This window comes from Streptomyces melanosporofaciens, from assembly GCF_900105695.1.
GTDB lineage: Bacteria > Actinomycetota > Actinomycetes > Streptomycetales > Streptomycetaceae > Streptomyces > Streptomyces antimycoticus.
The window spans coordinates 1-56,760 of record NZ_FNST01000002.1 but is presented as its reverse complement, the minus strand read 5'-3'; the positions used below and the strand labels follow the sequence as shown (position 1 = coordinate 56,760).

At 68.9% G+C, this 56,760-nt stretch carries 49 protein-coding genes and 14 pseudogenes (1 of these 63 only partly in view); 27 read left to right on the top strand and 36 right to left on the bottom strand.

The features are described from left to right. Together BLV72_RS02930 and BLV72_RS02925 are read left to right on the top strand one after the other, a co-directional pair. Positions 1-1,308, top strand: partial view of a carbohydrate ABC transporter permease gene (locus BLV72_RS02930; RefSeq protein WP_093460119.1) — the 3' portion only. The gene continues 66 nt to the left of window position 1, outside the view; 1,308 of the gene's 1,374 nt are visible here — the last part of the coding sequence; its start codon lies beyond the left edge, outside the window; it ends in the stop codon at positions 1,306-1,308. Further along, positions 1,305-2,185 (top strand): annotated as a pseudogene (locus BLV72_RS02925) (carbohydrate ABC transporter permease). The gene BLV72_RS02930 and the pseudogene BLV72_RS02925 overlap by 4 nt, the downstream one beginning before the upstream one ends. A 58-nt stretch (positions 2,186-2,243) precedes the next feature. Here the strand turns inward: BLV72_RS02925 and BLV72_RS51835 are convergent. From BLV72_RS51835 to BLV72_RS02885, 6 genes and pseudogenes are all read right to left on the bottom strand, one after another. After that, on the bottom strand, positions 2,244-2,507 hold the full coding sequence (locus tag BLV72_RS51835) for an integrase core domain-containing protein (RefSeq protein WP_425288500.1): 264 nt from the start codon (positions 2,505-2,507) through the stop codon (positions 2,244-2,246). A gap of 359 nt (positions 2,508-2,866) precedes the next feature. Beyond that, positions 2,867-3,497 (bottom strand): annotated as a pseudogene (locus BLV72_RS51830) (helix-turn-helix domain-containing protein). 412 nt (positions 3,498-3,909) lie between these two features. Then, positions 3,910-4,344, bottom strand: a complete 435-nt coding sequence (locus BLV72_RS02905) for a type II toxin-antitoxin system VapC family toxin (RefSeq protein ID WP_093460118.1) — start codon at positions 4,342-4,344, stop codon at positions 3,910-3,912. Continuing rightward, positions 4,341-4,562 (bottom strand): hypothetical protein, encoded by a 222-nt coding sequence (locus BLV72_RS02900; RefSeq protein WP_093460116.1) that lies wholly within the window; start codon positions 4,560-4,562, stop codon positions 4,341-4,343. The genes BLV72_RS02905 and BLV72_RS02900 overlap by 4 nt, the downstream gene beginning before the upstream one ends. Positions 4,563-5,233: 671 nt before the next feature. Continuing rightward, a pseudogene (locus BLV72_RS02895) lies at positions 5,234-6,333 on the bottom strand (integrase core domain-containing protein). Positions 6,334-6,461: 128 nt separating this feature from the next. Then, positions 6,462-6,764 carry a hypothetical protein gene (locus BLV72_RS02885; RefSeq protein WP_093460115.1) on the bottom strand — a complete coding sequence of 101 codons (303 nt, stop codon included), beginning with the start codon at positions 6,762-6,764 and terminating at the stop codon, positions 6,462-6,464. Positions 6,765-6,914: 150 nt separating this feature from the next. Between BLV72_RS02885 and BLV72_RS02880 the strand changes: the two genes are divergently transcribed. Further along, positions 6,915-7,811, top strand: coding sequence for an aminoglycoside phosphotransferase family protein (locus BLV72_RS02880; protein ID WP_093460113.1), 897 nt, complete (start codon positions 6,915-6,917; stop codon positions 7,809-7,811). A 63-nt stretch (positions 7,812-7,874) separates the two neighbouring features. Here BLV72_RS02880 and BLV72_RS48645 read toward each other — a convergent pair whose 3' ends face one another. Then, a complete protein-coding gene (locus BLV72_RS48645; RefSeq protein WP_244320611.1) occupies positions 7,875-8,039 on the bottom strand; it encodes a hypothetical protein in 165 nt (54 codons plus the stop codon). A 303-nt stretch (positions 8,040-8,342) separates the two neighbouring features. On the opposite strand from BLV72_RS48645, the gene BLV72_RS49475 reads away from it, so the two are divergent. From BLV72_RS49475 to BLV72_RS02860, 3 genes are all read left to right on the top strand, one after another. Beyond that, on the top strand, positions 8,343-8,753 hold the full coding sequence (locus tag BLV72_RS49475; RefSeq protein WP_244320610.1) for a transposase family protein: 411 nt from the start codon (positions 8,343-8,345) through the stop codon (positions 8,751-8,753). Positions 8,754-8,868: 115 nt separating this feature from the next. Then, entirely contained in the window at positions 8,869-9,405 is a 537-nt protein-coding gene (locus BLV72_RS47160) for a hypothetical protein (protein WP_143059733.1), read from the top strand. A 273-nt stretch (positions 9,406-9,678) separates the two neighbouring features. Continuing rightward, positions 9,679-10,497 carry an ISAs1 family transposase gene (locus BLV72_RS02860; RefSeq protein WP_244320609.1) on the top strand — a complete coding sequence of 273 codons (819 nt, stop codon included), beginning with the start codon at positions 9,679-9,681 and terminating at the stop codon, positions 10,495-10,497. Positions 10,498-10,961: 464 nt separating this feature from the next. Here BLV72_RS02860 and BLV72_RS02855 read toward each other — a convergent pair whose 3' ends face one another. From BLV72_RS02855 to BLV72_RS02835, 5 genes and pseudogenes are all read right to left on the bottom strand, one after another. Further along, positions 10,962-11,885, bottom strand: a complete 924-nt coding sequence (locus tag BLV72_RS02855) for a GNAT family N-acetyltransferase (protein ID WP_093460109.1) — start codon at positions 11,883-11,885, stop codon at positions 10,962-10,964. Between the two features lie 275 nt (positions 11,886-12,160). Then, the gene (locus BLV72_RS02850) at positions 12,161-12,703 is read right to left on the bottom strand and encodes a hypothetical protein (protein ID WP_143059732.1); all 543 of its coding nucleotides are present in this window, start codon (positions 12,701-12,703) and stop codon (positions 12,161-12,163) included. 135 nt (positions 12,704-12,838) lie between these two features. After that, positions 12,839-13,354, bottom strand: coding sequence for an aromatic-ring hydroxylase C-terminal domain-containing protein (locus BLV72_RS49470; protein WP_244320608.1), 516 nt, complete (start codon positions 13,352-13,354; stop codon positions 12,839-12,841). 112 nt (positions 13,355-13,466) lie between these two features. Then, positions 13,467-14,030: pseudogene (locus tag BLV72_RS51825) on the bottom strand (FAD-dependent monooxygenase); the annotation flags it as partial. Positions 14,031-14,282: 252 nt separating this feature from the next. Beyond that, positions 14,283-14,813, bottom strand: a pseudogene (locus BLV72_RS02835) (MFS transporter); the annotation flags it as partial. 194 nt (positions 14,814-15,007) lie between these two features. Here BLV72_RS02835 and BLV72_RS02830 point away from each other — a divergent pair. Beyond that, entirely contained in the window at positions 15,008-15,805 is a 798-nt protein-coding gene (locus BLV72_RS02830; protein WP_093460106.1) for an SDR family NAD(P)-dependent oxidoreductase, read from the top strand. A 552-nt stretch (positions 15,806-16,357) separates the two neighbouring features. Further along, complete coding sequence (locus tag BLV72_RS02825) at positions 16,358-16,930, top strand: TetR/AcrR family transcriptional regulator (RefSeq protein WP_093460104.1); 573 nt, start codon at positions 16,358-16,360, stop codon at positions 16,928-16,930. 842 nt (positions 16,931-17,772) lie between these two features. On the opposite strand, the pseudogene BLV72_RS02820 reads toward BLV72_RS02825, so the two are convergent. The 5 genes and pseudogenes from BLV72_RS02820 to BLV72_RS02800 form a co-directional block, all read right to left on the bottom strand. Then, positions 17,773-18,866: pseudogene (locus BLV72_RS02820) on the bottom strand (integrase core domain-containing protein). Between the two features lie 176 nt (positions 18,867-19,042). Next, a pseudogene (locus tag BLV72_RS02815) lies at positions 19,043-20,193 on the bottom strand (transposase family protein). 129 nt (positions 20,194-20,322) lie between these two features. Beyond that, positions 20,323-20,724, bottom strand: coding sequence for a hypothetical protein (locus BLV72_RS49460; RefSeq protein ID WP_244320607.1), 402 nt, complete (start codon positions 20,722-20,724; stop codon positions 20,323-20,325). A gap of 196 nt (positions 20,725-20,920) precedes the next feature. Beyond that, the gene (locus tag BLV72_RS02805; RefSeq protein WP_093460101.1) at positions 20,921-21,547 is read right to left on the bottom strand and encodes an RNA polymerase sigma factor; all 627 of its coding nucleotides are present in this window, start codon (positions 21,545-21,547) and stop codon (positions 20,921-20,923) included. Positions 21,548-22,122: 575 nt separating this feature from the next. Continuing rightward, positions 22,123-22,797, bottom strand: coding sequence for an integrase (locus BLV72_RS02800; RefSeq protein WP_244320606.1), 675 nt, complete (start codon positions 22,795-22,797; stop codon positions 22,123-22,125). 154 nt (positions 22,798-22,951) lie between these two features. Here BLV72_RS02800 and BLV72_RS02795 point away from each other — a divergent pair, with 154 nt between their 5' ends. Beyond that, complete coding sequence (locus BLV72_RS02795; protein WP_342030649.1) at positions 22,952-23,401, top strand: integrase core domain-containing protein; 450 nt, start codon at positions 22,952-22,954, stop codon at positions 23,399-23,401. A gap of 18 nt (positions 23,402-23,419) precedes the next feature. Here BLV72_RS02795 and BLV72_RS02790 read toward each other — a convergent pair whose 3' ends face one another. The 3 genes from BLV72_RS02790 to BLV72_RS02780 all read right to left on the bottom strand — a co-directional run bounded on the left by BLV72_RS02790 (position 23,420) and on the right by BLV72_RS02780 (position 26,552). Beyond that, positions 23,420-23,980 carry a hypothetical protein gene (locus BLV72_RS02790; RefSeq protein WP_093460100.1) on the bottom strand — a complete coding sequence of 187 codons (561 nt, stop codon included), beginning with the start codon at positions 23,978-23,980 and terminating at the stop codon, positions 23,420-23,422. A 321-nt stretch (positions 23,981-24,301) separates the two neighbouring features. Beyond that, entirely contained in the window at positions 24,302-25,714 is a 1,413-nt protein-coding gene (locus BLV72_RS02785) for a sugar porter family MFS transporter (RefSeq protein WP_093460098.1), read from the bottom strand. Next, positions 25,707-26,552: a phytanoyl-CoA dioxygenase family protein gene (locus tag BLV72_RS02780; protein ID WP_425288499.1), complete on the bottom strand. Its 846-nt coding sequence runs from the start codon at positions 26,550-26,552 to the stop codon at positions 25,707-25,709. Before BLV72_RS02780 ends, BLV72_RS02785 begins: the two co-directional genes overlap by 8 nt. A 132-nt stretch (positions 26,553-26,684) precedes the next feature. Here BLV72_RS02780 and BLV72_RS02775 point away from each other — a divergent pair, with 132 nt between their 5' ends. The 5 genes and pseudogenes from BLV72_RS02775 to BLV72_RS02745 all read left to right on the top strand — a co-directional run bounded on the left by BLV72_RS02775 (position 26,685) and on the right by BLV72_RS02745 (position 31,314). Continuing rightward, a complete protein-coding gene (locus tag BLV72_RS02775) occupies positions 26,685-27,743 on the top strand; it encodes a LacI family DNA-binding transcriptional regulator (protein ID WP_093470101.1) in 1,059 nt (352 codons plus the stop codon). A 323-nt stretch (positions 27,744-28,066) separates the two neighbouring features. Further along, positions 28,067-28,393: an integrase gene (locus tag BLV72_RS02765; protein WP_244320605.1), complete on the top strand. Its 327-nt coding sequence runs from the start codon at positions 28,067-28,069 to the stop codon at positions 28,391-28,393. Then, positions 28,327-28,925: pseudogene (locus tag BLV72_RS02760) on the top strand (IS110 family transposase); the annotation flags it as partial. The gene BLV72_RS02765 and the pseudogene BLV72_RS02760, both read left to right, overlap by 67 nt. A gap of 296 nt (positions 28,926-29,221) precedes the next feature. Beyond that, complete coding sequence (locus tag BLV72_RS02750; protein WP_093460095.1) at positions 29,222-29,914, top strand: response regulator transcription factor; 693 nt, start codon at positions 29,222-29,224, stop codon at positions 29,912-29,914. Continuing rightward, a complete protein-coding gene (locus tag BLV72_RS02745) occupies positions 29,911-31,314 on the top strand; it encodes a HAMP domain-containing sensor histidine kinase (RefSeq protein ID WP_093460094.1) in 1,404 nt (467 codons plus the stop codon). Before BLV72_RS02750 ends, BLV72_RS02745 begins: the two co-directional genes overlap by 4 nt. Before the next feature lie 272 nt (positions 31,315-31,586). On the opposite strand, the gene BLV72_RS02740 is transcribed toward BLV72_RS02745, so the two are convergent. Both BLV72_RS02740 and BLV72_RS02735 read right to left on the bottom strand, forming a co-directional pair. Next, complete coding sequence (locus BLV72_RS02740; protein ID WP_093460092.1) at positions 31,587-33,737, bottom strand: MMPL family transporter; 2,151 nt, start codon at positions 33,735-33,737, stop codon at positions 31,587-31,589. Between the two features lie 86 nt (positions 33,738-33,823). After that, positions 33,824-34,249: an aromatic-ring hydroxylase C-terminal domain-containing protein gene (locus BLV72_RS02735; protein ID WP_093460091.1), complete on the bottom strand. Its 426-nt coding sequence runs from the start codon at positions 34,247-34,249 to the stop codon at positions 33,824-33,826. A 56-nt stretch (positions 34,250-34,305) separates the two neighbouring features. Here BLV72_RS02735 and BLV72_RS02730 point away from each other — a divergent pair. Then, positions 34,306-34,444 (top strand): annotated as a pseudogene (locus tag BLV72_RS02730) (transposase); the annotation flags it as partial. 187 nt (positions 34,445-34,631) lie between these two features. Here the strand turns inward: BLV72_RS02730 and BLV72_RS02725 are convergent. Then, positions 34,632-35,606 (bottom strand): AraC family transcriptional regulator, encoded by a 975-nt coding sequence (locus BLV72_RS02725; RefSeq protein WP_093460089.1) that lies wholly within the window; start codon positions 35,604-35,606, stop codon positions 34,632-34,634. Positions 35,607-35,638: 32 nt separating this feature from the next. After that, complete coding sequence (locus BLV72_RS02720) at positions 35,639-35,998, bottom strand: hypothetical protein (RefSeq protein WP_093460088.1); 360 nt, start codon at positions 35,996-35,998, stop codon at positions 35,639-35,641. A 186-nt stretch (positions 35,999-36,184) separates the two neighbouring features. Between BLV72_RS02720 and BLV72_RS02715 the strand changes: the two genes are divergently transcribed. The 7 genes and pseudogenes from BLV72_RS02715 (at position 36,185) to BLV72_RS02680 (ending at position 41,690) form a co-directional block, all read left to right on the top strand. Then, positions 36,185-37,309 (top strand): FAD-dependent monooxygenase, encoded by a 1,125-nt coding sequence (locus BLV72_RS02715; RefSeq protein WP_093460086.1) that lies wholly within the window; start codon positions 36,185-36,187, stop codon positions 37,307-37,309. 44 nt (positions 37,310-37,353) lie between these two features. Beyond that, a complete protein-coding gene (locus tag BLV72_RS02710; protein ID WP_093460085.1) occupies positions 37,354-37,782 on the top strand; it encodes a hypothetical protein in 429 nt (142 codons plus the stop codon). 27 nt (positions 37,783-37,809) lie between these two features. Next, a pseudogene (locus BLV72_RS02705) lies at positions 37,810-38,529 on the top strand (alpha/beta hydrolase family protein); the annotation flags it as partial. Between the two features lies 1 nt (position 38,530). Beyond that, positions 38,531-39,478 carry a VOC family protein gene (locus tag BLV72_RS02700; protein ID WP_093460082.1) on the top strand — a complete coding sequence of 316 codons (948 nt, stop codon included), beginning with the start codon at positions 38,531-38,533 and terminating at the stop codon, positions 39,476-39,478. A gap of 183 nt (positions 39,479-39,661) precedes the next feature. Further along, positions 39,662-39,958, top strand: a pseudogene (locus BLV72_RS49450) (lipocalin-like domain-containing protein); the annotation flags it as partial. Beyond that, on the top strand, positions 39,958-40,512 hold the full coding sequence (locus BLV72_RS49445; protein ID WP_244320603.1) for a cupin domain-containing protein: 555 nt from the start codon (positions 39,958-39,960) through the stop codon (positions 40,510-40,512). The pseudogene BLV72_RS49450 and the gene BLV72_RS49445, both read left to right, overlap by 1 nt. Positions 40,513-40,898: 386 nt before the next feature. Continuing rightward, a complete protein-coding gene (locus tag BLV72_RS02680; protein WP_093460079.1) occupies positions 40,899-41,690 on the top strand; it encodes a class I SAM-dependent methyltransferase in 792 nt (263 codons plus the stop codon). Here BLV72_RS02680 and BLV72_RS02675 read toward each other — a convergent pair. Continuing rightward, positions 41,683-42,379 (bottom strand): annotated as a pseudogene (locus BLV72_RS02675) (ATP-binding protein). The gene BLV72_RS02680 and the pseudogene BLV72_RS02675 overlap by 8 nt on opposite strands. Before the next feature lie 90 nt (positions 42,380-42,469). Then, entirely contained in the window at positions 42,470-42,988 is a 519-nt protein-coding gene (locus BLV72_RS49440) for an integrase core domain-containing protein (RefSeq protein WP_244320602.1), read from the bottom strand. A 594-nt stretch (positions 42,989-43,582) separates the two neighbouring features. Here BLV72_RS49440 and BLV72_RS47720 point away from each other — a divergent pair. Together BLV72_RS47720 and BLV72_RS02660 are read left to right on the top strand one after the other, a co-directional pair. Next, the gene (locus tag BLV72_RS47720) at positions 43,583-44,038 is read left to right on the top strand and encodes a hypothetical protein (RefSeq protein ID WP_167746283.1); all 456 of its coding nucleotides are present in this window, start codon (positions 43,583-43,585) and stop codon (positions 44,036-44,038) included. Further along, positions 44,035-45,789: a M48 family metalloprotease gene (locus BLV72_RS02660; protein WP_167746282.1), complete on the top strand. Its 1,755-nt coding sequence runs from the start codon at positions 44,035-44,037 to the stop codon at positions 45,787-45,789. Before BLV72_RS47720 ends, BLV72_RS02660 begins: the two co-directional genes overlap by 4 nt. On the opposite strand, the gene BLV72_RS02655 is transcribed toward BLV72_RS02660, so the two are convergent. Further along, a complete protein-coding gene (locus BLV72_RS02655; RefSeq protein WP_244320601.1) occupies positions 45,744-46,067 on the bottom strand; it encodes an integrase in 324 nt (107 codons plus the stop codon). The two genes, BLV72_RS02660 and BLV72_RS02655, sit on opposite strands and share 46 nt — an antisense overlap. Before the next feature lie 1,189 nt (positions 46,068-47,256). Here BLV72_RS02655 and BLV72_RS02645 point away from each other — a divergent pair. Further along, positions 47,257-47,583: a MerR family transcriptional regulator gene (locus BLV72_RS02645; RefSeq protein WP_093460074.1), complete on the top strand. Its 327-nt coding sequence runs from the start codon at positions 47,257-47,259 to the stop codon at positions 47,581-47,583. A gap of 656 nt (positions 47,584-48,239) precedes the next feature. Here the strand turns inward: BLV72_RS02645 and BLV72_RS02640 are convergent. The 8 genes and pseudogenes from BLV72_RS02640 to BLV72_RS48625 form a co-directional block, all read right to left on the bottom strand. Beyond that, positions 48,240-49,238 carry a nuclear transport factor 2 family protein gene (locus tag BLV72_RS02640; RefSeq protein ID WP_093460073.1) on the bottom strand — a complete coding sequence of 333 codons (999 nt, stop codon included), beginning with the start codon at positions 49,236-49,238 and terminating at the stop codon, positions 48,240-48,242. Positions 49,239-49,342: 104 nt separating this feature from the next. Continuing rightward, the gene (locus BLV72_RS02635; RefSeq protein WP_093460071.1) at positions 49,343-50,689 is read right to left on the bottom strand and encodes an MFS transporter; all 1,347 of its coding nucleotides are present in this window, start codon (positions 50,687-50,689) and stop codon (positions 49,343-49,345) included. A 298-nt stretch (positions 50,690-50,987) separates the two neighbouring features. Beyond that, positions 50,988-51,773, bottom strand: coding sequence for an HpcH/HpaI aldolase family protein (locus BLV72_RS02630; RefSeq protein ID WP_244320600.1), 786 nt, complete (start codon positions 51,771-51,773; stop codon positions 50,988-50,990). Continuing rightward, the gene (locus BLV72_RS49435) at positions 51,770-51,967 is read right to left on the bottom strand and encodes an SDR family oxidoreductase (protein ID WP_244321526.1); all 198 of its coding nucleotides are present in this window, start codon (positions 51,965-51,967) and stop codon (positions 51,770-51,772) included. Before BLV72_RS49435 ends, BLV72_RS02630 begins: the two co-directional genes overlap by 4 nt. 2 nt (positions 51,968-51,969) lie before the next feature. Further along, positions 51,970-52,542 (bottom strand): annotated as a pseudogene (locus tag BLV72_RS02625) (SDR family NAD(P)-dependent oxidoreductase); the annotation flags it as partial. Positions 52,543-52,866: 324 nt separating this feature from the next. Further along, on the bottom strand, positions 52,867-53,172 hold the full coding sequence (locus BLV72_RS48635) for an alpha/beta fold hydrolase (protein WP_208905503.1): 306 nt from the start codon (positions 53,170-53,172) through the stop codon (positions 52,867-52,869). Positions 53,173-53,335: 163 nt separating this feature from the next. After that, positions 53,336-53,875, bottom strand: coding sequence for an alpha/beta fold hydrolase (locus BLV72_RS48630; protein ID WP_208905501.1), 540 nt, complete (start codon positions 53,873-53,875; stop codon positions 53,336-53,338). A gap of 520 nt (positions 53,876-54,395) precedes the next feature. Then, positions 54,396-54,740, bottom strand: a complete 345-nt coding sequence (locus BLV72_RS48625) for a hypothetical protein (protein ID WP_208905500.1) — start codon at positions 54,738-54,740, stop codon at positions 54,396-54,398. A 56-nt stretch (positions 54,741-54,796) separates the two neighbouring features. Between BLV72_RS48625 and BLV72_RS51820 the strand changes: the two genes are divergently transcribed. Together BLV72_RS51820 and BLV72_RS02610 are read left to right on the top strand one after the other, a co-directional pair. Beyond that, positions 54,797-55,141, top strand: a complete 345-nt coding sequence (locus BLV72_RS51820; protein WP_425288348.1) for a LacI family DNA-binding transcriptional regulator — start codon at positions 54,797-54,799, stop codon at positions 55,139-55,141. Then, positions 55,105-55,818, top strand: a pseudogene (locus BLV72_RS02610) (substrate-binding domain-containing protein); the annotation flags it as partial. The gene BLV72_RS51820 and the pseudogene BLV72_RS02610, both read left to right, overlap by 37 nt. 356 nt (positions 55,819-56,174) lie before the next feature. On the opposite strand, the gene BLV72_RS02605 reads toward BLV72_RS02610, so the two are convergent. Next, positions 56,175-56,760: histidinol dehydrogenase (locus tag BLV72_RS02605; RefSeq protein WP_208905496.1), on the bottom strand; the 586-nt coding region annotated here is incomplete at its 5' end.

The following is a 56,760-nucleotide window of genomic DNA, read 5'->3' as shown; positions in this document are numbered from 1 at the left end:
CGACCGAGCGCCAAAAAGAGGAAGAGCGTCATGGGCACCCGCCCCTGGCTGGCGGCGGTGTTCCTGCTGCCCGCCCTGGTGCTGCTCGGGGCCCTCGTCGTCTATCCGATCGGTTACTCCGTCTACCGGAGCTTCTTCGACGCCTCGGGCAATGGCTTCGTCGGCCTGGACAACTACCAGGAGATGTTCTCCGACGACGCCACCAAGACGGCGATCAAGAACAACATCATCTGGCTGATTCTGGCCCCCACCGTCTCCACCGCCCTGGGTCTGATCTTCGCCGTGCTCACCGAACGGGTGCGCTGGGCCACCGCCTTCAAGCTGGTCGTCTTCATGCCGATGGCGATCTCGATGCTGGCGGCGGGCATCATCTTCCGGCTGGTCTACGAGCAGGACCCGGACAAGGGCGTGGCCAACGCCATGTGGGTGGGCGTGCATGACTCCTTCAGCGAGTCGCCGCCGTTCCCCGGTGCCCATCCGCGTCCCACGGCCGGGCTGACCGAGGCGTCGGGCGGCTCGTTCATCACCCGGGACACCGTCCGCGCCGGCACCCCCGCCTCGCTGCCGCTGGTCGCGGCCAAGCGCGGGGACATCAGTGACGCGCAGGACGCCAGGGCGGCCAAGGCCGAGCCGGGGAAGGTGACCGGCACCGTCTGGTTCGACTTCACCCGGGGCGGCGGGGGCGAGCAGGGCACCATCGACAAGGGCGAGAAGGCGATGGCCGACCTCAGGATCGAGGCGGTCAAGGACGGCAAGGTCGTCGCCCGGACGACCTCGGCGGGGGACGGTACGTACACCCTCCCGGCCAAGGCCGAGGGCGCCCAACTGCGGCTGCCCGCCTGGAACTTCGCCCAGCCGTACAACGGCGTGGACTGGCTCGGCCCGTCCATCGTCACCCCGGCCATCATCGGGGCGTACGTCTGGATCTGGGCCGGTTTCGCGATGGTGCTGATCGCGGCGGGGCTCGCGGGGGTGCCGCGTGAACTGATGGAGGCCGCGCGGATGGACGGCGCCACCGAGTGGCAGGTCTTCCGGCGGATCACGGTGCCGATGCTGGCGCCGGTGCTCTCGGTCGTCGTCGTCACACTGATGATCAACGTGATGAAGATCTTCGACCTGGTGTACATCATCGCGCCGGGCCCCTCGCAGGACGACGCCAATGTGCTGGCGCTCCAGCTCTTCCAGTCGTCCTTCGGCACGGATGTCAACCAGGGCCTCGGCAGCGCGATCGCCGTGCTGCTGCTGTTGCTCGTGCTGCCCATCATGTTCATCAACATCCGCCGGATCCGAAGGGAGAGCCGCCGATGACCAGCGCGGACACGGTCGTACAGGCGAAGCAGTCCCTGGTCGCGCGGATCGCCGCCCGCGCCGGCGGCGGGGTGATGCGGGTCGTCCTCCTCCTGATCGGCCTGCTGTGGCTGATGCCGACCGCCGGACTGCTGCTGTCCTCCCTGCGGGACCCGGCCGAGGTGGACCTCTCGGGCTGGTGGAAGGTCTTCACCGACCCCGGGCAGCTCACCTTCAGCGGCTATGACGAGATCCTCGGCAATCAGCAGATCACCGACTCGCTGTGGACCACCCTCGCGATCACCGTCCCGGCGACCCTGCTGGTCGTGGTGATCGGCGCCCTGGCCGGTTACGCCTTCGCCTGGATGGACTTCCCCGGCCGCGACTGGTGGTTCCTCATCGTGGTCGGCCTGCTGGTCGTCCCGGTCCAGGTCGCGCTGATCCCGGTGGCCAAGCTCTTCGGCGAGATCGGCATCTTCCAGACCACCACGGGCGTGGTCCTCTTCCACACCGCCTTCGGCCTCCCCTTCGCGATCTTCCTCCTGCGGAACTTCTTCGCGGAAATCCCCGCGAACTGCTGGAGGCGGCCCGCCTGGACGGCGCGGGCGAACTGCGCCTGTTCCTGCGCGTCGTGATGCCGCTGGGCGGTCCGGCCATCGCCTCGCTGGGCATCTTCCAGTTCCTGTGGGTCTGGAACGACATGCTGGTCGCCCTGATCTTCGCGGACAGCGGCAACCCGCCGATCACGGTCGCCCTGCAGCAGCAGGTCCGGCAGTTCGGCAACAACATCGACATCCTCGGCCCGGGCGCCTTCGTCTCGATGCTCATCCCGCTGGCGGTCTTCTTCGCCTTCCAGCGGCAGTTCGTGGCGGGCGTGATGGCGGGCGCGGTGAAGTAACACCCCCCGAACGACGGGCGGCCCGGCACCCCTCCTGGGTGCCGGAAACCGTGTCACCCTATGCGGCCTGCTTGTCTTCGTGAATGAGGCCACCGAGCCGATCAAGCCGGGAGATCTTTGTGCGGTCGCCGGCCGACCGTGGTGCAGCGGCGATCAGCTGGTCCGGTGGATGTTGTCCAAGGGATCGGTGCGGCCGATGTCTGTTGTGGTGATCCGCGTACTCACAGACGATGAGGCGTAGGTGGTGCTGCCCGGTGATCAGGACGCGGTCGGTGGCCTCGCGGCGGCATGATCCGATCCAGCGTTGGGCGATCCCGTTCATCCGTGGCACCTGGGGCAGTGTCGAAATGACACGCACACCGATCTCCTGGGAGACAGCATCGAAGCTGTCGGTGAGGTACGTGCCGCGGTCCCGGATGAGGAACCTGATCGACTCGGCATCGTCGCCGAGGTCCATGAGGTAGTCGCGTGTCTGCTGGGTGTTCCAGAGGCGGTCGGGTGTCGGGCGATACCGGTGATGTGCCCGCTGCGGGTGCCGTGGTCGATGAAGAACAGCACGAACCAGCGCCGTAGGAACACGGTGTCGATGTGGAAGAGATCGGTGGCCACGATCGCTGAGGCCTGGGCTTTGAGGAGGATGGCCCGGGAGGGTGCGCTTGCCGAATACCTCGTCCGCGCAGGTCACGCGGCATGTTTGTATGCGTGGAGGATGCCGCCAAGGCGGTCGTGGCGCCGTATGCCGAGGTGGCTCAGCTTGTCCCGATCGTCGATTGGTGTAGGCGTTCCCCGCGTCTTTGAGGACGTCATCGAACAGTCCGGGGAGCTTCCCATCCCTGTCCCTGATCATGAATCGTGCCCGGCAGCCGACGTCCTCGAGGTCCATGACCAGGTTCTTCGCGGGCAACCCACCGTGCAGACGCCGGTAGCGCCAGTTTGGATTCTCCCTCGCCAGGCGCAGTACCAGAGTCCGGATGGAGCGCACGGTACGAGGTCGGCCGGGTCGCTTGGGCCGCGATAAGGCGGCATGCCGGCGCCTGGCGAGGTCGCGATGCCAGCGCAGCACCGTGTCAGGACGCACGAGCAGCCGCACTCGCCGCAGGGCGGGTAACGGCTGCCGGTGCAGCAGCGCCGCCAGGAACGCCCGGTCGCTTGAGCTGAACCGGACTTTGCCCTTGCCGAGTTGGCGTTCCAGGACCGCGATCTGATGGCGCAGGGCCAGGATCTCTACATCCTTGTCCCGGCCACTCATCGGCAGCAAACGCAGCACCGCGAAGGTATTCGTCACACCGAGGTAGGCCAGTCGTAGCAGCACGATCGATCACCATGACGCGTGGACCACCGGCTACGCGAGAGCGCCGACTCGAGCGACTGAGGCTGGCGAGTGTGGGGTCCGGTGCAGGCCTCCGACCAGGGAGGATGACATTCTCGGCAAGCGCACGGCCCGGGTGACATAATTCCCGGCACTCACAGGCAAGGAAAAGATCCGGTTCACGCCGAGCGATCGGGCATTCCTGGCAGTGCTCCTGCACCGGCTCCCACTGCACGTCCTGCGAAGGTTACGGCTGCTCGTACGCCCCGACACGGTGCTGCGTTCGCACCGCGACCTCGTCGCACGCCGCCTCCTGCCGACCCAAACGCCCGGGACGACCACGCACCGTGCGCTCGGCGCAGGTCGAGCGGCGCACGACGAAGACGCTGACCAGACTCGCAATCGTACTGGGGTGCTAAAGGATCTCGAAGTGTCCGAACCGGGAGGAGGTCACGGCGCGGAAGTGGCGGGAGTCGAGGGTTGCGACCTTGGGGGTGTCCAGGCGCTCCGCCGCGGTCATGACGGAGGCGTCGGTGATACCGAGGGGGAAGTCGTGGTAACGGCCGACGAGCTCGGCGATCCGGGGCCAGTCCTGGTCTTCGACCGGTTCGACTCGAAAGGCGCCTGCGGTGATGTCCTCGATGAGGGCGAGCTCGGCTTCGGCGGCCTTCTTGGCGCCAACGGCGCGCTTGACCCGGGTGTTGATGAAATACGAGACCTCCGCCAGGACGAGCTGGGGGATCACGAGTTCGCCCTCGAAGCTCTCCAGCAGGGTCGCGGACCGGGCGTGGTCAGGGTCGTCCGCGGATAGATAGGCGAAGACGGGACCTGCGTCGACGATCAGCTTCACGCGTCGTCTGCTTCCCCACGCATGTAGGCTTTGAGATCGCGGGCGTAGGGCGCGCTGCTACCGGCGTGTAGCACGCCTTTGCCCCGGAGGGCGCGGACGGGGCGTGACACGACGAGTTTGGATAGTTCTTTGGTGACCAGTTCGTCCACGGTGATGCCCTGGGCCGCCGCGAGCTGGCGCAGGCGGGCCTCAAGGTCTTCGGGCACCTGAATCGACATGCGGCCAGAATATCGCGGGACGCACCGCGGGGAGGGATCCGCAGGGGCCGAATCGGCGCGACGTTGCCCCAGGCGGTCAGAGGGATGGTACGGCTGCGTACGACCCCGGGTGGGGCACTACGGTGCGGTACGGATCGTTGCAGAGAGTTGCCGCGCCTGGGGGTCAAGGGGTCGCAGGTTCAAATCCTGTCGTCCCGACCAGCGTTTTCGCAGGTTGGAGGCCGTTTCCGCGGGTAGCGGAGGCGGCCTTAACCGTTTCCGGGCTGGGAGCAAGTGGGAGCCCTCGTGCTCCCAACTCGCAGACGTGTCAAAGCCGCCCGGTTTGTCCGTCACCCGATCCGGTACACGTGCGGTGCCGTACCGCGCTCCTATGCGCCGTTGTCAACCACAGGGCACCAAGGTCACCCCACCGCTATGGATGCTCTCGGCATCGAGAGGCATAAGGACCCCTTGTCGGCTCTCGACCCCCTTTCGGGGTGGGAGCACGTCGTCGTGCTCCCCATGCGACAGGAGGGAGCTGTCGGCTGATGACCTTGGCCGACGTGTTTCCGCAGGCGGCCGACGCTCGGGCGTTGCGGCCGCAAGGTGCCTGCCGGGTCAAGGCGAGGCAAAGCCCCTTGGCGTCTGCCGGCAGACCGGGCTGTGCTTGCCGAATACTTCATCCGTGCAGGTCACGCGGCATGCTTGTATTCGTGGAGGATGCCGCCAAGGCGATCGTGGCGTCGTATGTCGAGGTTGCTTAACTTGTCCGGATCGTCGATTGGTGAGGGCAGCGGGTGTAGCGGTCGGGCGTTCTCGATGCCTTGGTGTGGTCGGTGGAAGTTGTAGAACTGCTCGAACTCTCGCAGGGCGTGGAGGAGGTGCCGCTGGTTCCAGATCAAGGTCCGGTCCAGGAGTTCGTGTCTGCAGGTCTGCACCCACCTTTCCATGACCGAGTTCATTCTCGGCATCTGGATGCCAGTGAGGACGACCTCGATCCCTGCGTCCTTGAGGACGGCATCGAACAGCTGGGGGAACTTCCCGTCCCGATCGCGGATCATGAATCGCGCCCGGCAGCCGACGTCCTCGAGGTCCATGACCAGGTTCTTCGCAGCTTGCGTTACCCAGGAGGCGGCCGGGTGTGCGGTGGCGCCCAGGATCCGGAGGCGGCGACTGCTGTGTTCGATCACCGCGAGTACGTACATCCGGGTGCCGGACAAGGTGACCGTCTCAAAGAAGTCACAGGCCAGGAGGGCGTCGGCTTGGGAGCGCAGGAAGTCGGCCCCACGTGCTGGAACTCCGGTCGGTCGCTGGATCGACGCCCGCGTCCTTGAGGATTTTCCAGACGGTCGAGGCGGACACCTTCACGCCGAGTACGAGCAGCTCACCGTGCAGACGCCTGTAGCCCCAGTTTGGATTCTCCCTCGCCAGACGCAGTACCAGAATCCGGATAGAGCGCACCGTACGAGGTCGGCCGGGTCGCCTTGGACCGCGATAAGACGGCATGACGGCGCCTGACAAGGCCACGATGCCAGCGCAGCACCGTGTCAGGACGCACGAGCAGCCGCACCCGCCGCAGGGCGGATAACGGCTGCCGGTGCAGCAGCGCCGCCAGGAACGCCCGGTCGCTTGAGCTGAACCGGACTTTGCCCTTGCCGAGTTGGCGTTCCAGGACCGCGATCTGATGGCGCAGGGCCAGGATCTCTACATCCTTGTCCTGGCCACTCATCGGCAGCAAACGCAGCACCGCGAAGGTATTCGTCACACCGAGGTAGGCCAGTCGTAGCAGCACGATCGATCATCATGACGCGTGGACCACCGGCTACGCGAGAGCGCCGACTCGAGCGACCGCGGCTGGCGAGTGTGGGGTCCGGTGCAGGCCTCCGACCAGGGAGGATGACATTCTCGGCAAGCGCAGTCCTAGCGCTGCCTCCGAGCGGCTCGCCCTGGCCAAACGTAGATGGAGGAGCGATGCCAGGAGAACGCATGCCGTTGTGGTTCCTTCCGCTGGGTTGGCATGCCGAGCATCACTGGCCCGCGATTGGTGGTCGTGGCGATCTGGTTGATCTTGGACTGGGCGCCTGTGAGGCTGACCCGGAGCTCTTCGATCTCGCCAAGCCAGCCCTCCCGCTCGGCCTCGGTGATCCGGTCGAGAAGGTTGCCACGGATCTCCACCAGGCGGCCGCGCTGCGCCGGGTCTGGTCGACGCAGCGAGCAGCGCATACAGGCTTCTCTGAACTTTGCGGCCGTTCCGTCCCAAAGCCTCTGACCTTTAGCTCTCTGAGACTGAATTGGTGATGCCAGAGGGATCACAGCGAGATGTTCCGGGGAGCGAGAGCCGCTCCGCCTGCCGCCTCAGTACTGTGACTTCGCATGACCGACACCGAGATCGAGATCACCGCAGACCTGGTCCGCGACCTGCTGCAGGAGCAACATCCAGACCTTGCAGGGCTGGCCATCCGCGAGGTGGCGGGCGGCTGGGGCAATCAAATGTGGCGCCTCGGGGACGAGTTGGCCGTGCGCATGCAGCGCATGGACCCCACCCCAGAGCTCCAGCTCAAGGAGCGGCGGTGGCTCCCCGTGCTGGCCCCGCGCCTGCCGCTCCCAGTGCCGACCCCGGTGCGGTTCGGCGAACCGTCCGAGCGCTTCCCCAAGCACTGGACCGTGATGACGTGGGTTCCCGGCGAGCCGCTGGACCACGGCTCGATCAGCCGCGGCGACCACGCGGCCGACACGCTGGCGGGCTTCCTCCGGGCACTCCATGTAGAGGCGCCCGCCGAGGCGCCGATCGCTACGGGCCGCGGTGCCCATCCCAAGAACTGCACGGACGGCTTCGAGAACTTCTTCCAGGCGGTTGCCCCCGACGACATCGCTGCCGACGTCCGGGCCGTCTGGGACGACGCCGTTGCGGTCCACGAGTGGGAAGGCCCGCCGGTGTGGGTGCACGGCGACCTCCATCCCGCGAACGTCGTCGTCTCGGACGGAACGCTCTCGGGCATCGTCGACTTCGGCGACATGTTCGCCGGCGACCCGGCGTGGGACCTCGCCGCCGCATGGGTGCTGCTACCCGCGGGCACGGCCTCACGGTTCTTCGACATGTACGCGCATGCAGACGAGGCGGCGATCCGGCGCGCCCGCGGGCTGGCCGCTATGAAAAGCCTCTTCCTGATGCTCATGGGGCAGAACGGGGATCGGGGTCTTCCCGGCGGCAAGCCGCACTGGGGACCTACAGGCCGGGCAGCACTTGATCGTGTTCTGAAGGGCGCTTGATGCACGCTTCTTCGAGCCTGTTCTCGATCTTGATTGAGGGGACAGCCCACCTTCGTGGGTTCATCAATCACGACGCGTGGTGGGGATGCCAAGGTCCACGGCCGCATGCTGCCCGTGGCCCCGATCGAGCTGGCGGAGCTTCTCCTCGGCGCCAGCCAGACTGACCTGGAGACCTTCGACCTCGCCGAGCCAGCCTTCCATCTTGGCTTCGGCGATTCGGGCGATCAAATTGTCGCGGATCTCGGCAAGCCGTGCCCGTTGGGACGGGTCAGGTCGCAGGAGCGAGCATCTGACACAAGCTTCTCTGAACTAACTGAATGCCCTCCAAGTGAGGCTCCACTGTTGGCGCTTCGTTTCCGGCGAGGTGCTCTTCACCTTTACGCCGGAGGCCGTGTCAGTGGCTCCTGTTAGGGTCCGCGCCGTGCAGGGCGGCTGCAAGTTCCTGGGGTGTGCGGCTGGTCGGGTTGTGACCGGTTGGGGCGTATAACAGGGCAGGCACGGGCTTCGTGATCATTGTGGTGTCCAAGCCCGATGATCACGAGGTTGCCCGTGCCTGCCGCTGTATCTTCTCTCATTCCCGTCGTGCTGGTGAAGCTGGGTCCGCTGGACAGAGACCGGATCGCCGACCTGCGGCCCTACTTCGACTCGGTGCGCGATCCGCGCTCCCGGCGGGGCCGGTGGTACTCGCTGACCGCGATCCTGCTGGTGTCCGCCTGCGCGGTCGTCTCGGGAGCGAGTGTCGGCGTACACCCAGGCGTGGTCAGGCAGGTACACGGCTACGTACCCAGCCTCCGCAGGCAACATACGGGCTGCGCCCGCCTGTTGACGCCGCCTCCTCGCTCCAGGAGCAAGACGGCCGCACTGTGGCCGACCCGTGTTCATGCCACCGGCCACACGGGGCAATCGCTTCTGCTTCTCCAGCCACGCTCCGCGCAGCCCTGACTCAACAACAGGAGAGAGGATGGCACGTGACAGTCCAGATCGAGCGATGTGCTGCAGCTGCTGTGCCAACATGAGTGGCCATGATCAAGACGCAGACGGTTGCCGAGGAGCCAGCGTGAGACGCAACATCGGATTGGCGGTCCCCCTGGCGGCTCTGGCGCTCCTGACCGCGTGCGGAGGTTACGCGCAAGACATCTGCACCCTGATCGACACGCCCGCCGGGATCCGGGTCGCTGTCCACCCGGAACTGGCGAACAGCGTGGCCGACGCGACCCTCACAGCCTGCTGGGACGGCACATGCCGGAAGCGCACACTGCAGCTGGACACCTGGCCGGAAGAACCGGCGACCCCAGGAAACCCCGTAATCACCACGGAATCCGCTACCGCCACAGAACCCCCGGCAGCGAGGGCCCCGCAAAACCCCGAGCCTTCTCTCCCCCGGCCTGGCTTCGTGGTCATACGTGACCTCCCATCAAGTAAGCCGATACAGATCACGCTGGTATTCAAGAACCAGCGGGGCGCCACCGTACTCGACCGACAGATCAGTACCACCACCCCGCAGCCCACCTATTCCAACGGCCGCAACTGCTCGCCGGACGGCTCCCAGGTGCGCCTGACGGTCACCAGAGAGGGCACGCTGATCCCACGCTGACCGTCCGCGCCCCAACGGAAGTGGGCAGGCGAGGCGTTCAGTGGCGTCTCCAGGACGTGGGAGCCGCCGTTCTGGGCGGGGCCGGCTATCCAGCCTGCTGGGTACGTTTCCGTGTACCGAGCTGGGTACTTTCACGCGAACGCCGACAGCGAGGAGCATCGACGAACTCGCCGAGTGGGGCCAGCGTGCCTCGAACACACTCTGACAGCCATCGGGATCCGCCGCCACCTGCTCAGATGGCGGCGCACTCCGTCGCCGGCCACGATCGGCCGTGTGCTGGGGGCTGTTGACGGTGATGCCTTGGACCGGGCGGTGGGCGCCTACCCGGCCGACCGGCATCGCGCCGCCACCGAGCCTGTCCAGGCGCCGTCGCCCTCCGCGTCCGGGCGGCCGCGCGTGATCGCTGTCGACGGCAAAGCACTCAAGGGATCAGCCCGTCTGGCCGCGACGCGCCGGCATCTGCTCTCCGCGGTCACCTACGGCACCGTCGTGACCCTCGCCCAGGTGGAGGTCGGTGTGAAGACGAACGAAACCACACACTTCCAACCGCTCCTGGCGCCGCTGGACCTGGCCGGCGCCGTCGTCACCTTCGACGCCCTGCACTCGGTCAAGGCGAACATCTCCTGGCTGGTCGAGACCAAGAAGGCCCACTACATCGCCGTGATCAAGACCAACCAGCCGATCGCCCACCGCCAGCTCGCGGTCCTGCCGTGGCGGGACATCGCAGTCCAGCACACCGCCTCGGCCTCCGGGCACGGCAGGCGCGAGTCCCGCTCGATCAAGACCTGCGCCGTCGCGGACGAACTCGGCGGATCGCCTTTCCCCACGCCCGCCTGGCCATCCGCGTCCACCGCCGCCGCAAGCAGACCGGCAAGCGTGAAACCCGTGAGAGTGTCTACGCCGTCACCAGCCTGGACGCCCACCAGGCCGGTCCTGCCGACCTGGCCGCTGCGATTCGCGGGCATTGGGGAGTGGAGAACTCCTCGCACCACATCAGGGATGTCACCTTCGCCGAGGATGCCTCCACCGTCCACGCGGGGACCGCCCCACGAGCCATGGCGACCCTCCGCAACCTCGCCATCGGCGTGCTGAAAACCCTCGGAGCCGACAACATCGCCAAGACCACCCGGGCGATCCGCGACGAGCCCCAACGAGCACTCCCCATCCTGGGCATCACCAACGATCCGGACACCTACGGAACTTGATCAAGCCCTGGCCTGCAGGAGCAAGACCGGAGCGTCCGCCGACTACAGTAAGTCACCTCAAGCTGAGGGGCATCGGTGCACGGATTTGCCGAGAATAATGCGTGACATTCGCCGGCATTATCGTACGGGAATGTGTATGTGTTACGCGCTGCTATCTCGCTAGGCACTCTTCTTTGATCACGCCAGAGATGCTTCCTCTAGCGGCTCCCTCGCCCAGTTGAAGTCCTTTCGCCGAAAGGCCCGCCCGTTCTGCGCTGAATCGATGACAGCCCGGGACTAATGGAAAGATGCCTGATTTTTCATCTGTGACCGTTGTAGGGATGTCTCCAGGGCCGCTTCATGCGGTTCGGTCTACAGTGGACGGCTGAGCATCTTGCGGTTGGCGAAGTTGCGGTAGCCGGCCCGCTGGAACGCGTTGAACATGCCGATGTTGCTCGCGTCGCAGTCGCCGCGGATCTCCGTGGTTCCGGCGTCGACCAGGATTCGGGTGCCACGGGCGACGACGGCTGTGGCGTACCCGTGTCCTCGTCCGGGCGGTGCGACGGCGACCAGGCCGATCACTGCGGAGCTGGGGGTGCGGGCGGGCAGGCTGATCGCCACGGGCTGGTCCTGCTGGTTGTAGCCGATCTCGAACCATGCGGGTTTGTGGTCAATTTCCAGCATGTCGGCGAGGTTGCGCTCGGCGGCTCCGCGCAGCCCGTGTTCGGCGATCTTGGCGAGGAAGATGGAGTCCTTGGTGTCGGTGAACGCGTCGGCGAGCAGGTCGACAAAGGGTTCCTTGCCCAGTTCGGCCAGCGATCGCCAGTGCAGCCGCTCGTCCTGGTCGGGCATCGGGTCGCCGATCTGCCACAGGAACCGGCAGCCGTCGCGGGCGACGGTGAACCCGTGGTCGGCGAGCAGTTGCTCCCGCCGCTGCGGGTCGCGCTGGAACTGGGGGGCCTGGCTCGGCGTGTCCAGTACATGCCCCTGGGAGTCGGCGCCAAGCGATCGGGCCAGGTCGGCTGCGTGCGTCAGCACGGCCGCGCCGGTCTCGTCGTCGCCGGGCTCCAGCAGCACGATGTCCATCGGCACCGAGCGGCCTGGGGGCGTCCACAGCACGACGTTGCCGATGAGTGCGCCGTCCCGCTCGGCCACCAGGCACCAGTCCGGCCGCGTGCAGCCGCTGTCGAGTAGCCCGGACAGGTACGCTGCGGTCGCGGCGTTGCGTTCGTTGTCGTTCGGAAACGCCGTCAGTGCCGGCAGCTCTTCGGGCCGGGCGGGGCGGATTGTCAGCACGGTCAGGCTCCTTCTTCGGTGATCTTCGCAGAGCACGCAGGTTGCGGAGGGGCAGAGCAGCAGCGGAAAGCAGCGCCGTGAACGACAGGATTGCGCAGACCAGCAGCGCCGGGCGCAGGTCGAATCGGGCGTCGGCCAGACCGCCCGGACGCGCTCACCGAGTTCGCCTCGGCACTTCATCCCGCTTCTGATACCGGTACTCACGGCGGCGGTGACTCACCCGATCAGCAGTCCCGTGGGCAGAGGATCTTGCCGCCCGGTGCTGCTGTGCGTGGTCACTGTGGACGGCGCGTGAGGATCATCTGTTCGTCGCAGGCCCAGGTCGTGCCGTTGTCGTGAGAGGTCTCGCCGAGCCAGCGTGCCGACGAGGGCGTGATGTCGGTGAACCGCCATCGTAGCCAGGGTCGTTCCTCGTCGCTGAGCAGGACGATGTCCCCGTCAACGGGCCGCCCGACGAAGCGGCGGACGCGGGCGTTGACCGGTTCGATCCACGTGGAGCGCCACGCATCCAGATCGGGATCGTAGAAACGCACCGTTGTACCGTGGAACGGCCGCAGGCTCGGTGCCGCAAGCTCGTGCCGGCCCGGCATGATCCAGGTGTCCTGGACGGCCCGGCCACCGAGGATCCAGCCGAAGTGAAGCTCGCCTGTGGCCTGGGCGGGCTTGCCGTCGCGGTCTGTCCCTGACCAGTCGATGTCCCAGGAGCCAACGAACTGCCCGAACAGCATGAGCTTGTCGGCGTGCTCGCCAGACGGCCCCGTCGCGTGCAGCGCGTCCATCAACCCATGGTCAGCTGGAAGCGGTGAGTCGGTGGTCACGGAGTACCTCCTGATTGGTAGTGGTGGAAGGGCCTTGCTGCGATCGGTCCTAGAGGCTCGCCGGCTCGGTTCGTAGGTAGGGCTCATCACCGTTGTTCCGCCCTTCGGTCGGGCCGCTGGTGTGCGGTGGGCCGGTCAGGATGGCCGGTCGATGGTTGGACCTGCCGGTGTCCGGGGTGTGCCGAACCAGTCGGAGAGCGCGTTTCGCAGCGCGAGGGTGGTGGTCTCGGCGGGTTCGTCGATGGTTGCGGCCCAGGCGATGTGGCCGTCCGGCCGGATCAGGAGGGCGTCGGCCGGTCGATCGTCGGTCTTGGCGGAGTGGAGGTCGACGCGGTCCTGCCAGTCCCGGGCCGCCTCACGCAGGTCTGGGCGGTCGGCGAGGTCGACGAGCATGGGCCGTGCGCCGTGCATGAGCTCGGCGATGCTGGCGCGGCCCTGGTCGGTGTGCAGGGGGAGGTCGGGTGCGAAGGTGCCGGCCAACGTGTTGTGGGAGCAAGGCGTGGGGTAGCGGATGTCGGTGCCGGCGACGAGGGCTCCCATGCGGCGCAACGGCTGCTCGTCGGTGAGCAGTTCCTGGAAGACTTCCCGTAGTGCTTCGGCGGCCGGGTCGTGCCCGCGTCGCAGGGCCACCTGGGCGCGGGTGTGCAGCATGGTGCGGGCGCCGGCGAGGTGGCGTTCGCTGTGGTAGGTGTCCAGCAGGCCGGGGTGGTGCCCAGCCGTGCAGGTCGGCGGCGAGCTTCCAGGCCAGGTTGACCGCGTCGAGCATACCGGCGTTGAGTGCCACACCGGTGGCAGGGAACAGGTGTGCCGCGTCGCCGGCCAGCAGGATCCGCCCGTCACGGTAGCGTTCGGCGTGGCGGGCCTTGAAGGTGAACCGCGACAGCCGCATCGCCTCGGCCACGGGTAGCTCCACGCCGAGCACCGGGTGGATGCTGTCGTGCAGTTCGGTCACGGTCATCGGGACGTCGTCGTCGTATTCGACGGTCTCGTCTTCGACGGTGCAGAGCGACTCGACGCGGGAGGTGGGCGAGGAGCCGACTCCCAGGAGGCCCTGGCTGGTGCGCGTGAAGCCGGCGCGGACCGTGCCGAAGCCGGGGACGCCGAGATCGCCGTTGTCGAGCACGCTCACCGTATCGGGCAGCGTGACCTGGGCCAGCCGGTTGACCTCCGGGTAGGTGGTGCCGGGAAAGCCGATGCCGGCCCGGTCCCGAACCCGGCTGCGGGCGCCGTCGCATGCCACGAGGTAGCGGGCCGTCACCTCGTACGGCCCTTCGGGACCACGCACGTCCACGGTCACCGCGTTCTCGTCCTGGCTGACCCCGATCACCTCGTGTCCGCGGCGCAGGTCGGTCGGACGCGGTGACGCTCAGCGCCTGCCGTGCATTGACCGGCAGCGTCTCCGGATAGGCCGCGACGAGGTGATCGAGATAGTCCTCGGTGACGGTGAAGAAGCCGTCAGGCCCCGAAAGGTCGCCTCCGCCGGGCGCGGCGATGAAACCGTCGAGGGTCGTGGCGATGTAGTACGTCAGCGTGCGCACAATGAATCTCATCTCTCGGTTGGGTGGTGCGCGCGGAGGCGTCACACCAATTCGGGTGCATCCTGCCGAACGGGATCCTCGGATGCCGGGTGAGCTGGGCCGCCGGTCGAGGCAGCGCGACGGAGCGCCGCTTCGACCCGGCGGTTGTTGGTCATGGTCGCCGTGATGGCGGTCATGGTGAGCAGGAGGCTGGCGGCGGCGTAGAGCGGGGTGCGTACGTCGAACGTGGCGGCGAGCCAGCCGCTGAGGAAGGCGCCGAACGGGGCGGCGCACATGGCGAGCATGCGGGAGGTGGAGGCGACCCGGCCCATCAGGTGGGCGGGGACGATCGCCTGCCGGAGCGAGGGGGCGAGCACCATCGTGGCGCCCATGCCCGCCCCGCAGACGGCGAGCGCGAGCCCGGCGACGTACGGGTTCGGGGCGGCGGCCAGACACAGGATGGCCAGCCCTTCGACCGCCGCGGTGCAGGTCAGCGCGGTACCGGTACCGAGTCGCTGGCCAAGGAACGAGGCGATGGCGGCGCCGAGCAGGCCGCCGGTGGCCTCCGCCGTGAGCAGCAGGCCGAAGCCGACTCGCGCACCCTTGCACCGGAGGGAACCCTCCAGTAAAGTAGAGGGCATCCTCCGGTAATGTGGAGGATCCCCTCCAACTATCGACCGGGCGGCGCATCTCCCCATGCGCGCCCGGCACCGCGGTCACACCTCTGCATCGGCGAGTAGCCGGCACGAGCGCCATCTGCGACCGCCGGAAACGAAAGCGAAATGATATGGACTACAAGCTGACCGACAAGCGCGCCCTGGTGACGGGATCCAGCTCGGGCCTCGGAGCGGCGATCGCCGCTCTCCTCGCGGCCGAGGGCGCAACTGTCGTGGTGCATGGCCGTAACAAGGAACGCACCGAGGCCGTGGCCCGGACGATCCGGGACTCCGGCGGACGCGCCGAGGTCGTCCTTGGAGACCTGGCCACCGACGAGGGTGCCGACGCGGTCGCGGCGGGGGCCCTGGCGAACGGCCCGATCGACATCCTGGTCAACAACGCGGGCTACTACCGGCACGTCACCTGGACCGACGCGACCATCGACGACTGGCGCGAGACCTACGAGGCGAACGTGCTGTCCGGAGTCCGCATGATCAAGCGGTTGGTCCCCCAGATGCGCGAGCGCGACTGGGGTCGCGTCATCCAGATCGGCGGCGGGCTCGCCGTCACGCCCATGGCGGGCCACCCTCACTACAACGCCACCCTCGCCGCCCGGCACAACCTGGCCGTCTCCCTTGCGCGGGAGCTCGCGGGAACCGGCGTGACCTCCAACACCGTCGCCCCGGGGGCGATCCTCGTCGATGCCGTCAAGGATCTCCTGACCGGTATCGCCCCGGACCGCGGCTGGGGCGATACCTGGCAGGAGATCGAACGCGACGCCACAGCCCGCTTGCTCCCCAACGACCGCGGTCGGCTCGGGCGCCCGGAGGAGGTCGCCGGCGCCGTCCTGTATCTGACCAGCCCTCTGGCCGACTACGTCAGCGGCGCCGTCCTGCGCGTCGACGGCGGCCTCATCCGCTCGCTGTAACCGATCCGGCCATGCATCTCTGAAAGCCCGCGGCCCGGCACCTCGCCGGAAAGGCGTGGCCGCAACGGCACCGTCACGGGCACCCCTGCATGCGGGCCGGGTGCGGGCGAAGCGGTATGCCGCCGCTCCGGCCACCGCCCAGCAGGGCGCAATGCCCGGCCAACTGCGGGCGGCTGGTTCAGTCCGCATGACGTGGATGCGCGCGACCCCCACCGGGGCTGGCGCGCATCGACGCATGCGGGGGCACGACGGCTGGCATCGCGGGACATCTTCCTGGGCCTTACGTCGGCAAGCACGCGCACCACGGCCACGGCCACGGCCCGATCCCAGACGGGGAGAAGGCCAGGCAAGCACGACCAGCGTCAGCCGCAGGGAGGAAGGGGGCGGGGACGTGGGGTTCCTCGGCAGGGGTGGGCACCGGGGGCTGCGACGGGCGGGACCCGGCCTTGATAAAATTGAGAGAGCCCTCCAGAAAAACGGAGGAAGCGCTCCACCTCAGCGGAGGGCGATCGTCCGCTTGGATTGCGCCAGGGACACCCGGGAAGGATCACGGTGGACGACAGGACGCTCCCGGACGCGGCCGTGCGGCGGCCGTACCGGGCGGACGCGCGCCGCAACTTCGACAAGCTCCTGGCCGCCGCGCGCACGGCGTTTGCCGAGCAGGGAATTAGTGCCCCGCTCGAGGACATCGCCCGTGCGGCCGGTGTCGGCATCGGCACGCTCTACCGGAACTTCCCCACCCGCCAAGCCCTCTTCGACGCCGTCTACGTGGGCGAGGTCGAGGAATTGTGCCGTGCAGCCGGGGACGTCGCCGACCTGCCTCCGTGGGAGGCCTTCAGCGCCTGGCTCGACCGGTTCGTCTCCTACGTCGGCACTAAGCGCGCGATCTCCGAGGAACTAAACCGTGACTCGGAGATGTTCCGCACCTCCCGGGTCGCCATGTACGAGGCTGGCGAACCGCTCTTCACTCGGGCCCAGGAGGCAGGCGAAGCCCGCCGCGACGCCTCCTTCGACGACGTCCTGCGCATGATCACCGGCATCATCGCCACCGGCTACGTCAGCGAGGAGCAGCGTGGCCGGGTACTCGGCTTCGCCCTGGACGGCATCCGGACCGGCGAGGACTGACCCAGGTTCGATCACCTTGCGGCCGACCACGTATGCCGGGGTGCCGGGACGCGGGGCGACGCTCCGGCGGGCGCTCGGCGGGGATGCAGGCCGCCGAGGCCCGAACCCGGTCAGAGCACGCCGAGGACGGCTGCGGAGTTGAAGCCGGCCCGCCTCGGCCGGCTGCCGGCGGGAGCAGTCGAGCCCGCGGGTTACCGCGTTTACCCGAACGGCGCGGTCTCAGCCGCCGGCGACCGAGTGAACCTGTCGACGGCGTACCTCGCCGCCTGGTACGTGTTCCTCACCGGAACGACCACCTGACCACCTCAGACGTGCTCACCCTGCTCGGAGAACACCTGAGCAACGCGGAGATCGCCGCACGCCTCTTCGTCTCCGTCCACACCGTCGGATCCCACGTCTCCCCCTCCTGCGCAACCTCAACTCCCCGACCGCCGCCCCTCTCGGGGTGTGACCTAGATACGCGTCAAAGGGGCAATGAGATGATCAAGGAGATATGGCGATGTTCGAACATCAACACACAGTCAGGCTACCGGTACCGCGAAATGAGATGACTTCTCAAGCGCCGAGGGTGGCGGCGTACCGGGTTGCGCCACGTGCACGGCGTCGGACCGCCGCCGTCAGGCACTGCCCGAGGGCCGGCTGCGGAGGGGTACCCGACACGAGGAGCACCATGCTCCGCGCCCATGGCGAACGGCACGGCGTACAGCCACCAGGACGTACCTGCGGCGAGGTGGGTTCCGGCCAGGAGGAATGCGAGCGCCGACATGACCGCCGTTATCCTCAGTGGCCGCTTGCGATCTCTCCCAGAGCCTTGTAGGTGCCAAGAACTACGTCCGTGCTGGTCACGCAGCATGTCGGTACTCGTGCAGGAGGCCGCCGAGGCGATCGTGTCGATGGACGTGGAGATGGGTGAGCTGGTCGGGGGCGGTGATCGGTTCGGGTAGGGGGTGGAGTGGCGCGGCGCCTGCGAGAGTGCGGTGAGGTCTGTGCTCGTTGTAGAACGCCTCGTACTCGCGCAGTGTGTGGAGGAGATGGCTCTGGTTGCAGATGAGGGTGCGGCCGAGGAGATCGGTTCGGCATGATCGCACCCAACGCTCCATGATCGCGTTCATGCGCGGCATCCGGACGCCGGTCTGGACGACCTCGATACCCTAGGCTTCTAGGGCAGTGTCGAAGGATGTCGGGTAGCGAACGTCCCGGTCCCGGATCAAGGACTTCATTTCGGTTCCTGTGTCTTGGAGGTCCATGATCATGTTCCGGGCGAGCTGAGTGACCCAGGCGGCGGTGGGATGTGCCGTCGCGCCGAGGATCCGCACGCGGCGGGTGGCATGCTCGATCATTGCGAGGACGTACAGCGTCGCTCCGGTCAGAGTCTTGGTCTCGAAGAAGTCGGCGGCGAGGATGGACTGGGCCTGGGAGCGCAGGAACGACGCCCAGGTGGTGCGGTCGCGTTCGGGCGCTGGGTCTATGCCGTGCTCCTTGAGGATGTTCCACACGGTGCTGGCGGCGAGCTTGATGCCGAGGGAGGCGAGTTCGCCGTGGATGCGCCGGTAGCCCCAGCTGGAATTTTCTCGTGCCAGCCGTAGCACCAGGGCGCGGATGGATCGTATGGTGCGGGGTCGTCCCGGCCGTTTGGGATGGGAAGCCTTCGCGTGGCGGTGGCGCGCAGCAGCTCACGGTGCCAGTGCAGCACTGTGTCAGGTGAGACGAACAGATGTAGTTGGCGAAGACGTACACGGGGGAAGGGATGCAGGAGGGCGGCCAGCAGCGCACGGTCTGGCCAGGTGAGCTTCGGTTTGTCGGTCTGTAGCTGCAGCACGGTGAGTTGGTGGCGTAGGGCCAGGATCTCGGCGTCTTTGTCGTGGCCACTCCTCGGTAGGAGCCGTATCAGGGTGAACATGCTCGTCAAGGTCAGGTAGAGCAGTCCCAGTAGCACTCCACCATGCTGGTGGGAGAGAGGCTGGGTCGGCAACGAGGCTGGTGGGCCCACCGCAGCGGTCGCCCATATGACCAGCACGGATGAGGTTTCTGGCACCTACAGGGTTGGCTGTTAAGTCCGGCCGACGGTGAGGGGGCAGTGCCTGCCCTTGTCGGAAACATCATTCGTGCAGGTCACGCCGCATGTTGATATGCGTGGAGGATGCCGCCGAGACGATCGTGTCTGCGTAAGTCGAGGCGGGCTAACGCGTCGGGATCGTCGATCGGCGGGAGCAAGCGGTGCAGCGGCCTGGCGTTCGCGATGCCCTGGTGTGGTCGGTGTCCGTTGCAGAACTGCTCGAACTCGCGCAGGGTATGGAGGAGTTGCCGCTGGTTCCAGATCAATGTCCGGTCCAGGAGTTCGCGGCGACAGGTCTGTATCCAGCGCTCCGTGATCAAGTTCATTCGTGGCATCTGGATGCCGCTGAGTACGACGTCGATCCCCGCGTCCTTGAGGACGGCATCGAAGAGGGCGGGGAACTTCCCGGTCCCGGATCATGAACCGTGCGCGGCAGCCCAGGCCTTCGAGGTCCATGACGAGGTTCTTCGCCGCTTGTGCTACCCAGGATGCGCTTGGATGCGCGGTGGCGCCCAGGATGCGGATCCCGCGACTGCCGTGTTCGATCACCACGAGCACGTACATCCGTACCCCCGACAGGGTGACTGTTTCCATGACGGCGCAGGCCAGCCCAGCAGGGCATCAGCCTGGCTGCGAAGGAAGGTGGCCCAGGTACTGGAGTTCCGCTCGGGCGCCGGGTCGATGTCCGCCTCCTTCAAGATCTCCCAGACGGTGGACGCGCTCAAGATCTCCCAGACGGTGGACGCGCTCAAGATCTCCCAGACGGTGGACGCGCTCACCCTCACCCCGAGCACGAGCAATTCGCCGTGCAGGCGTCGGTGCCCCCAGCTCGGGTTCTCCTTCGCCAGCCGCAACACCAGGATGCGGTGGAGCGCACGGTGCGTGGTTGTCCCGGGCGTTTGGGCCGGCAGGAGGCGGCATGGCGGCGTGCGACGGGGTCGCGGTGCCAACGCAGCACCGTGTCGGGATGTGAGAGCAGCCGCAGTCTTCGCAGGACGTGCAGTGGCAGCCGTTGCAGCAGCGCCGCCAGGAACGCCCGATCGCTGGGCGTGAACCGGATCTTTTCCTCGCCGAGTTGGCGTTCCAGCACGGTGATCTGGTGGCGCAGGGCAAGGATCTCCGCGTCCTTGTGCCGGTCGGTCATCGGCAGCAGGCGCAGCATCGCGAACGCGTTCGTTACACCCAGGTAAACCAGTCGCAGCAGCACGATCGATCAACATGACGCTCTGATGGCAACTGCGCGAGAGCGCCAGCTCGAGCTACCGCGGCCAAGATTTCGGGAAACCCGAAGAACTGCCCCCACCAGGGCGGATGAGATTCCGGCAGGCGCAGTGCCTCACTGGAACTCAGGAGGGCAGGGGGTGTGAGCTGCTTCCGGCAGGGTGCGGGTGATCCGGTCGCGCATCGGGCGTAGCTCCTGGCCTTGGGAGGTGTCGGGAATCTGTCCTTTGCGCCGGGGGACGAGCAGTAGGAGGTGGTCCCCGGTGGTGTATGCCTCGGCGGGGTCCGCGACGGCGGGGTCGGCGAGGTCGAATCGTGCAGTGGCGGGCCCTGTGCTGGGCTTGAACCACTGGTCCACGGACACGGTCACGTGTACCCGGCCCTGGCCGGCCGGGCGTACCGCGGTCAGGTCGCCTTCTACTACGGCGGTCGCGCAGGCGAGTGCTTCTGGGAAGGTCTGTCCTCGGCCTGTGGTGTCGGCATTCTTTCCGGAGCCGTCGTCGGCGGTGACTGTCACTGTCACGACGATGGCGGTGACGCAGGCGGCTGCCGCTGCGGCGAGTGCCGCGCGGGTACGTCGCTGTTTGCGCGGGGGGCGGGTCGCCGTTGTGAGGGTGCGGATCGCAGCCGGCGGGTCCGTGGGCGCCGCGGTGGGGTCCGGGCGCCCGGCCTCTTCCCCGATCAGTGCGAACGCCCGTCGCAGTCGAATCTCCTCAGTCTCGGTCGGTTCGGTCACCGTGGATCACCTCCGTCTCGCGCAGCCGGGTGCGCAGTGCGGCCACGGCCGTGTGCAGGCGGCTTTTGACCGTGCCTTCGGGGACGCCGAGCAGCGTTGCGATGTCACGTACCGGAAGATCGGCGTAGTAGCGCAACGTCAGTATCTGACGCTGGTGAGGGGGCAGGGAACCGAGTCCGTCCGCCACCGCGAGGGCCGTTGTGCGGTCTTCTTCGGTGTGTTGCGCGACGGGTTGCTGCGCCCAGCGGGCGGCGAGCCGGGCACGCAGCCCGTCGTCGCGCGCGCCGGCCCGGTGCCAGTCCGCGGCGACGCGGGCGGCGACGACGCTGCTCCACGCGGAGGTGTCGCGAACCGCCGTGCGGTCCGGATCGGCGCGTTGTTCCAGCAGCTTCAGCCGTACCTCCTGCACCCCGTCATCGAGGTCGCCCCACGGCACGCCGCCCAGGGCCAGGATCGCGCGCACGCGTGAGACGTCCACGTCGGTCCTGTCGGGGGTGAGGGTGTCGGGGGTGAGGGTGTCGGGTGTGTTTCTGTCGGGCCCGCGGGGGTCAGCGGCGTCGGCGCGGCGCCCGATACGGCGTAACGTGCGGCGGCGTCCGGTCATGGATTCCCTCCCTGTCCCTCCTAGGACGGAGGAGTACCGGGAAACGTTCGGCTCTGCCGGGCGATGAGCGGCCTTCCAGCAGAGCAGGTCCCTTTTCGGGGTTTCGGGGATGCTCTGCCCCGCGTCTGGGGTGCGGGGCAGAGCGGCGGCTGTCTTGCGAATCAGGCACAGGTGTCGGGTGGCCGCGCAGGACCGAACGTCTCCGGCTCATGCGGGTGAGCCGCGTTCAGTTCCTGGACCAGGGCGTCCTCTCCACGGCCGGCTAACTGGTCCTCCAGCCCGGCGTCGTCCCCGCCTCAAGTTTCGCGCTGCGGGCCTGTGCGGCCGTGCGAGAGTGTCCTTCCAGCTCGCCCTGGCCTATGACACCTGCGTCGAACGGCACTTCCGAGCCCTCGCCCAGCCCGCGCCACTGGGCGGGTTCCGGGGCGTCCCCGGGGGAACAGGCAGCTTCCTCCCACCTGATCGCCATGACGTACCTGTGACCCGGCTCGACCCGCGGCTGGTCGATCAGTGCCTGTGGGTGCCGGAATCTGTGTCACCCTATACGACCTGCGAGTATTCATGGATAAGGCCGCTCAGTCGGTCGCGTCGACGAATGCGAGTGTTGTCCCTGGCGATGGGCGTCTCGGGGCTGTTGAGTTGGTCTGGTGGCCGCTGTCCGAGGGATCGGTGCGGCCGGTGTCTGTCGTATGCTTCGCGTACTCGCCGACGACGAGACGCAGGTGGCGTTCTCCGGTGATCAGGACGCGGTCGGTTCCCTCGCGTCGGCATGATCCGATCCAGCGCTCGGCGATGGCGTTCATCCGTGGCACAGCGGGCAGGGTAGGTATCACGCGTATGCCGGCCGCCTGGAAGACGGCGTCGAAGCTGCCGGTGAAGTAGGCGCTGCGGTCCCGGATGAGGAATCCGATCGACTCTGCGCGGTCACCGAGGTCCATGAGGTAGTTCCGCGCTTGCTGGGTGATCCAGGGGCCGGTCGGGTGCCGGGTGACGCCGGTCATGTGCATGCGGCGGGTGCCGTGGTCGATGAAGAACAGCACGAACCAGCGCCGCAGGAAGACCGTGTCGATGTGGAAGAGGTCGGTGGCCACGATGGCGGAGGCCTGGGCTTTGAGGAAGACGGGCCAGGACTGGTTGGTGCGCTGGGGTGTGGGGTCGATCCCGGCCGTCTGCAAGATCTCCCAGACGGTCGAGGCGCCGAGTTTGCGTCCCAGCTGAGCAGTTCGCCGTGGATCCGTCGATATCCCCACCCCGGGTTCTCCCGTGCGAGGCGCAGGACCAGCTGCCGCAGTGCTTCCGGCGTCGGTGGTCGGCCTGGACTGCGGTGTGGATAGGTCCACTTCCGGGCCACGAGGTGTGTGTGCCAGCGCAGGACCGACCGTGGAGTGACCAGCAACGCCAGCCGTGCACGCTGGTGCTTGTGTTCACCATCCGGAGCAGTGCTGCCATGACAGCCCGATCGCTCCAGGAAAATTGAGGTCTGGCGCGCCGGAAGTGGCGTCAGACGGCGGTCAGACCCGGTCGGCCACCGCTGGCAGAAGATGTTGCGGCGCTCCCAACGCGTTCGCCGAACGATGGATACGTACAGCTCGCGCAGAATGCACCGACCGACTCCTCATCACCGGTGAACGACACCTGCGTACGGCCCTCAACCTGTACGCCGAGCACTACAACACGGGACGGGCCCACCGAAGCCTTGGCCTACGAGCACCCGACGACGACCCGAACGTCATCCCCCTGCCCGCTGCAGCGGTCAGGCGCCGCCAGGTACTTGGCGGACTGCTCAACGAGTACCACACCACGTCACCCCGGCTGCCTCACCATCCACAGGAAAGGCCCAGCTCAGCAGCCTAATTGGAATATTGGCACCCTTCAGTCCTTCCGGGCCTCCTCCTCGACGCGGCCGATTTGGTCACAGATGCGGCAGAGACCCTTGGTGTGTCCGCATGAACACTCACCGCACCGCCCGCACGGGACGCACCCGTGCGTACGTCGTTCCTGCGAGAACGGGGACCGGTAGACCAGGATGCTGGGTTGCCGACCATGGTGCGGCCGAGTCTCGGCGACCCCAGCATCGACCAGCTCATCAAGTAATGGCCGTACCTGCTGCACGTCCTTCAGCCCAATCGACCGGGCCACGTCTTCCATGGCGATCCCGTCGTCTACCCGGGCCTGCAGCACGACGTAAAGCAGGGGGCTGGTGACGCTCAGCTCGATGTTGAAGGACCACATCCTGGTGGGGGCGGTGCCGTCGACCCCGCGAGGCTCGGCGCGCTGCGTCACCGCGCCCGGCAGACCCGCGAACGGCTCGAGGCCGCCATCGACAGCCTCGCCCACGAGCCGCGCGGCCACCGCGCCCGCTGGAGCGCCACGGAGCTGGGAGCCATCCGGGCCGCCGTCTTCGAGGTGGGCCGCGCCGCCGCCCTCGTACACGGCAACCTGCCACGCACCCCGTCGGACGCGGTGCCGGAGACGGCGCTGTTCGCCGCCCGAGGTCCGCGACCACCTCGACCGGCTCGCCGAGGCCCTCGCCCTGGACGCTCCGCCGCGAACCGGTGATCTGCGCGCGGCCTTCGACCGCGTCGCGACCGACGGCCGTCTCGCCCGGCTCACCGACCCGACGGTACCCGGCGGCATCTCCCACGCCCGCAGCCGTGCGCTGACCGCGTGCATGCACACGGTGACGTCGGTGGAGCGCTTGGAGCGGGCGGCACTGGGCCGCGCGGCCTGACGCAGGGCCGGGGGCTCGGCTCGTCAGCGGTAGGTGGAGAGGTTCCGGCGCAGTGACCCGGGCGCGTGCAGCGCCCGCTCGATGTCCTCCAGCCGCCTGTTGCGTGTCTCGGGCACCTTCCACAGCACGAAGACGACACACAGGACGTTGAGCGCCGCATAGGCGAAGAACGTCCCCGACCTTCCCACCGCGTTGATCGCGCTGAGCGCCGTCACGGCGATCAGAAGATCGAAACCCCAGACCGTCAGGGTCGCGAGGCTGGTCGCCGGTCCACGCACACGGAGCGGGAGGATCTCCGGCGCGATCAGCCACACGACGGACTGCATGCCGATGCCGTTGAACAGGATGTAGGCGAACAGCGCGATGATCACAACCCAGTGCTGCGCGGCTGATCCCTCCATGAGGAAGGCGCCTCCGAGTACGGCCATGGCCAGACCCGAGAGCGGTATGAACCACAGCATGGTCCGGCGGCGGCCGATGGCGTCCACCGCGATGGCACCGGTGATGCCCGCCACGACGAGCATCGCCCCGATGCCGATGCCCGTGATGAGCGCGACCGATTTCCCGAAGCCGGCGTCGGCGAGGATCGTTGGGGCGTAGTAGACGATCGCGTTGATCCCGGTCAGCTGGGAGAACGCGGCCACGCCGAGCGCGACGACCAGCGCCGGACGCAGCCAGGGCTGCCACAGCGCGCGGCTGTCCTGCCGCGGGATCGACTTCACGACCTCGCCGATGCCCGCGATCTCGTCGTCGATGTCGGCACCCGCGGGGCGAAGCCTCCGCAGCACCGATCGGGCCGCCGCGGTGTGCCCCTGCTCGACAAGCCAGCGGGGGCTCTCCGGCAGTCTCGTCATGCCGATCAGCAGTACGGCGGCCGGAACGACGGCCAGACCGAACATCACCCGCCACCCGCCGCTGCCCGCCAGGAGCCAGCCGCACAGGTACGCGATCAACTGCCCGATGGCGACCATCAATTGGAACAGCACCATCAGCCGGCCGCGGATGGCGGGCGGCGCGACCTCGGCGATGTAGACGGGCACCATGTTGGAGGCCCCGCCCACGGCCAGGCCCAGGACGAGGCGTGCGGCGACCAGGGTGGCGGTGTCGGGCGCGACTGCCGCACCGAGTGCTCCCGCGGCGAAGACCACCGCCACCCACAGGACCACCCGGCGCCTGCCGTGCCGGCCGGCGAGCGATCCGGACACCAGCGCCCCGATCATCGCCCCCACGAGGATGACTCCGACGACGATCTCCTGTTCCCGGGAGGACAGCTGGAGGTCCTCCCGGAGATAGAGGAGGGCGCCGGAGATGATGCCCGTGTCGTACCCGAAGAGCAGGCCGCCCAGGGCGGAGACGGCCGCGACCGCGTAGACCTGGGCCGGCTGGCGGACGGGAGCACGCTCGGCGGCGACCGCGACCGCGGTGTCCTCAGACATCGCCCATGACCAGACCCTCGATGGTGTGCTTCTGCGTGACCGGGACCAGCGCGTCCACCACCGGGCAGTCGAGGTGCTCGCGCACGCGCTCCGGCAGCGAGTCCCAGAAGGCCCGGGTGACCGCCGTGTCGTGCCGGTCACCGTTGTCCGCCTCCGGGCCGTCGACGCCCAGGACCAGCACCGGCCGGGACTTCGCGGACTCGTTCCTCGTCCCGCGGTGGATGGTCAACGCGGTGCGGCAGGAGAGGTCCCCACGCTGAGGGTACTTGCGCACGGCGCGCTCCTCGTAGCGACCGTAGTGCGACTTCGGCGGGAACATGCCGTGCTCGAACTCCGGGCTGTCGTCCCACTGGGTGCCCGGCGCGATCTCGAAGGGGCCCATGTCCTCCTCGGTGTCCACGCCGGTCACATTGAACGCGAGCGAGGTCAGGCGGCGCTCACGCCGGGTTTCCTCGGGGATGGGGAAGTCACGGTGCCACGGCTGGTTGACCGCGCCCTCCAGGGGGACGTCGAAGCCGAGTTCCACGATGCGGTAGTCCGGGCCGAGCACGGCCGTGCACAGCGACCGTACCCAGGGGTGGTCGACCAGTTCCACGAACCCCCGGAGCTGCTCGGGGTGGATCTCGATGTAGTAGCGGTTGGGGCCGCGGCCCACGGCGCCGTCGGGGCGCGTCAGCGCCTCGGCGAACGCCTTGTCGATGTCCTCGCGAAGCCGGTCCGCCCACTCGGGGGTGAAAGCACCCTTCCGGGCGGTGATGCCGTCGGTGTACAGAGCCTCCACGTCGGCCGACACGTCGACGTCCAGGTGATCCGGGCTGATGCCGGGATATGCCCGCATGGTCATGTGCGCCTCCTTGCGCTGCGACGGATCCCCACATATTGCAGCGTTGCATGCAACGTTGCAATAGCCATCCGGTCACCGTATTGACGTTCTTGGTCCATCGCTGCGAGGCGTGCCAAGATGGCCACTGTGAGCAGTCGCCTGAAGGACGTGGCAACCCTGGCCGGGGTGTCCATACGCACCGTTTCCAACGTGGTCAGCGGCTCCGCCTCCGTGGCCGAGGAGACGCGGGCGCGGGTCCAGGCCGCACTGGACGAGCTGGGCTACCGCCCTAACCTGGCCGCCCGCAACCTGCGCGCCGGCCGCACCGGGCTCATCGGGCTCGCCATCCCCGAGCTGTACTCGCCGTACTTCGGAGAACTCGCCAGCCTGATCGTCGAGGCGGCCCAGCACCGCTCGTGGACGGTCGTCATCGACCAGACCTTCGGCAGCCCCGAGGCGGAACGCCGACTGCTGGAAGGCACCGGGGGACGCATGGTCGACGGGCTCATCATCAGCCCGTGGTCCCTGCGCCCGCAGGAGCTGACGGCCCGCGCCCGCGACATCCCCGTGGTCCTCCTGGGGGAGCAGCGGGCCCCGGGAGTGGCGGACCGCATCGCCGTCGACAACGTCCTCGCCGCCGACGAGGCGACGACCCATCTCCTGGAGACCGGACGCCGCCGCATCGCCGCGATCGGCCTCCAGCCCCAACTCCACAACGACACGGCCCGCCAGCGGCTGGAGGGGTACCACCGTGCGCTGCGACGCGCCGGGCTCCCGCCCGACGAGGCACTGCAACAGCCGGTACGGGCACTGCACCGCGAGGACGGGGCCCGGGCGATGGCGGCGTTGCTGGAATCCGGCGCACGGCCGGACGCCGTCTTCGCCTTCAGCGACGAACTCGCCCTCGGAGCGCTGCACATGGCGCACGAACACGGGCTGCGCGTCCCGGACGACCTCGCCGTAGTGGGCTTCGACGGCATCGAGGACGCCCGCTACGCCCATCCGCCCCTGACCACCGTGGTGCCCGACAAGAAGCAGATCGCCGAACGTGCCCTGCAATGCCTGGCGGACCGCATCTACAGCCCCGCCGCGGCCGTACCACCACTCGACATCGCCGTGCCCCACCATCTCGAGGTCCGCGCCAGCACGAGCGCGGCCACGCCGCCCACCGGCTCCGTACCGGCGGGCCCCCCACCGACCGGCTGACGGGCCTGGTGCGGCCGCCGCGAGAACGCGACGCGGATGTCGACGACGTCTTTGGCGGGCGCCGTTCTCGACGTGTGGCCCGACACCCGAGCCGTCGCGCTCCAAGCGGATCATGAATTGTGCCCGGCAGCCGAGGTCTTCGAGGTCCATGACGAGGTTCTTCGCCGCTTGCGCTACCCAGGAGGCGGTGGGATGTGTGGTGGCGCCCAGGATGAGGATCCGGCGACTGGCGTGTTCGATCGCCACGAGCACGTATATCCGTACCTGAAGGGTGTCTTTATTGCTGTGCGGCGGTTGACCTGGGGCTTTGCGATCGCCCGAGTATGGGCATGATCAGTGAATGTGGGGCTGCGACTGCCCCACCTGATCTTCTGCCGGCTGCTGGGCTGCTTCCTTTTGCCGGGCCGATCGCCGCGAGCAACGCCGAGATCCTCGCTCTCCGCCACGAGGTCGCCGTGCTGCGCCGGCAGATCGACCGGCCGCAGCTCACATGGGCTGACCGTGCCGTGCTCTCCGCTGTCGCGCGGGACCTGCCATCCGCCTTGCGCCGCTATCGGCTGGTCACCCCGGGCACGCTGCTGGCCTGGCACCGTCGTCTGGTGCGGTCCTCGGCGTTGACACCCACAAGGACGTGCACGTCGCCGCCGTGATCACCGTGCTCGGCGTGCTCCTGGCCCACCAGGAGTTCCCGGCAACTGCCATCGGATACCGCCATCTCCTGTCCTGGGCCCGCTCCTTCGGCGTCCTGCATCGTGCGGGAGTGGAGTGCACCGGTTCCTATGGGGGAGTCCTGGCACGGTTCCTGAGCTGGGAGAACGTCCAGGTCATCGAGGTCAACCAGCCCGACCGCGCCACGCGCCGCAGGCGCGGCAAGACCGACGCCGTCGATGCCGAAGCCGCGGCCCGCACGGTGCTGTCAGGACGCGCCGATGTCACGCCCAAGACGGGTGAGGGCCCGGCCGCCGACATGCGCATGCTGAGACTGGCGAAAGAGTCGGCCGTCAAGGCTCGCACACAGGCGAAGAACCAGCTCAAGGCCGTACTCCTCGGCATCGACCCAGAGCTCGTACCTGCCACCCGCAGCTCCTGGACATCATCGGCGTCGGCCCCGACAGCGCCGCAGCCCTGCTGATCGCCGCCGGCGACAACCCCGAGCGGCTGGCCAGCGAGGCATCCTTCGCAGTCGAGGGCCTCTGGTCCGTCCTGCGACGCACCAGCCTGGCTAACCGAGCCTTCGCCGACCCCGACGACCTGATCACCGCCGTCCGGCGAGGTCTACGCCAACTCCAGTACCGCCACGACGTCCTCGACGGCTGCCTCACCGGAACCGGCCTGCGCAAACCACCATGACGACATCACGCATTCGAGGTCAGCAGGTATCCGTAAGCGCGCAGTCCCCAGCGACGCTCTAATCCTGGCCTCAGGTTGATCGGGGACAATGAGCGGCAAAAACATCGACTGGAAGGGGGCGGGCCGGCGTGCGGATCATGATCGCGGATGATGACGCGGCCATCCGTGAGTCGCTGGAGCGGGTGCTCCAGGTCGAGGGTTACGACACCAGCACCGTCGCCAACGGTTTCGCCGTGCTCGACGGGGCCGGTGGGGCCAGCGGTGACACGCTGGATCTGCTGCTCCTCGACGTGATGATGCCCCGCCTCGGCGGGTTGGAGACCTGTCGGCGGTTGCGGGCCGCGGGTCGGGATCTGCCGGTGCTGATGCTGACCGCCCGTGACCAGGTCTCCGACCGGGTCGCGGGGCTGGACGCGGGCGCCGACGACTACCTGCCCAAGCCGTTCGCCACCGAGGAGTTGCTGGCCCGGGTGCGGGCCCTGCTGCGCCGGCGCACCCCGACCGACGGGGAGTCGCAGATCCTGTCGTTCGCCGACGTCCGGCTCGATCCCGACAGGTTCGAGGCGTGGCGGGGCAGGCGGCCGCTGCACCTGACCCGGACCGAGTTCTCCCTCCTGCAGGTCCTCGTGTGCAACGCGACCCGGGTCTTGACCCGCGACGCGCTGTTCGAGGCGATCTGGGGCTTCGGCATGAGCTCCACCGCCAACAACCTCCAGGTATACGTGAGCTACCTGCGCCGCAAGATGGAGGCCGAGGGTGAGCCCCGATTGATCTACACGCTGCGCGGCCTGGGTTACGTGCTGCGGGAGACTCCTCCGTGAGCAGGCCCGCCGGCCGGGAACCGCGCCGGCTGACCCGATGGTGGCGCCGGCGGTCCCTGCGGGCCAGGCTGACGGTGATCGCGGCGACGGCCATCGCGGTCAGCGTGTTCGTGGCCTTCCAGGTGGCCAGCGAACTACTGGGCTGGGAGCTGCAGGACACCGCCGAGAATCAGCTGCGCGCCGACTCCCGCGTCCTGGCGACGAACGCGCAGCGCGCCGGTCTGGCGCAGCTCCAGCTACCGCCGTATCCCGGATCCGGTCGGCTGGTGCGGGTCATCCTGCCCGACGGCTCGACCCGGACGCCGGCCGGCCAACCCGCGCTGCCCCCCGTCAGCGAGCACGCCGGGCGCGTGGCGCAGGGCGCGTCGGCCGACCTGATGGAGTCGAACGACAGCGACGAGGACGGCTACCTCATCTACACGCTGCGGGCGGGCGACGGCGCGGTCCAGGTGGCCCACGTCGCCGACGACAGCCCGATCAACCAGTTCGGGTTCGGCATGCTGCTGATCGGGCTGCTCTGCGTGGTCGGCGGCACCCTTGTCGGGCGGACCGTGGCGCGGACCGGGCTGGCACCGATCGACCGGCTGACCGCCGCAGCGGTACGTGTCGCGCACACCCGGGATCTCGATGCCGACATCCCGGATGAGGGCGGTGGGGAGATCCGGCGGCTGATCCAGTCGATCAACGACATGCTCGCCGCGCTCCGGGACTCCCGGCGGGCCCAGCGGCTGCTCGCCGAGGACGCCGCCCACGAGCTCAAGACCCCGCTCACCAGCCTGCGCCTCAACGTCGAGCTGCTGATCCGGCTCGATCGGCGCGGCACCCTGGACAGCGCACTGCCGGCGGAGAGCCGGACCCGGCTGCTCAACGATCTCGGCGCCCAGGTGGCCGAGTTGAGCACCCTTGCCGCCGAGCTGACCGACCTGGCGCGCGGCGACGTCAGCGACGAGAGCACCGAGCTGCTCGACCTCGCCGACGTGGTGGTGGCCGCCGCGACCCGGGCGCGTTCCCACGTGCCCGACATCGAGGTCGCGCTCGACGTGACCTCCGTGTGGATGAGCGGGCGTCCCGCTGCGCTCCAGCGGGCGGTGCTCAACCTCATCGACAACGCCGGCAAGTGGTCCCCCGCGGACCAGCCGGTCCAGGTCCGGCTCCGTGCCGAGGGCGCGTCGGCGGTGCTTGAGGTCGACGACGCCGGGCCGGGCATCGACGCCGCCGACGTACCGCGGGTGTTCGACCGGTTCTACCGTGCCGACAGCGCCCGGGCGTTGCCGGGATCCGGTCTGGGGCTGTCGATCGTGCAGCGGGTCGTCGACGCCCACGGCGGCCGGGCCACCGTCGCCCGCTCCGCACGCGGTGGCGCGCTGCTTCGGGTCGACCTTCCGGCCGCGGTGCGCTGACCCGCCCCGGCGGCGCGGCGCAGGACAAGGGACGGCGGCCCTCGGGCATGGCCCCGCGCGGCTCACCGTCGGGGCAGGACACCGCGGTGCGCCGACCCCAGCCTCGGCCGCACGGCGCAGGACAAGCGGCCCACCACGGGGCAGGGCACCGCGGTGCGCCGACCCCAGCCCCGGCGCGTGACGCAGGACCAAAGGGCGGCGACCGTCGGGCCCATGAAAAATCCGGGACGGGGCTGGGTCCCCGTCCCGGATCTCGTCCGCGGCCGCCGCGCTCACCGTTGCAGCGCGGGCTCCTCGTTGTCGCCAAGCGACTGTTGACCGTCCGGCAGCTCCGCCGCTGGGCGGGACAGCCGGCTCGGCCACCAGATCCGCCGGCCGATCAGCAGGGTGAGGGCGGGCACCAGGACCGACCGCACCAGCAGGGCGTCGAGCAGCACGCCGAAGGCGACCAGGAACCCGACCTCGATCAGCATCACCAGCGGAAGTGTGGCGAGGACCGCGAACGTGGCCGCCAGGACCAGGCCTGCCGAGGTGATGACGCCACCGGTGGCCGAGAGGGCTTTGAGCATGCCTTCTCTGGTGCCGAGACGCACGGTCTCCTCCCGGGCCCGGCTGGCCAGGAAGATGTTGTAGTCGACGCCGAGCGCCACCAGGAACAGGAATGCCAGCACCGGCGCCGAATAGTCGATCCCCTTGAACCCGAGGATCGTGTCGAAGACGAACACGCTGCCGCCGAAGGCTGCGGCGAATGAGACGATCACGGTGGCCATCAGGACCAGCGGGGCCACGATCGCGCGCAGCAGCAGCCCGAGGACGATCAGGACGACGGCGAGCACCAGCGGGATCACCAGCTTCTCGTCGCGGCTGGTGGTCACCTCGGTGTCGAGGTTCTCCGCACTCGGCCCGCCGACGATCGCCTCCGCCCCGCTTACCGCGTGCACGGCGGTGCGCACCCGCTTGATCGTGTCGTACTCTGCGACGGTGTCCGGCGCGTCCGTCGGGAACACGGAGATGTTGGCCCAGCCACGGCTGGTCTGCTCCGGGATGGCCAGGGCCACACCGCGAGTGTCCTTGACGATGTCGAGCACCCGCTCCTGGTGCGCTGGCCGCGTGAAGATCGTCATCGGCTGGCCGCCGAGCTCCGGGAAGTGCTGGCGGAGAACGGTGAAGCCGGTGACCGACTCCGGCGCGGACAGGAACTGGTCCTGCTCCCGCAGGGCGCCGGTGTTGCCCGCCAGCCCGATGGCGAGCACGCCGAGGACTCCGAGCGAGCCGAGTGTCGCCACCCACCGGCGGCGGCTGATGGCGGTGCCGAGCCGTCCCCACAGCCCCGGCTTCTCCTCCACGGCCGTGCTGAACCGCGGGATGGCCGGCCAGAAGATCCGCCTGCCGAGCACCACGAGCACCGCCGGGAACAGCGTCAGCATGGCCACCAGCGCGCACAGGATGCCGGCCGCACCGATCGGGCCCAACCCGCTGGTGCTGTTCAGGTCCGCGACGAGTAGGCAGAGCAGGCCGGCGACCACGGTGGCCGCGGACGCGACGATGGCCGGCGCCGCGCCGCGTAACGCGTGGACCATCGCGACCCGGACGTTCTCATGGTGGTGCAGTGTCTCCCGATAGCGAGCGATGAGCAGCAGCGCGTAGTCCGTACCGACGCCGAACACCAGGATCGTCAGCAGCGCCGAGTTCTGGTCGTTGACCACGATGCCGAAGCCCTTGACGAGGAGGTAGACGGTCGCCATCGCGGTCAGTGCGGCCGCGCCAACGGCCACCAGCGGGATGATCCACAACACCGGGCTGCGGTAGGTGAGGATGAGCAGGAGCGTGACGACGACGATGGTGGTGAGGAGGACCTGCACGTCGATGCCGTCGAAGACGGCGTCCATGTCGCCGTCGATCGCGCCCGGGCCGGTCACGTCGAGTTCCAGGCCGGCGGGGCGGTCCTTCGCGGCGTCACGCAACGGGCCGACGATGGCCTCCGGTTCGCCGTAGGCCGTGCTCACCTCGAGGGTGAACATCATCGCCTTGCCGTCGGCGGAGCGTTTCGTCGGTGAGCCCTCGTCGTCCTCGCCGGCCGCCGCCGTCGCCGTCGGCGGGTACCGCTTGGCAAGGGTGCTGTAGTGGCGCTCGACCGTCGCGCGGTCGGCGTCGGTCATGCCGCCGGCGCGGTGGTACACGAAGACGAACGTGTTGTTGTCACCGTCGGGGAGACTGTCCTCCACCACCGCCACCTTGGTGGACTCGGCACTGGCCGGCAGGGTGTCTATGGCGCTGTCGGTGGTGACCGAGCTCAACTTTCCGCTCAGCGGCACCATGCCCGCCGCCAGCACCAGCCACAAGCCAATCACCAACCATGGCACCCACCGGCCTGCCAACCGGCCGGCCGGCGCTTCGCCGGACGGTGCTGTGTTGACTGCCATCACTAGCCTCCTGCATACGGGTTGCATCGCTTATCTGGATGCCTACTTCGTACCGAGCGAACCTGAGACGACTGTTAATACGGTGCTCAGACCGGTTGGCCGAACCAGGGGCCCAGCGCACGCACCAGCGTGGTGGCGTCGAGGTCCTGCCCGGTAGGCAAGGCCCAGGCGACACAGCCGTCGGGCCGGATGAGCAACGCGTCGACGTCCACCCGGTCCGTGCGGGCGGTGACGGTGTCGACCCGTCCGGTCCACGCGGCCGCGGCGTCGCGGGCCTCCGCGCGGTCGACGAGGTCGAGCAGGAGCCCACGACCCTCACGCAGCAGGTCCGCCGACCGGGTCACCGCGGTGACGACGTCCAAGTCGGGTCGCTCCAGCGTCAACTTCATGTCCGGGCACAGGGTGCCGACGAGCCGGTGGTCGTCGCCCAGGTCGTACCGGACGTCCATGCCGGCGAGCATGTCGGCGACGTACCGGTGGGCGTCGTCGAGGTCCATCAGGTCGGAGAACATCTCCCACAGCGCCCTCGTGGATGGACCACGTCATCGGCCAGCTCCAGGGTGGCTTCCCCGCAGCCGCGACGCACCTGGAAGGAGGCCCGCGAGGACCTCCTCGCTTTCGCGATCTACCCGAGGGCCGTGTGGAAGCAGATCTGGTCGAACAATCCCCAAGAGCGCTTGGACAAGGAGATCCGCCGACGAATGGACCGGGCAGCGCCGCTACATCGGCCCGGCCATCCTCGCCGGATGCCACGCCGCCTGCACCCCTGAGCAGGACACCGACAGCACACCCCACAACTGGATGAATAGTCTCCAACAGGGCCCACTGCGGCGGGAGTCGCCGCCCTGTCGAAACACCACTTCAGAGGACGTGACCCCTGCGACGGTGTGGAGGCTATCTTCGGGCGGCGGTAGCCGACGGAAGCTCACCGAATCGCGAACGGTACTCGCTCGCGAATCTGCCGAGATGGGTGACGCCCCAGCGATACGCGATGTCTCCGATTGAGTCATCGGTCGTCAGGATGTCGTGGCGTATGCGGTCCAGGCGGAGGCCGCGAACGTAACTCATGGGCGACGTGTCGAGCTCTTCCCGGAACATGCCGCTGAGCGTTCGTGCGCTGCACCCGGCCGCCTCCGCGATCCAGCCCAGGGAGAGCGGCTCCGGCAGGTTGTCCTCGACGAAGGCGAGGGCCGACCGCAGCGCCTTGGGGTGCGGTGTGGCGGGGGCGGCGTGCAATGTGACGGTGTGGGTGTGCGGCTGAGCCAGCAGTAGAGCGGTCACGATGCAGCGCAGCTGGCTCTGCTGCAGCTCCTGCCGCTGGAACAGCGGGTCACCGGAGTCGAGCTGCTCGATCAGGGACTCGATCAGCAGCTTCACCGCCCTGCCCCGCGGTTGGGACAGGTCGAGCGGCAGGTCGAAGCGGACGGCGGGGGCATCCGGGCGCCCGGTGAGCGCCGCGAGCTCGCGCCGGACGAGCCCGGCGTCGATCCGCAGGCCGAGGAAGCGCGTCCCATGCCGCTTCTGGCGGAGCTCCTGGGCGTCGCCGGGGTTGTAGACCCCGGCCCTGGCCTGGCTGAGGACGGCCTGCCGGTCGCCACGACGCGCGGCGATCTCGCTCGCCAGGCCCAGGTTGACGAAGTACGAGTCTCTGCCGGGGGCCGCGCCGACCTGCACCGACAGCGAGGAGGCGAAGTAGCCGACGGCGAAGCCGGGGGCCGCGACGCCGCGCAGCTCGTGGTCACCCTCGTGGAGCGGACCGAGGGGCCTGAGGGTGACCGCCCCGCCGAAGAGCCGGGCCGCGGAGTTGAGCAGGGTCACCGGGTTGCGGGACTTCGTGAGGATGTAGTCTCGCAGAGGACTCGATAACACGGTTCACCTCCTGGGCCGAGGATGCCACTGTCTCATCGGCCGCCCTCCCGGGCCAAGGAGTCACGGAGCCGGTCGGCGAACCAGTCCGCGACGAGCACGTGCTTCTCGTGCGAATGGTTGTAGAGGCAATGGTCGCCGTCGGGCCACTCGGCCCAGCGCTTGTCGGGCGAGGCCGCGGAGTCGTACAGGGCGCGGGCGTTGCCGGCCAGGAATACCCGGTCGAGGCTGCCGTACAGCCGGGGCCAGCGTTCGAGGACCGCGACGCGGTGGCCAGCCGGCCCGAGCAGCGCCGCCAAGGTCTGGCCGACCGGGCCGTACCCGATCAGCACGACGTCGTACGGGGCGTCGGTGTCACCCGGCGGTGCGGTCGGATCGATGGTCGTCCCGTGCATCGTCCCCTCCCTTGGTTGTGCCGCACACGCTAGGCAGGCGGCCGCGGACTCCCTGTCCGGTTCCGGCGTCCGGTATCCGATCCCGGACCCGTTGCCGGAACCGGACAAGACCCGCCCGAACCGGACTTGGTCCCCGCCGTCACCTACCTACCTTGGCCGGGCAATTCGCCAAGGAGGACTGGACCCATGGAGAACACAGACGACGTCCGGTCGGCGCTGATCGTCGGCGCCGGCATCGCGGGACTGACGGCGGCGAGCGCCCTGGCCGGGCGGGGATGGCTCGTCGAGGTCGCCGAGGTGAGCACCGAGGGAGCCACCGTCGGCTGGGGGCTGAGCCTGACCGGCCCCTCGCTCCGCGCGCTCGACCAGCTCGGGCTGGCCGACCAGTGCCTCACCGCCCGGATATGGCATGCGCATGATCACCACACCGACGCGCATGGAGCGGTGACCCCGGTCGCGCTCCCCTGCCTGCTCGGCGAGGACCGCCCCGCCATGGCGGGTATCGCGCGCGGGGAGCTGCACCGCATCCTGCACACGGCGGCGCTGCGGCTCGGGGTGCGGATCCGCTACGGGCTCAGCGTCTCCCGACTGGCACAGCAGGCCGGACAGGTGCATGTCGAGCTGACCGACGGCACGACGCGCGCCGTCGACCTGCTGGTGGGTGCCGACGGTATCCGCTCGACTGTCCGCGACCTCACCGGGTGCACCGCCCCGGTCGACTACCACGGCCAGATGGTGTGGCGGGCGCTCGTGCCGCGCCCCGACTGGGCCACCGGGATCCACACCTACGCGAGCACCGGCCACCAGACGGGACTCGTGCCGATCTCCGCGACCCAGGCCTACGTCTTCCTCACCGAGAACGGGGTGCGGCCCGAGGTGCTGCCGGATTCCGAACTCGCGGAGCGGATGGCCGAACTGCTGGCGTCGTTCGCCGGACGGGTGGCCGAGTTCCGGCCGCTGGTCGCACGCTCCGGTTCGGTGGTCCGGCGGCCGGTGCAGACCGTGATCGTCGATGCGCCGTGGTCCCACGGCAGCAGCATCGTGATCGGCGACGCCGCGCACGCGCCCTCGCCCCAGATGATCAGCGGCGCCGCCCTCGCCATCGAAGACGGCCTGATCCTCGCCGAGGAGCTGGACCGGCAACAGGACGTGCCGAAGGCCCCCGAGTCGTTCACCGACCGCCGCTGGGAGCAGTGCTCGGTCCTGGTGAAGACCTCAGTGGCGATCTCCCACCTTGAGCAGGAACAGCGGCACCGCGACTCGCACCAGCTCATCGACGCCTGCCATCGGCAGATGGCGCAGCCGGCGTGACACGAGCCGGTATGACACGAGCCGGTATGACACAGGAGGTTGAGTTGCCCCCAACAGACGCACAACACGACGTCGCAGCAGACCCCCCGCAGGACGCCCCGTCCCTGCCCGAAGCGAAGGCGTGGCTGCGCACGCATCTCGCGGAGCGGCGCAACCCGTTCAACGCCATCGGCGAGGCTGCGGCCGCCCAATACATTGAGACGCTGCCCGGCCTCGACCCGGTCCGGTGGGCCAAGCACTGGCTCGGCGGCGCGACGGAGTTCGCGGCTGCCGCCGAGCGTGCCGAGGCCGACGGCGACCGGCGCGACGCGCTGGAGAACTGGTGGCAGGCCTACCAGTTCGCGTTCCTCGGCCGGTACCCCTCCCCCCTCCACCCCGCCAAGCTGGCCGCGTACGAGCAGGCCCGGACCTACTTCGCCCGGGTCTGCGAGCTGGAGGACACCCCGGTCGAGCGGGTGAGCGTCCCGTTCTAAGGGCGCGAGGGCGAGGGCGACTCCGTCACGTTCCTGGTCGCCCGGCCGCCCGGCGGCTCGGCCAGGCCGCCGGTGGTGTTGATGTGGGGCGGCATCGACGTGTGGAAGGAGGAGAGCTACGCCCGCGGCCGGCTGCTGCGTGAGCGCGGCTTCGCCACGGTGCACCTCGATAAGCCGGGCGTCGGCCAGTCCCCGGTGCTGGCAGGGCCGGATGCGGAACGCCAGTGGGACCCCGTCTTCGACTGGCTGCAGGGCAGGGACGACCTCGACGGTGACCGGGTCGCAGCCCTCGGCCTGTCCTTCGGCGGCTACTGGGCGATGAAGCTGGCACACACGCACCGCGAACGCCTCGCCGCCGCGGTCAACTGGGGCGGCGGAGTGCACCTGACGTTCCAGCCCGAGTGGCAGGAGAAGTCCCGGCACGCCTCGTCCTACCTGATGGACCTCATGCCGGCCCGCGCCCGCATCTTCGGCGGCAGCACCTTCGCCGACTACGTCGCGCGCTGCCCCGAGCTCTCCCTGCTCAACCAGGGGGTCCTGGACCGCGAGTCGTGCCCGCTGCTGCTGGTCAACGGCAAGGACGACCAGCAGAACGCCGCCGCCGACATCCACCTCGCCCTCGAGCACGGCGACCCGAAGACTGCCCGGCTCTTCCCCGGCGGACACATGGGCTCCGGCCCGGTCCTGCCCACCATCGCCGACTGGCTGGCCGACCGGCTCGGCCCGACAGCGAAAGAAGGAAACTGACATGACCACCAACACCGTCGCACCCCTGATCACCCACCTGCGGCACGTCGACATCGCGATGCCGAACTTCGCCGAACAGCGCGCGTTCTACCAGGAGACCTGGGGGCTGACAGAGACGGCCCACGACTCGGGAGTCTCCTTCCTCGCCGCTGAAGGCTCGCCCGAGCAGTACGTCGTCCGCCTCCGCCAGGACGGCCAGAAGCGCACCGACCTCATCGCGTTCGGCGCCGCCGGCCCCGCCGACGTGGACGCCCTCGCCGAGCGGCTGATCGCGCAGGGCGTGCGGCTGGTGCACGAGCCCCGCGTGATGGACACCCCGGGCGGCGGCTACGGCGTCCAGTTCTTCGACAACGAGGGACGTGTCGTCGAAGTCTCCGCAGACGTCGCGGTGCGCAAGCACCGGAAGATCGAGGCGCGCGAGCCCGTCCCGGTGAAACTCTCGCACGTGCTGATGAACACGCCGACGCCGGAGGCAACCGTCCGCTGGTACACCGACCACCTCGGATTCCGGCTGACCGACACGATGTGCATCGGCGACCGCGAGATCATGTGGTTCCTGCGGTGCAACACCTTCCACCACAGCTTCGGCTTCGTGCGCGGTCCGCACGCCGCCTTCCACCACGCCTCGTTCGAGATGCGCGGCATCGACGAGTTCATGCGCGGCACCGGCCGCCTGCACCGCCTGGGCTACGAGCGGCTCTGGGGCCCCGGGCGGCACCTCGCCGGGGACAACTCGTTCAGCTACTTCCTCGACAAGGCGGGAAACACCGTCGAGTACACCACCGAGGTCGAGACGATCGACCAGGACACCTGGCACCCGCACCTCTACGACGTGCGCGATCCCGCCAACTCCGACGTGTGGGGCACCGCGAACGACATGAACGAGTTCGTCGCAGCCCGCTCGCAGAACGACGTCGACCGCGGGCTGTTCGTCGCACCCCCGATGTGAGCGGAGGGGACGACATGACGACCTCGGTGCGTACCCGGCTCTCCGGCAGCTGGCGGATGACCGACTGGAAGGTCTTCCGCGGCGAGGAGGAACTCGACCCGCCCCTCGGCCCGGCGGCCGACTGCGCCGGACTGCTCATCTACACCGACGAGGGGACGATGAGCGCCAACCTTACGCTCCTCGAGCGGCCCCCCCTTCGCGGACGGCTCGCTCGACGGCGGCACGCAGCAGGAGCGGGCCGAGGCGTACCGCTCGGTCATCGCGTACGCCGGCACCTACGACGTCGACGAGCTGACCGAGGCGGTCGTCCACCACGTGGAGATCGCGACGTTCCCGGACTTCGTCGGCACCGACCTCACCAGGACGTGCATCTTCGAGGACGAGAACACCCTGAAGCTCGACACACCTCCGATGAAGATGGGCGGCGAGTGGCTCGGCAGCTACATCCGCTGGCAGCGCACAGGGACGGAGGGCCGGTGATGCGCGAGATCCGAAGGATCGTCACCGGCCACGACGGCGAAGGACGGTCCACCGTCGTTGAGGACCGCGCGTGCCCGCACGTCGAGACCACCGCCGACGCCACCGTGACGAATCTCTGGCTGCACGAGGGACGCCCCGGCAACGGGGCCGACTACCGCGACCCGGTCGGTCCCGGGGTGCCGCTGCCGCCCCCGGCTCGGGGCAGCGTGCTGCGGGTGGTCGAGTTCCCGCCGCGCGAGCCGGGCGGGTCCGCGTTCGTCCACCGCACGGATTCCCTCGACTACGCCTACGTCATCGACGGCGAGGTCTACAGCGTCCTCGACGACGGCGAGCGGACGCTGGAGCCGTACACGGAGACAGCAGCGACACTGATCGTGGACGACCTCGACGAGTGCCAGGCACGTCTCAATCAGACGGGAGCGCAGATCGTGCGGGGCCCGCAGACCGTTCCCACTGGGAGAAACCTGACCGCCAAGCTGCCCGGTGGCGTCCAGCTCGAATATGTCGAGTGGGACGAAGCGCACTGGGAACGTGTCGGAGGCCGACCCGCCTAGGAGTTGTCGTCAAAGCGTCACGCCCACATCAGGAGCGATGTGAGGGTGACCGTTGCCTGGTAGGACTCGGCGGTCTTGTCGTACCGGGTGGCGATACCGCGCCACTGCTTCCAGCGCCCCGCTCCAGGGCGACCGGACGGGACAGTAGGACGTACCGGCACGGGTTGGCCACGATCACACGCGTGCGCACGGCATGGCTGAGCGCGCTGGAGAAGGTGGCTCCGATCCGGTAGACGGCGGTGCGCCCGCGTCCGCGGGCGAGTTCGCCTGGATCCGGCAGACGGTGGTTGTGTCGGCAATCCCGCGGTTCACCTCTGGTTTCAGCCGGTAGCGATCGGTGCGCCGGGAGCATGTCTCCGGTGCCCGCGCTTGGGCAAGGTGATGCCATGACTGTGGGGTTCAGCGGTGACGTTGCCGAGTACTACGCGAAGTTCCGGCGTGGTTATCCGCCTCAGGCTCTCGACGCGCTGCAAACGGCATTCGCACTGAACACGGACGACATCGTGCTCGACCTAGGGTGCGGCACTGGTCAGCTGGCCGTCCCGCTTTCCTCCCGGGTCCGCTCGGTCATCGGCATGGATCCCGAGCCGGACATGCTTCGGCTCGCGAGGGAAGCAGCCGTGGGACAGGGCGTCCAAAACGCGATGTGGATCCTCGGCGCGGACACCGACGTTCCTGTGCTCGGCGAGCTGATGGGACAGCGGTCGTTGGCGATGGCGGTCATCGGGCAGGCGCTCCACTGGATGCAACACGAGGCACTCTTCCGTGCGCTGTCGCCGCTGTTCCGCTCCGGGGGAGGTGTCGCCGTGGTCTCTAACGGGACGCCGCTGTGGTTGCAGGACAGCGATTGGTCACGCTCACTGCGGGGCTTCCTGGAACACCATTTCGACACCAAGCTGGAGGCGTCCTGTGGCACCGCCGCGCGAGACCGGCTTCGTTATGCGCAGGCGCTGGAGTCCGCCGGCTTCGAAGGTGTGCGGGAGGTCGTGATCGAATACAGCGATGAGCTGAGCTTCGACCAGCTCATCGGCGAGGTTTACTCTGCTGTCCCCGCAGATGAGCTGCCCGGAGCGGACGACCGGCCGGCATTCGCTGAGGGCATCCGGCAGTCACTTCCGCCGGACCAGCGGTTCATCGAAGACGTCAGAGTCTCCATGCTCGTGGCCCGGATCAGGTAGTCAGCCGGCCGATGCCTCGACTCGTGCCCGGGTAGAGGCGATAGGAGTCGGTGTCGGTCTCGATGATGGTGCCGTTGAAGGTGAGGCGGTCGACGAAGGCCGCGCAAAGGCGGGGGTCAGTGAATGTCTTGGTCCAACCGCCGAAGGACTCGTTGGAGGCAATGGCGACGCTGTTCTTCTCTGGTCTTGTTCAGCTGCTTCTCGTCGGCGGCCTCGACCAGCTCGTTCACCAGCTTCGTGGCGAGCGTGTAGCGGACGCGGTAGCCCTTCATCGCTGCCTCGGTGCCCAGGGCGATGAGCATGTGGGACTTGCCGGTGCCGGAGTCACCAATCAGGCAGACCGGCTGCCCGTTCCTGATCCATTCGCAGCTGGCGAGGGTGTGGACGGTGGCTGCGTCGATGTTGGGGTTGGCGTCGAAGTCGAAGTCGAAGGCCCGAAGGGACTTCTGGCGCGGGAAGTTGGCGGCCTTGATCCGCCGCTCCGAGCGGCGGCGGGCCCGATCGTCGCACTCGGCCATCATCAGTTCGGCGAGGAAGCCCCGGTAGCTCATCTGCTCCTTCATCGCCCGCTCGGCGATGTCGGAGAACTCCTTGCGGATAGACGGCAGGCGCAGCATGCGGCAGGCGGTGTCGATGGAGGCGTCGGCGGCCTGCTCGGTCAAGCCTCGCAGGCGGGGCAGGGTCGTTATCGCGCTTCTCCCTCACGGTGGTCACCGCCGATTTCTCGACGGCGTCGGAGCAACTGGTCATAGGGGGCCTGAAGGGTGTCATTGTTCCGATCAGGCTGCTGAGCAGGGCGTTCTGTGTCGATGGTGAGGCTGTCGGGGCAGCGTGGTGTGGTACTCGTTGAGCAGTCCACCGAGTACCTGTCGGCGCCTGACCGTGCGAGCATGTAGGGGGACGATGCTGTAGTGCTGGGCATACGTGGTGAGGACGGTGCGCAGATGTCGTTCGCCGGTGATGAGGATTCGGTCGGTGCATTCGGCGCGGGCTGTGCGTATCCATCGTTCGGCGAACGCGTTTGACTGTGGGCTCTGCGGCGGGGTCGGGATGACGGCTGTGCCGTTGCAGGCGAAGACGGCGTCGAACGCGGCGGTGAACTCGCTGTCCCGGTCACGGATGAGGAACCGGAAGCACCCAGCCCTCTCCTCGAGGCCCATGAGCAGGTTGCGGGCGAGTTGAGTAACCCATACGCCTGTAGGGCGTGCGGTGACGCCCAGGACATGGACGCGCCGGGTCTTGATCTCCACGACGAAGAAGACATGGAGACGCTTGAGGAAGACGGTCTCTACGTGCATGAAGTCGCAGGCGAGCAGCGTGTGGGCCAGGGAGCGGAGGAAGAGGTCTGCTGGGAGGCGCGCTGCGGTGCGGGCGGTAGACCGGAGCGGCGCAGGACGCGCCGGATCATGGCGGCGGCGACCCGATGGCCGAGCCGTCGCAGTTCACCCGGGCAGAAGACGGCACGGTCAGTCCATGAGAGCTTTGGCCGCTTGATCTGCCGGCGAAGCACCGCGACCTCATGACGAAGGGCAAGGATCTCGGCGTTTTTTCGCGGCGGTCGATCGGCCCAGCAAAAGGATGCAGCCCAGCAGGCGGCAGAAGATCAGGTAGAAACAGTCGCAGACGCACAATCACTGATCGTGCCCGCACTTGGGCGAGCACAAAGCCCCAGGTCAAGCACCGTACGGCAATAAAGACACCCTTCAGGGGGCAAGGGGGGAGCGGTCCGGCGTTGGCGATGTGACATCGAAGTTCGCGCGCGTGCCATCGAAGGTTGGGCCGGCGGCATAACAACTGGTCAACGGGACGTGATCCATGCCGCCACCCCAGTTCCTGCTGTCGTCACGAAGCCGAGTACGGCTACGCCAAGGCCATCTGTTACCATGCGCGCCATGGCCGCGTCCGTACGGGGGATCGTCACGCCGCTCATTGCCGAACATGTGCCGCATGAACGGGAGTTGCTCGAATATGTGCAGCCACTCGACGACGACGCCATCACTCGGCTGTTCACCCGGCCCGACAGCGACGAGCTGCTCGGCTTCGGCGTGGCGGAAGTCGCCAGCCTGATCACCCCCGTCGTATGGCTGGTGGTGAACGAGTTCGTCACCCGGGGAGCAGGCGTCGCGGCGGATGGCTTCTTCGCCCGTATCCGGGCACGCTTCTCCCGGACCCCCGCCCGCGGCACCGGCGTTGCCGTCGACCCGGTGCCGCTGACCCCCGAGCAGCAGAAGGCTGTTTACCAGCGGGTCTACGACGAGGCGTGTCTGCGGGGCCTCGAGGAGGCGGCCGCGAAGCAGCTCGGGGAAGCCGTCGTCGCCCGGCTGGCCATGGGGCCGTCCGGGCAATGACGACGGCGCAGTCACGAGCGCTCACCGCGCGTGCGACCACCCGGCGGATGCTGATGCTGGTCACAGTGCTGCTCGCGTCCGGAACCGCGCTCATCGGCGAAGCGGTGCTCACGTATCACTCCGCGACCTCGCTCCCGCACTGTGCCTCCGCGACCGGCATGGATCTCCAAGGGCCGAAGTGGCGCACCGAGTTGGGGTTGCGCTTCCACCAGGAGCTGGTCGCCTGCCGGGCGGACGGTGCTCGGACCGCGCTGTACGCGACCGTACTGTGCACCGCCGGCGTCGCGGTGGCGGCCGTGCTGCTGTCCCGGTGGCTGCCGCGGTGGCGGCAGCGCAAGGACCGGCTCCCGGAGCTGTATTCCGCGCAGCGGATCGCGGCAGTTGTCGAGGGCGGCAGCGAGAACGACGAGCGGTTGGCGCATCTGGCCCGGCTGGTGCAGCGCGCCGAGCTGCCCCGGGACCGGGTGCCCGGCTTCGTGTGCAATCCCCGGGCGCTGTCCGCCGGCGCGGTGACTTTCGGCAGCGTCGGCCGCTACACCGTTTGCCTGAACGTGGGGCTGCTGCCCAAACGGACGACCAAGGACCGGTCGCATTTCGACGCGGTCGTGCTGCATGAGCTCGCCCATGTGCGTAACCGGGACGTCGACCTGGCCTATCTCGCCATCGCGCTGTGGCGGGTCTTTTTGATCGCCGTGCTGCTGCCCTGCCTGGCCCTGAACGCGGCCCTGGTGCTCCACGACCGCTTTCAGGGCGCCGAGCGGGCGTACTGGGACGGATACGAGCCCGGAGCGAAGACCGCGCTGCTCGCGATGGTGCTCACCGCGCTGGTCTACGTGGCCAGGGCCGACATCCTGCGCCATCGTGAGCTGGTCGCCGACCGAGATGCTGTATTCGAGTTCGGAAGCGACCGGGAGGTGTGGAGAAAGCAGGCGGAATCGCGGTCAGCCGCGCTACCCCGGCTTCGGCTCCCCCGCTTTCTGCGCAACCACCCGACCTGGAGTGAGCGCCTGGCCGAAATCGACAACCCCCGCTCCGAGGACAAGGGCGGCACGAAGTTGCAGCTCGCGGTCTTCCTCGTCGCGTACGTGACCATCATTTACTCGGTGGTCTCCTGGCTCAAGCTCGACGCGGTCCCGGCGCAGACGGTGATCTATCTCGCGTATCTTGTGGGGCCGCTCATCATCGCCACCGGCTTTGCGGTATTCCCGCGCCGCAAGGCGCGGAGTGCGGACCAGGCGAGTGCGGCCCGCGCCTGGATGTTCGGTGTCATCTGGCTGATCAGCGCCTTCACGATGAACCCGTTCGCGAATTGGGCGCAGGCGGAGGACGACTGGGCGACACAGGCAAGTGCCCATCTGCGCGAGATCTCCGACGAGATGAACGACTGGCGCGACGGACCCGCGGTGAGCGCCGCAGTCAAGGACCGGGCCGTCGGCTGGTACGAGCGGGGAGGCTCTGCGGTGCTCGGCCGGTTCGACCAATACCTTCCGGATGGGGCCGCGGGATCCGATGCTGCCGGCGCCCGCTGTGCCGCCTTGGGCGCGACGGTGAGCGACGCGCTGGAACTGCCGGTCTTTCCGGACCCCGGCGCGGGCGGAAAGGCATGGAAGCGGCTGCTCACGTCGACGGCCCAGGCCCAGGCCCTGCAGTGCCGCGCCGGCTACGACCTGGACGCGCCCAACGAAGACGCCATGGTCAACCTGCGCTACTCGCGGGCCAGATCAGCGCTAAGACAGCTCTTGCCGCACTGATTCACGCGGATGCCGCCGAGGCGATCGTGTCGGCGTATGCCGAGGCGGGCCAACGCGTCGGGACCGTCGATCGGCGGGGGCAAGGGGTGCAGCGGGCGGGCGTCCGCGATGCCCTGGTGCGGTCGGTGCCCGTTGGAGAACTGCTCGTACTCGCGCAGGGTGTGGAGGAGGTGTCGCTGGTTCCAGATCAGTGTCCGGTCCAGGAGCTCGCGGCGACAGGTCTGTATCCAGCGCTCCGTGATGGAGACCATTCGTGGCATCTGGTTGCCGCTGAGCACGACGTCGATCCCCGCATCCTTGAGGACGGCATCGAAGAGGTCGGGGAACTGTCCGTCCCGGTTCCGGTCGTGAACCGTGTGCGGCAGGGGAGGTCTTCGAGGTCCATGACGAGGTTTTTCGCAACTTGCGCTACCCAGGATGCGCTCGGCCGGGTGAGCTCGCGCAGCGCCGGCCCGCCGGCGGCCAGGTCGGGGACGTTCTGCTGAGGGGGCAGGGAACGCACCTGAGAGGAGGCGGAAGCCGCTGCCGACGCGGAGAACGCGGTGGCGGGCACAGCCGCTCCGGCTGCGAACAGGGCGGTGCCCAGGGCGAGAACGCCATACGCTCGACAGAACTTCGGGCCAGTGTCCGGGGCCCGTCCCCGAGCGCTCGTATGCGTCGCTGGTAGCGCTCGGAGACCACCAGGGCCAGGGTTTCCGCGGTCTCGGGGGCCGGGGCCGGGGCCGGGTCGAGGGCGTCGGCGAAGGCACGGGCGACGTCGCGGGTGCGAGGGATGCCGGCGGGGCTGTCGTCTTCGACGATGACAGGGGGCCTGGGGGCTGTCGTGTTGGCCGTCGCCGTGTCGCTCACGCGCTCACACCCCGCCTGGGTCAGTTGTGCCGCCGGGCTGGGCTTGTGCCCGCTGGAACGTTCTTCACCCCCCAATGACACTCTTCCGTGCGTGTCCGAGGCAGAACTCCCCTCACTGGCTGTGGAGAAAATCTGTCATGGCGAGAGTAGACATAGGCGCGTGCGGAGGTTAGTGTTTCCTCGTACCCAAGAAGTCGAAGAGGGCACGGCAGAGATGAACTGCCGTGCGAGCAGGTCGAGCAGGATGCGGAACGGGAGTGGAGTGGCGGGGCCGGATGAGGCTGGGTTCCGTCACTGGCTGCCGGGCCGAGCGGCCTCAGGGGCCGCATGCAGTACCCGTGGTATCCAGCAGTACAACCGAGTAACCGAATGAGGTAAGGAGCAGACGCCATCAGGATCGCCCGGGCGAGGCAGAACACCGCTCGGGTACCGCAGGCCCCGGATTGGAAGGTGGTCCCCGGTCACGCAGCCGCGATCCCCGCACTTCCGCCCTCCCAGGCGGACCAGCGGAACAAGAAGGCCGGCGCAGTCAGCCGGCAGATGGTGTTGAAAGCTCGGGGCCCGGGTGCCGGTACGGCACTCGGGCCCCTCGACGCGTCCCTGTGGAAGAAGAGGTCTATGCCCCCTCGCAGTGCCCACCCCGTCGACAAGTTCGACGACGATGACTACCCCGCCTACACCATGGGCCGGGCCGCCGACATGCTCGGCACCACCCCCGCCTTCCTCCGCGCCCTGGGCGAGCACCGCCTGATCACCCCACCGCGCTCCGAAGGCGGCCACCGCCGCTACTCCCGCTACCAGCTGCGCATCGCCGCCCGCGCCCGCGAACTCGTCGACGCCGGCACCCCCATCGAAGCCGCCTGCCGCATCATCATCCTCGAAGACCAACTCGAAGAAGCCCAGCGCATCAACGAAGAACTGCGCACCCGCGGCGCCACCTCGTAACGGCGTCTCGACACCGACCTGCCCGCGCTGATCACCGCCGCGGCACGACCTGAAGCACCCGCGGCCCGCACCACCGCTGGCGCACCGACGTCCATACTCCCTGCCCCCGTGGGGCGGCCTGGCAGTCGATGCTGGTGGTCGGTTCGCAACCTTCCACCTGGCTGGCGGTGAGCCGCGAAACGCTCACCTCCCCGGGGTACGGATCCCTCAGCGAGTTCCCGGCCGCCCTGGCCGAAGCCTTCACTCAAGGCACCCGCCCGTTGATGGCCGCAGTTGTTCCTGGGTTTTCACCGGGGCGCGCTGGTGTGGGGCCCTTTGCCGGATGACGGTGCTCCGTGGACGTCGGCGCACCCGGACACTCGCGGACGTGTCAACGGTGCCCCAAAGGATGCCTTGTCGGCTCTCAACCCGGTCGACGCCGTCATCCGCGGTCGGCCGCCCAGTCTGCGCCGGGCCCTCGGCATGTGGGGCTTAGGGGTCTTCCGGGCACTGGTGCGCGACAGCAGGGTCACGGGGAGACGCACAGCAGCGTGAGCCGGACGTTCGCTGCGCGCCTGGGCCGGCCCGGCTCCCCGATCGGTGCCCGGTCGTGCGCGCACCGACGCGGGCGGCCCGCCACCGGTGTTTCGGTGGCGGGCCGCCCACGTCAGGGGAGCTCAGTAGATGTTGGCCTCGACCTGCGAGCCGTCCTCGCGTGTCGCGTTGATCTGTGCACGCAGCGAGATCTCGTCGTAGACGCGGACCTCCTTCACGATGCGGCCCTCCAGGATCAGGAACTGGGAGACGCCGAGCACCGTGACCGGCCGGCCGGTGAGGGGGCCGAAGGCCGGGACGCCGCGGTAGCTGCCGTGCATGGTCCACAGGACGGCCACGCGCAGGCCCCCGTACCGCGGGGAGTGGTTCGTCTGGATGTCGCGGACGGTGAACCGCGCGTCGGGGAAGGGGCCGACCATGGCGAGGAGGTCGCTCTGATAGCGCTCGGGGCGGATGACGGTCCGGTCGCCGATCGTGTGGAGGAACAGATCGCGTTCCATGAAGTCCTTGACCCTGTGCAACCGGCGCCGCGTCCACACCTCGTCGATGAACTCGAGCACCATCTCGCACTCGGGGCGGAACTCGTCCGGACGCGGACCGCTGACCCCGTTCAGCAACACGTCCTGCGGCGGCTCGTCGAGCATGGAGCCGCTGTACCCCTGGAAGGTCAGCTCGCGAGCGGCCTCGGCCGGGTCCAGGCCGCGCTGTAGGCAGTCGGCCAGTTCGTCGCGCACCACCCACTCCTCGACCATCCGGCCGCGTCGGTACAGGCAGTTGGCCACCGTGCGTTTGCGGATGCGGATGCTGCGGCCGTCCACGAGGTGCTCGTCGGCGGAGAAGACCAGGTGGGAGCTGAGGAAGGCGTCGTCGCCGCGCGCCTCCCACACCACGTCCTCCGCCTGGCCGATGTGGCCCGGCGTGCTGGCCATGCGGATCGTGCTGCCTTCGATGACACCGTCACGGCCGACGACGGTTCCCAGGCTGGTGTGCACGATCGAGTCGGGCTCGTAGTTGTCGACGATGTAGGCGATGTCGCGGTCGACCCAGATGCGGTCGGTCACCTCGCGGATGAAGTCGTCCGGGTCCTTGTAGGGGAGGTACGCGACGGGGTCCAGGGGCATGGTGCTTCCGTTCCAGTGGTGTGAATGCGTATGTAGGTGGATGGTCAGGAGGGTAGCCGTGGAGGCTCCCTGCCGGGGCCGCCGGAGCCGGGCTTCCCGCCGTGCTAGCGGGCGAACTTGTCCGTGCCCAGTTGGCTCCGGTACGTCTCCGTCATGAAGGCGCTCACGACGACCAGGGCCAGGAGAGCGGCCACCGCCAGATAGGCCCAGACGGCGTAGATGGTGTCGAAGGTGCTGACCAGCAGTGTCGCGACGAACGGCGTGATGCCCATGAAGATGGAGAACGAGCTGTTGTACGCGATGGCGCTGGCGCTGAACCGGGTGCGGGTGGCAAAGAGTTCGGCCGCGCAGACGGTGACGATGCCGGTGAGGAAGAATTCCGGCACGATGTAGATGAGTTGGCTGGCCACGGCGGTTCCGAAGGTGCCGTGCTCGCCGACCCGGAAGGCGATCGGGACCAGCACGATGCAGGCGATGGCGCCGGTGACGAGCATCGGCTTGCGCCCGATGCGGTCCGACAGCATGCCGGCCAGTGGCAGGGTCGGGATGAGGACGGCGATGGAGATGGCGTTCGAGGCCAGGCCCATCCAGCGCGGCAGGTCGAGCGTGCCGGTCAGGTACTGCGGATAGAAGGTGACCCAGCTGTAGGAGAGGATCGCGAGCATGATCGAGATTCCGCAGAAGACCAGGATCGGCCGCCACTGCGAACGCAACGCCTCACGGACCGGTGCCTTGACGACGTCCGTACCTTCCTCGGTCGCGCGGATGAACTCCGGGGTCTCCTCGATGTGACGACGCAGCCACATCCCGACCAGGCTGAGCGGGATCGCCAGCAGGAACGGGATGCGCCAACCGTACGAGTCCAGGGCCTCGCCCTCGAACACCCAGCTGGTCAGGGCCGCCGTACCGGCACCCGCGAGGGTGCCGACGAAGCAGCTGTTGGAGGCGTACGACGTGTAGTAGGCCCGCCGGTTCGGCTCCGCCCACTCCACGATGAACGCGACGGCTCCGACGTACTCGCCGCCGGAGACCGCGCCCTGGACGACGCGAAGCAGCAGGAGCAGGATCGGCGCACCGATGCCGATCTGCTGGTACGTGGGCAGGACCCCGATCAGGGCGGTGGCCACGCCCATGGCCACGATGGTCCACAGCAGCGTCTTCTTGCGGCCGACCCGGTCGCCCCAGCGGCCCACGAGGGTGCCGCCGAGCGGGCGGAAAAGGCAGGCGACGGCGATGATCGCGTACGTGCCCAGCACCGCCACGGTCCTGTCGCTGTCGGGGAAGAACGCCGGAGCCATGATCGGCGCCATGTAGCCGTACAGTCCGTAGTCGAACTGTTCGACGAAATTACCGATGCTGCCCGCGCCAATGGCTCGGCGTATCGCGTTCCGCTTAAGTAGGTCGACCTGGGGGGAGCCGACGGCTGGGCTGGGTGGCGCTGCGGCGGACATGGCTTCTCCGATCGCGCGGGGACGGGGTGTGCATGCGTATGAATTGGTCGTGAACGCTAAGGATCCGGATATGGGGCGTCAAGGGTTGGTCGCGGGAGGATGCGACGGTCCCGGAAGGCGGCAGCCGAGAGCTCGGCACCGCGGCACGCAGGGGTACACGACGCCCCCGCCATCGGGCGCGTCGGTCGGCGAAGGCGGCCTGCCCCCGGCCGGTCGGACCGGGGATTTCGGCCGTGCTCGTCTCAGGCCGGGGTTTCGGCCGTGCTCGTCTCAGGTGGGGATTTCGGCCGCGCTCGTCTCATCCGACGTCTTCGGCCGCGCTCGTCCTGTCGGACGAGGCCAGGCGGCGCAGGGTGGCCACGAGCACATGAGCCATGTTGTAGAGGATCAGCTGAGCCCCCTGGCGCTCGGCGGCCCGGGCGGCGTCGAGGGTCGGCACGATCGTCATCACCGCGCGCTTGTTGGCGCGCGCCGCGTTGTGCGCCCGGGCGATCAGCCCGTCGACGACGCAGGGCTCCGGGAAGCCACAGTCCGCGGCCAGGTCGGCGGGGCCCACCAGGACCGCGTCCACCCCCTGGGTGCCGGCGATCGCGTCGGCGTCAGCGCAGGCGCGCCGTGTCTCGACCATCGCCACGACCAGGGTTTCGCGGGACGCGGCCACATGGTCGGCTGCCGTGACCGTGCCGAACCGGCCCGCTCTGCTGTAGGTGGCGAAACCCCGCTCTCCCCACGGTGGGTAGTGGCTGGCGGCCACCGCCCGTCGGGCGTCCTCGCGGCTGTCCACATGCGGGTGGATCAGCCCGGCGGCGCCCAGGTCGAGGCAGCGCAGCGCGAGCGCCGGCTCAGCCGAGCCCACGCGGACCAGCACGTCGATCCCGTGCGCCGCGGCGGCCGTGAGGTGCTGTTGAAGCAGCGCCGTGTCGGCCGGCCCGTGCTCGCAGTCGATGACGACATAGTCGAAGCCCGCGACCCCCGCCATCTCCACCAGCGTCTCCGAGGGGAGCCGCAGCAGGATGCCCCGCAGCCGCTCGCCGTCCGCCAGGCGCTGTTTGAGGCTGCGGTGCGGTGTGCCGCGCGCCGTCACCGGGCCACCATCCCCGCGGACAGGTCGATGTCGGCCCCGCACAGTCCGCGCATGCGCAGCATCGCGCTGACGGCCTCGCCCACCTCGTCCTCGGTGACCATCCGCCCCAGGGCGGAGCGCGCGACGAACGCCTGCTCGGCCTGCGCGTAGGTGCTGCCCGTGCGCTCCGCCTCCAGACGGAAGTTGCGCTCCATACGTGGCCCGCGACGGGCCCGGGGGAGAGGGAGTTGACCGTGACGCCCAGCGGCCCGACCTCGCCGGCCAGCGTGGTCGTGAGACCGATGACCGCCATCTTCGACGCGCAGTACGGGGTGCGCCGCAGGAGCGGGCGCTTGCCCGAGACCGAGGCGATGTTGATGATGTCGCCCGCGCTCCGCCCGGTCATGGGGGGCAGGAAGGCCCGGCACATCAGGAACACCCCGCGCACGTTCACATCGAAGACCTCGTCCCAGTCCTGCGGGGTGATCTCGGTCAGCGGTGCCACCGGCCCGGCGACCCCGGCGTTGTTGACCAGGATCGATATCTCCTCTCCGGTCAGACTTCGGGCGAGCTCCTCGACGTCGTCGGGGCGGGAGACGTCGCAGACGCGGTGCGAGACCTGTGGGCCGAGCCGCGACACGGTCTCCTTGAGCGTGGTCTCGTCGCGGCCCGTGATCACCACCCGGGCCCCGTCGGCGAGCAGGGACCGTGTGATGGCCCGGCCGAGGCCGCTGCCTCCCCCGGTGACGAGCGCGGTGCGGCCGGTCAGCGGTGCGGTGCCGCCGCTCATGCGCCGCCCTCCTCGTTCCACGGCACGGTGCCTTGCCGTACTCGGCGGCACGGGCGTCACCGGTGCGGATGTCACCGGTGCGGGCGTGGCCCCGGGCGAGGTCGAGGCGCGGCGCCCGGCCGCACACCTCGCCGAGCAGCGCGGCGGACTCGGAGTACGGGCGGACGGCGTCGTCGCCGGGCCGGCGGATGTCGTCGAGGGGTCGTGGACGCAGACGGCGACATCCGGCCGGGCCGCGGTCACGTGCGCGCCGGGCTCGGGGGACGTGAGGTGTCGAGGCATGACGGCTCTTTTCCAGTGGGGACGAAGGGACAGGAGGTGAGTTCACGGGGCGGCGGCCGCAGGTGTCGTATGGGTGGCGGCCGTGACCACTTCGCGCAGCGCGGCCGTCACCGCCTCGGGCCGTTGCCACGGCAGCAGGTGTCCCGCGTCGGGCAGCAGCGTCAGGCCGGCTCCGGGGACCGATTCCGCGATCGCCTGGTGGAAGGCGGGCGGGCACAGTGTGTCCCGCGCCCCGGCCAGGACCACGGTGGGGCAGCGGGCCGTACGCAGTACGCCGGTCGCGTCCGTACGGGTCGCCTGCGCGGCGAGCTGGGCGCGGGCGGCGGTGGCGCCCACGGCGTGCGCCATGCCGCGGTAGCGCCGCGCGGCCTCGGGCGTCGGGCACCGGTCGGGAACATGTCCGGCAGCGTCTCCTCGACGACGTCGGTGAACCGGCCGGCCGCGATCAGCTCGTCCATCGCCCGCCAGGCCGCGTACTGCTCGGGGCGCGGCGCACCCGCGTTGGTCGCCATCACGCACAGGCCCGCGATGCGCTCGGGCGCCCGCGCAGCGCCTCGAAGCCGACGATGGCCCCCAGGCTGAGGCCGACGAGCACGAATGGGCCCGGAACCGTGGCGAGCACGTCCTCGGCGAGCGCCCCGATGTCCGCTCGCCGCAGCGGGGTGTGGTGGACGTCGTGGCCTTCGGGAAAGTCGACGTCGCGCCACAGACTCGCGTCGCAGAGCATTCCGGGCACGACGACGAGCGGCAGCGGACCGGCCCTGTCCTCGTACGGCACGCCGTCACCAGGTGCGCGCGGAGCGGGGCAGCAGCGCGTACGGGGCGACGTACCCGTTGTGGTCGATGCCAGGCCCGCGTCCGCCGCGGCCTTGCGCACCTCCTCGTCCCACTCCAGGCGGACGCGTCCGTCACCGGAGTTGACCACCAGGAGGTCGCTCCGCTCGTCGCCGACGTTGCGCACGGAGCGCCAGGCGTCCTGCGGGACGGAGAGCATGTCACGGGGGCCGAGACGCACCGGGACGGGGTCGGTGCGGTTGAGGTGATCTCCCACAGACCGTCCTTCACGATCAGGGTCTGGGTCTCGTGCTGTCGGTGTGCCGAGACACCCTGCCCGGGGTCGGCGCGGAGCCAGGCGACGTTGTGGCCGTGCGGATTGAACACGCGGGGCTCCTGGTGCGGGTCCTCGTCATGCCGTAGCCGATGACGCAGCTCAGACGGCGCCGCCGCCGGGCAGGGTGCTGTCGAGGAAGGGGTGATCGGAGAACACCAGCTCGTCGCGGCGGCGATCCGGCGCTTCATCTCGTCGGGGTGTAGTGGCGCAGCCGGTCGAGGTGTTCCTGGGCCAGGGGGGCGACGAGCTCGGACTCCGGGGGGACGGTGTCGCCGGCGACGGTGTCGACGAGTTTGTTGTCGACGGTGAGGTACAGGCCGTGGTTCCGCGCCTCCCGTAGGACCGACGGGCCCAGATGATGCCGCCGGTGTCGTCCATGCCCAGCACGGTGAACAGCCAGCCGTCGTCCGGTCCGGTGTTGGTGAATCCGCGGAAGATCCAGGTCGGGACGGAGGCGATGTCACCGGCCCTGAGCGTGAGTTCGCCTTCGGTGCCGTCGACGCCCCAAGCGCAACAGGTAATTCGCCCGCGGTGCAGATGAACACTCGGCCGTGTAGTGCAGGTGCAGGTTGTTGGTGATGCCGTGCGGCATCGCGGCGGCACCGATGTTGTAGCCGTGCGGCAGCCGGAGGTTTGACGTGCTGGCCGGCGGCCTGCGAGACGCCGGCCCGATCATCGCGTAGTTCTCCTTGCGATCCGAACCGGGCGTACGGCAGTCGATGAATGCCTGGTTGCAGGAGACGAAGTCGCTGCGGGCGCACCGTACGGCGGGCCAGCTCACTGGCGATACGACGACATCGGGCATGACCGCTCCTTGGTTAGGAATACGTATGCATTCCATAACAGGCACTGGATCGGAGGATGTCAAGAGGGGTGCGACCGTGTTTTGACATACGTATACTGAATCGGGTGCGCCACCGGGGGGCGCCGGTGGCAGCGAGGAGAGAGCCGATGGGGATCACCAGTCACGACGTGGCCAGGCTGGCCGGTGTCTCGCAGCCCACGGTCTCCCGCGCGTTGCGTGACGACCGCGCGTGTCCCAGGCCACCCGCGAGAAGGTCAAGCGGGCCGCCAGGCGCTGAACTACGTGCCGAGCGAGGCCGACGCACCCTCTCGACGCGTGCCACGCGGCGGATCGGTGTCATCGTCACCGACCTGACCAACCCGTTCTACCGCATCTCATCGCCCCGCTCCACGACGAACTGAGCGACCTCGGCTATCGGATGATGCTGATCACCGAGCGGTCCGACGAGGCGGTCGCCGAGCAGAAGCTGCTCGACCAGTCGATGGACGGCGTCGTCCTCGCCACAGCCACCACCGACTCCCGCCTGCCGGCCCAGCTGGAGGGACGCGGCGTGCCCTACGTCTTCCTCAACCGCGACACGGGCCGGGCCGGCGACTTCGCCTCCGTCGTCGACAACGAGGGCGGCGGACGGCTCGTCGCCCGGGAACTCGTGGCCCTGGGACACCGGCGTATCGCCGGCATCTTCGGCGCGGCCAACACCACGACGGGCGCGAGCGCGAATTGGGCTTCCGGTGGGCTCTCGCCGAGGCGGGCGTGGGGCTGCCGGAGAACCGGGTGGTGCGGAGCGTTCGAGTACGACACCGGCTACCGGGCGCTGCCCGCCCTGCTCGAGGCGGACGAGGCACCCACGGCGGTGTTCTGCGGCAACGACGTCGTCGCCATCGGTGTCCTGAACGCGGCTCTCGCCGCTGGTGTCAAAATCCCCGACGAGCTCACCGTCATCGGCTTCGACGACCTTCCGATGGCCGCCTGGGAGGTGTTCCAGCTCACCACCGTCCGGCACGACCTGCGGAGCTGTCGCGTCAGGCGGCGCGTCTGCTGGTCCGGCGGATCGCCGAGGACGTCGACCGGCCGGTGAACGCCTGGTCCTGCCGACCGAGTTCGTCCCCGCGCCACCCACGCCCGCGTCCGATGAGCCGTCACGGCCGTCAGGCCGGCCGCTCCGGGAGCACCCGGCGATGTAGGCGACGGTGGCGGCCGCACCGGCGGTCCCGTGCCGCCGCACGCGACGAGGCGGCACGAGAGGGGATCAGAGCTGGTCGCGCAGAGCGGCCGGAACGTCGTCGAACGCGCCGGACGTCCGCCCGAGCTGGTCGATGCGGAGCGTCGCGGTGGCGCCGTGGGCGGCCAGCCCCTCGAACGCCGAGATGCGCTCGACGGCGGGAGCCAGGGACGCGGTCCCCTCCTGCGAGGCGCGTTGGTACGTCAGCGGCTTCAGGAACGGGAGACGGAGAGCCCCGCGTTGTAGCGGCGGGTCTTGCCCGTGGGCAGCACGTGGTTGGTGCGATGCCTTGTCGGAGTAGGCGACCGTCGACCACGCCCGATGAACAGCGAGCCGTAGTTGGAGAGGTTCTCCAGGTAGTAGTCGTCGTCCTCGGTCTGGATCTCCAGGTGTTCGGGAGCGATCATGTCGGCCACGGCGACGCGTGGGCCGGTCCTCCACCACGATGACGGAACCGAAGTCGCGCCACGCCGGGCCGCGATGTCCCGGGTGGCCAGGGACGCCAGCTGGCGCTCCACCTCCGCGATCACGGCGCGCCCCTGCTGCTCGGACGTGGTGATCAGGGCGGCGGCGAGTTGGGGCCGTGCGGGCCTGGCCCAGCAGGTCCGCCGCGACCCACACGGATCGGCGCTGTCGTCGGCGATGACGGCGACCTCGGAGGGACCGGCCAGCAGGTCGATGCCGACCCGGCCGAACAGCTGCCGCTTCGCCTCGGTGACGAACGCGTTGCCCGCGCCGACCAGCATGTCGACCGGGGCCTCGCCGAGCAGACGAAGGCCATCGCTCCGAGCGCCTGGA

Excerpts from the sequence above, each read along its gene's own strand:
- BLV72_RS02740 (WP_093460092.1), bottom strand. The coding sequence starts at position 33,737 with ATGGCAGTCAACACAGCACCGTCCGGCGAAGCGCCGGCCGGCCGGTTG.
- BLV72_RS02780 (WP_425288499.1), bottom strand. The coding sequence starts at position 26,552 with ATGCGGGCATATCCCGGCATCAGCCCGGATCACCTGGACGTCGACGTG.
- BLV72_RS02735 (WP_093460091.1), bottom strand. The coding sequence starts at position 34,249 with ATGTTCTCCGACCTGATGGACCTCGACGACGCCCACCGGTACGTCGCC.
- BLV72_RS49435 (WP_244321526.1), bottom strand. The coding sequence starts at position 51,967 with ATGGAGCGCAACTTCCGTCTGGAGGCGGAGCGCACGGGCAGCACCTAC.
- BLV72_RS02805 (WP_093460101.1), bottom strand. The coding sequence starts at position 21,547 with ATGACCGGACGCCGCCGCACGTTACGCCGTATCGGGCGCCGCGCCGAC.
- BLV72_RS02880 (WP_093460113.1), top strand. The coding sequence starts at position 6,915 with ATGACCGACACCGAGATCGAGATCACCGCAGACCTGGTCCGCGACCTG.
- BLV72_RS02640 (WP_093460073.1), bottom strand. The coding sequence starts at position 49,238 with ATGCCCCTGGACCCCGTCGCGTACCTCCCCTACAAGGACCCGGACGAC.
- BLV72_RS02715 (WP_093460086.1), top strand. The coding sequence starts at position 36,185 with ATGGAGAACACAGACGACGTCCGGTCGGCGCTGATCGTCGGCGCCGGC.
- BLV72_RS51835 (WP_425288500.1), bottom strand. The coding sequence starts at position 2,507 with ATGAACGGGATCGCCCAACGCTGGATCGGATCATGCCGCCGCGAGGCC.
- BLV72_RS02785 (WP_093460098.1), bottom strand. The coding sequence starts at position 25,714 with ATGTCTGAGGACACCGCGGTCGCGGTCGCCGCCGAGCGTGCTCCCGTC.
- BLV72_RS48635 (WP_208905503.1), bottom strand. The coding sequence starts at position 53,172 with ATGGCGCACGCCGTGGGCGCCACCGCCGCCCGCGCCCAGCTCGCCGCG.
- BLV72_RS49445 (WP_244320603.1), top strand. The coding sequence starts at position 39,958 with ATGCGCGAGATCCGAAGGATCGTCACCGGCCACGACGGCGAAGGACGG.
- BLV72_RS02765 (WP_244320605.1), top strand. The coding sequence starts at position 28,067 with ATGGGCATGATCAGTGAATGTGGGGCTGCGACTGCCCCACCTGATCTT.
- BLV72_RS49440 (WP_244320602.1), bottom strand. The coding sequence starts at position 42,988 with ATGCACGTAGAGACCGTCTTCCTCAAGCGTCTCCATGTCTTCTTCGTC.
- BLV72_RS49475 (WP_244320610.1), top strand. The coding sequence starts at position 8,343 with ATGATCACGAGGTTGCCCGTGCCTGCCGCTGTATCTTCTCTCATTCCC.
- BLV72_RS49470 (WP_244320608.1), bottom strand. The coding sequence starts at position 13,354 with ATGCTGCACACCCGCGCCCAGGTGGCCCTGCGACGCGGGCACGACCCG.
- BLV72_RS02720 (WP_093460088.1), bottom strand. The coding sequence starts at position 35,998 with ATGCACGGGACGACCATCGATCCGACCGCACCGCCGGGTGACACCGAC.
- BLV72_RS02885 (WP_093460115.1), bottom strand. The coding sequence starts at position 6,764 with ATGCGCTGCTCGCTGCGTCGACCAGACCCGGCGCAGCGCGGCCGCCTG.
- BLV72_RS02660 (WP_167746282.1), top strand. The coding sequence starts at position 44,035 with ATGACGACGGCGCAGTCACGAGCGCTCACCGCGCGTGCGACCACCCGG.
- BLV72_RS02830 (WP_093460106.1), top strand. The coding sequence starts at position 15,008 with ATGGACTACAAGCTGACCGACAAGCGCGCCCTGGTGACGGGATCCAGC.
- BLV72_RS02700 (WP_093460082.1), top strand. The coding sequence starts at position 38,531 with ATGACCACCAACACCGTCGCACCCCTGATCACCCACCTGCGGCACGTC.
- BLV72_RS02645 (WP_093460074.1), top strand. The coding sequence starts at position 47,257 with ATGCCCCCTCGCAGTGCCCACCCCGTCGACAAGTTCGACGACGATGAC.
- BLV72_RS51820 (WP_425288348.1), top strand. The coding sequence starts at position 54,797 with ATGTCAAGAGGGGTGCGACCGTGTTTTGACATACGTATACTGAATCGG.
- BLV72_RS48625 (WP_208905500.1), bottom strand. The coding sequence starts at position 54,740 with ATGCCCGATGTCGTCGTATCGCCAGTGAGCTGGCCCGCCGTACGGTGC.
- BLV72_RS02635 (WP_093460071.1), bottom strand. The coding sequence starts at position 50,689 with ATGTCCGCCGCAGCGCCACCCAGCCCAGCCGTCGGCTCCCCCCAGGTC.
- BLV72_RS02900 (WP_093460116.1), bottom strand. The coding sequence starts at position 4,562 with ATGTCGATTCAGGTGCCCGAAGACCTTGAGGCCCGCCTGCGCCAGCTC.
- BLV72_RS02680 (WP_093460079.1), top strand. The coding sequence starts at position 40,899 with ATGACTGTGGGGTTCAGCGGTGACGTTGCCGAGTACTACGCGAAGTTC.
- BLV72_RS47720 (WP_167746283.1), top strand. The coding sequence starts at position 43,583 with ATGGCCGCGTCCGTACGGGGGATCGTCACGCCGCTCATTGCCGAACAT.